Source organism: Candidatus Defluviilinea gracilis (genome assembly GCF_057138825.1).
Map to the genome: position 1 here is coordinate 1 of NZ_DBNHEF010000062.1, position 44,174 is coordinate 44,174.

Consider the following 44,174-nt stretch of genomic DNA (forward strand, 5'->3'; position numbering starts at 1 on the left):
CATGATCTATGGCTCGAACTTGTAGCCAACCCCCCACACCGTGAGCAGACGCGTGGGATTCGACGGATCGCTCTCCAGCTTCTCGCGCAGACGGCGCACATGCACCGTCACCGTGCCGGGATCGATATACTGCGCGCCGCCCCAGACCCGGTCGAGCAGCTGCTCGCGTGTGAACACCTGTCTGGGATGCCGCGCCAGCAGATACAGCATGTCGAACTCCCTGGCGGTCAGCTCCACTTCATCCCCCATCACTTTGACGACCCGGCTGCGCGGGTCGATGCTCAATCCATCAAAGGACAGCTCACGCTCATTCTCGATCTCGGACTGTTCCCGCCCGGTACGCCGCAGCACTGCACGCACGCGGCTGACCAGCTCCTGCGGGCTGAACGGCTTGACCACATAATCGTCGGCGCCCATCTCCAGCCCGGCGATGCGATCCGCTTCTTCGCGCCGCGCCGTCAACATGATGATCGGCACATTGGACCGGTCTCGCATCCAGCGCGTGAGCGCCAGACCGTCCACTTCGGGAAGCATCAGGTCGAGGATGACGAAATCCGGGGGCTGTCGTTCGAAGAGAGCCATCGCTTGTTTACCGGTGGAAGCGACTTGCGCCGCAAATCCGGCGCGCTTGAGATACAGGCTTATCACCTCAGCAATGCTGGCTTCGTCTTCCACCACGAGAATGGAACGCGCGTTCATCGATGCCCATCATACTCCAATGTCATTCAGAATCGCGCAGCAGTTAGGAATTCGTAAGATTTGCCCCATGAACTACTTGTTTACTTGACCAATGCCTCGATCTCATCGAATGAGCGGATATCATCCCGCCCGGCGTTCTTGGCGGCGTACATTGCCATGTCTGCGGCGCGTAAGAACGATTCGCGCGTATCGCCGTTGGCGGGGTAGGAGGCGATGCCCATCGAATAGGTTGCGGTCAGTGTATGATTGCCGTAGCGCACCATCAACGCCTTGAGCGACTGCCGCAAGGCTGCCGCGCGTTCTTGCACGATACTGCGAGCCATATTGGGCATAACGATGAGAAATTCTTCGCCGCCGTAACGGCAGGCAAAGTCGCCGCGTCGGCTGTGGGTCATCAGCATGCCTCCCAGCGCTTTTAACATGATATCCCCTGCTTCGTGCCCATAGGTGTCGTTGATCTGCTTGAAGTGATCGATATCGATCATGATGATGGAGACAGGATAAGATTCGCGCGCGGCTCGGGCGAGTTCCCTATCCAGCGTTTCTTCGAGATAACGGCGGTTAAATAACCCGGTCAGCGAGTCGCGCACTGCCTGTTCGCGCAACTGGCTCTGTAAGATTCCAATTTCGATGAGTTGGGATTTCAGCCGGAAATTGGCGTCGCGGAGTCTTTTTTCAACTTCTTTGCGTTCGGTAATGTCTCGAAAGACAAGTAATCTGCCGTTTATCAGGTCATTCTTATCGTAGAGCGGGGTCATGCGCAAGTCTAAAATTTGAGATGGCATGGATGGAAGACGTACCTCGGTTTTTAGCTCGAAATCGCCGAAAATTGCGCTTGTTTTTTCCACCCAGCCTCCGAAAGTCTCGAAGGCGCATTTGCCTAGAAGTTGCTGTGGTTGTTCTGCCAGTAACACTTCCATGGCTGGGTTGAGATCCGCAATACGGTTTTGGGCATCGAGCACTAATACGCCGTCGCCCATGTTTTCGATCAGATGACTGCGCGCCACAGGGATCAGATCCATAAAGTGGGTGCGGAGTGTGGTAAAGGCAAAAATGACGCCTGTGATGCCAAAGCTGATCGGGGATGTATCCAGATTGCCGAGCGCGTTATAGTCTAACTGGCTATATATGCTGAATGCCAGCGGAACAATACATCCGAGTAGAAGCAGGCGGTATTGATTTCGATACAAATGACTTGCGCGCAGCGCCTCGCGAACAAGAGTGAGAATGCCCATGGTTACCGTGCCGTAGGCAATCGCCAGGTTTACAAAATAGACCGGGCCGCGTTGAATTTTCAGCGCCGAGAACCCGTCTTGCTCAACCAGTTGCACCGAAGAAAGGACGAGATGATGGTATGAGTTAGTCCACTGCAGGAGGATGAATACGATTGAAAAGGCATAGAGCAGGGTCAATGCGCGGCGAGTGACCCAGACCGGGCTTCCGCTGAATTTCAAGATGAAGGTCATGAACAGGATTGGCGCGATGGCAACAGGAACGACCATCACGTTCAACCAGAAGACCTTTCCCGCGAAACCATCCTGAATGTATATCGCGGCGGCAGTCGCGGACCACATCGACATGACAACCAGCAACGCCCTCAACGTGGTCGAGCCGGGCGCGTTCCTCTTTCGGGCGATCAACGAAGCGGAAAAGGTTACGACGGTGGAACCGATCAATAAAAGGAGATAAGTAAAAAAATAAGTTGGCATAAGCCTACATACAGCCTAATTGTAGCCTTGGACGAAACCATGCAAACTTGCAATGGGTTTACAAAGATTTTCTCTCTATTAATTCTACCTACCTGACAATTTTTATAAAATGGGAAGCAGATAAACGCGGATTTTTCAAAAAACGGGCGAAAAAAGTTTTTATCAGCGTTTTCAGCGCGCTTCGCGGTCAGCGTCCAAAAAAGGAAAGTGTCGGGTAGTTAGTATTAATTCAATTTAAGCATTCTCTACCGTAGCGGCATGGCGACACTGAGCGGTGCATTAAGCCTCGCTTTGGCGGCAAAGAGCGCAACAAAAAAGGCTCCTCAGTGATCTGAAGAGCCTTTCATGGACGAGCATTAGTCTTTGCCGAACGACTCGAGCGCGTCGTCCATGCTTGCGTACATGGGAATATTCTGTAAAAATCCTGTGATGCCCAGCACGTTGTAGATCTGGGCTGGCGCGTTGCATAATTTCATATGCGCCACTTGAAAATGGTCCTCTTTGGGAGTGAAGATCAGATACACCTTTTGCAAGGCGCGCATGCCGGCGCTGGTGAGTGTATCGAGCTCGCTCATGTCGATCAGCAGGTACCGCGCGCCGCCATCGTACGCGTCCCGGGCTTCCTCCAGCAGGCGGCTTTCACCCTGCGCATCCAGCCAGCCAGACACCCGAAAAATGGTGACGGGCACCTCTGCCTGCCGTTGCTCAGAGGATACTTTGAAATCAGGATTCATGATTACCTCGTTTTCGAATACGATACAGCGCCGCCAGAATGATGTTTCCCATTATACACTTGACGGGCGTTTCCAACGGGCATACAATCGCGCCACAATTTTATCGACCATTCAGCGGCGAAGTTGGTGAAATTCCAACACTGTCGCGCAACTGTGATGTTGGTCAAATAGTCAAATAGTCTCCCAGTCTCCCAGTCGAACATATGCGACTGGAGGACGATCAGACTAGCCGGCTAGGAGACTAAGTAAGTCAGGTCGCCCGCACTGGTCGGTTCTACCACACCCTCGCGGAAAGGAGGTGGAGGACGGCTAGACTCGCATCGCCTCCCCAACCTCCCCGGCTTTGGCTGGGGATTTTAATTTGTACGATCAAGTCAGACCGGCTTAAGCCGGTCGCACCACACCCTTAGGAGAAACCATGTTACGCAAGACTTTACTATTGACTTTACTCATCGCGCTGTTGACCGCGTGCGCGCCGCAAACCACGCCGACAGTTGCGCCTGTTGCGCCTACAGTCGCCGCCACCGAAGCGCCTGCCACTGCCGCGCCAACCGAAATACCAGCCAAACGCTATACCGATGGGCTTGGGCGCGAAATCACGCTCGAAACAACCCCTCAGCGAATCGTTTCGCTTGCCCCTTCCAACACGGAGATACTCTTCGCCATTGGAGCAGGCTCACAGGTGGTCGGACGCGATGAATTTTCCGATTATCCCGCCGAAGCCGCCTCGATCGAATCCATTGGCGGATCGTTCGGCGAATACAATGTGGAAGCGATCGTGGCGCTCGAACCCGACCTGGTGCTCGCCGCCGAGATCAACACGCCCGAACTTGTGAAGCAACTTGAAGATTTGGGGTTGACCGTGTTTTACCTGAAGAACCCGGTCACGCTTGAAGAAATGTATGTGAACCTTGATGTTGTCGGTCAGCTGTCTGGGCATGACGTGACAGAACTCATCGGCTCGCTCGAAGCGCGCGTTGCCGCGGTGGATGAAAAGATCGCGCCCATCTCTGCCCGCCCAACGGTCTTTTATGAGATCGACGCAACGGACGCGGCGAAACCCTACTCGTACGGTCTCGGCACCTTCGGCGACCTGCTCATTCAGCGCGCTGGCGGAGCCAACCTCGTAACCCTGGCTGGCATCACCGACGCTTACCCGCAAGTGAGTTTGGAACAGATCGTCGCCGCGAACCCTTCGGTGATCGTCCTCGGCGATTCGATGTGGGGCGTAACGCCCGAATCGGTGCTCGCCCGCGCCGGCTGGGAAACGCTCGATGCGGTGAAGAACAATCAAATTTTTACTTTCGACGATAACCTGGTCAGCCGCCCCGGCCCGCGCCTGGTGGATGGGCTGGAACAATTGGCGAAACTATTGCACCCCGAGTTGTTTAAGTAAGAAATAAACAGGTAGACACGCGCGCGTGTCTACCTGTTTGCATCTTCCCGTGGATACGATATCCATGCGCCCTCTCCTTTCCTCCTTCCTCTTTCTTTGCCTCGCGATCCTCCTCAGCCTGGCCATTGGCTCTGTTTTCATTTCACCGCGCGAGTTATGGCAAACCATTCTCGGCAACGGCACAGAGATCAACGGTTCGATCTTATGGAAGATACGCCTGCCGCGCACGATCCTCATCGCGCTCACTGGCGCGGCATTGGGCGGGAGCGGAGCGGCATATCAAGGATTATTCCGCAACCCACTGGCTGACCCATTCCTCATCGGCGTCGCATCAGGCGCGGGGCTGGGCGCGGTGATCGCCATGTCGGTCCAGTGGCCCTATTCATTCTGGGGTCTGATGGCGATTCCACTCTCGGCATTCGTTGCCGCGCTGATCACAGTCTTCATCGTATATTCCCTGGCGCGGGTTGGTCGAACCATACCGACAACCAGCCTCATCCTCGCCGGCGTTGCCGTTTCATCGTTCGCCACCTCGCTCACCTCATTCCTCATGATCCGCTCCACGAGCGAAGTTCGCCGCGCGTTAGGCTGGCTTCTCGGCGGCGCGAGCCAAAACGGGTGGGCGGCGATCCTTGCGATCATGCCATACCTCGTCATCGGTCTGGGCATTCTGGCTTTCTGTGGTCACGCGCTGAATCTCCTGCAATTCGGCGACGATCAGGCGCAACAACTCGGGCTGAACGTCTCGCGCGCCAAGCGGATCATTTTGACTGCCTCCTCCCTGGCGACTGCCGCGGCGGTATCGTTTTCCGGCATTATCGGATTCGTCGGACTGATCGTCCCGCATCTCACCCGATTGTGGTTTGGTCCCGATTACCGGCGTTTACTCCCCCTCAGCATTCTCGGCGGCGCGATCGCCCTGCTTCTCTCCGACATCCTCGCCAGAATCGTCATCGCGCCGCAAGAGATTCCCGTCGGCATCGTCACCGCGCTGGCAGGCGCGCCGTTCTTCTTATGGGTGTTGAAGACCGCCAAGAATCAAGGATATTGGTAAACATGGAAATCTCCATCCGCGCAATCGACAAAGAGAACGATCAAGACTATCGTCAATTTGACGATTCCTTCCTGGTAACTTCCAAATTGGTTCTGCGCGCCGAACGGGGAAAGATTTCTTATACGGTTATGGATGTGCCTCCCTATACAAAAAAATACGGCGGCCGGCGCGTGACCGATTTCATGGCGTACGACAGCGACCCGGACCGCAACCTCTTTTTTGCGTATGCAGACAATGAACTCGCAGGGCAGATTGAAGCGCGGAAACACTGGAATAATTATGCATATCTATGCGATCTCGGAGTGGACACAAAATTTCGACGGCGAGGGATTGGGCGCGCATTAATGGCTCGCGCGCTCGATTGGGCAAGAACAAAAGGTTTCCCCGGCGTGTTCCTTGAAACACAGGATATCAATGTGAACGCCTGCCGGCTCTATGAAAGTTGCGGTTTCGAACTGCGCGGGTTCGACATGGAATTATATAAAGCCCTAAACCCGCCCTTGGACGAGATCGCGTTATATTGGTATTTGATTTTTTAATCCATTGTAGCGCGGCAACATGAATGTTGCCGCGCCCGTCTGTTTCTGCCATGTTGAAAATCCAAAACATCTCTGCCTATTACGGCTCCCGCCAAATCTTGCGCGATATTTCCCTCGCTGTGCAAAGCGGCGAGGTCCTCGCGCTGATCGGACCGAACGGCGCGGGCAAATCCACGCTCATCCGCGCCGCAAGCGGGGTGATTCCCTATTCGGGTCACGTTCGCGCGAACGGAGACGATTTCGCATCGCTGGATCCCATGCAACGAGCGAAGTATATTGCCACCGTTCCGCAGGCGGTTTCACTACCACCGGCGTTTACCGCTTGGGAAACCGTATTACTCGGGCGTGCGCCTTATCTTGGGTTTTTAGGTCAGCCATCGAGAGGCGACGAAGAGATCGCGCGGCAAGCGCTTCAGCGCGTGGGCGCGCTTCACTTTGCCGAACGCCGCGTGGGCGAACTCTCCGGTGGAGAACAACAACGGGTTTTACTCGCGCGCGCCTTGTGCCAATCCACGCCGATCCTGTTGCTCGATGAACCCACCGCGCATTTGGATATACAGTATCAAGTTGGCTTGTTGGAGTTGGTGAGCGACCTTGCTCACAAAGATAACCTTGCCGTGTTGATCGCCTTGCACGATTTGAATCTCGCGGCGCATTATGCGGATCGAATCGCGTTAATGGTCGCGGGAAACATCACGGCGATGGGGAAGCCCGGGGAAGTATTGCAACCCGAACGAATTGCTGAAGCGTATTGTTTGCCCGTGCGGGTGGTCAAGCATCCGTTTTTGGATATTCCGCTGGTCCTGCCGGAAATACAATAAGCCGCGCACACTGCGAACTTGAGAATTGACCTCTTGCATAAGTATCTCTTGTTTAACCACAGAGACCTTTGAGAAACACTCTTTTTCTCTGTGGCAAAAACGACTTTCGCAAGAAGTCTAGTAAACGTTAAGCGGAATCTGCCCGATACGTTTTCCTTTTCACCCCGTCAAGTAATAAAAGGAAGGCAGACATGAAGACGCCTGTATTCGTTCTCCTCATAGCGATTGTGCTCTTTGTGGTGTTTGCGATGATCTCGTCCGCTGGCTCATCGGGGATCATGGGAGCCGCCGCGGTTGCGAGCCTGTTTTGCGGATTATTCGCGCTGGTGTTGCCAAAGGTGATCGAGCGCGTGAACCCCAAGGTGTGGATATTTACGGGGCTGGTTCTTCTAGCGCTTCTGCTCATTCCTACTTCCCTGCTATTCTCAGACTTAGCGACAGCCGCGTTTTTCCTGATCCCTCTTGCGCTGATCAATGCGGCGTTCTTGCTCTATTCGGGTTTGAGTCTGCGTTCGTCCGAACCGCAAGCGCGAATTGTCATTCCCGTCTTCTTCGTTGGTATTCTTCTTATCATTGGAACGCTCTTCAAAATCTACGATCTAACAGTTTGGGATAATACCTACGATTCCCTCAAATACATTCTGTTGTTTGCTCCGATGCTTGCCGTCTTGCTTTCCGGGCTTACCCTGCTTATTGCTTTGCCGTCCAAAACAAAACTAGCTGGCATTGCATATCTTCTACTCGCCCCCGCTTTGATGATCTGGGTTTCGACTTTGGCGCAACGCGTCGACTTTCGAGCATTGACGTCGCAACGGGCGGACAGGGTCGTTCAAGCCATCGAATCATTTTACGCGCGCGAGGAACGTTACCCCGCGTCTCTTTCGGAATTGACTCCCCGATACATTCTCGCGCTTCCCGAACCGGTCATTATCTACGGGCAGACTTGGTGCTACGAAAGCGGAGACGGTTACTACCGCCTCGGCTACGTGGACCGCGAACACTGGAGCGATCCGCGTATGATCGGGCGGATCTTCAAAGCGGAAGGACAGCCCGCGCAACAGTCCCTCATGTGCGAGGCGGAAATCGCAACTTTGCAACAGGCTGATCCGTTCATTTCGTATTGGATGGAAAGCCAGTAGATGGCGCGTTCGAGTCAGATATTCGAGGCGGGATTATTTTTTGACGCGAGATACTCGATCAGAATTGCGCCAACCGCCAGCAGGATGTAGAGCCAGAGTCCCCACAGGCGGATGATCGGGTCATTGGTCTGACCAATGAAAATTACCAAAGCGAGGATCAAAGCCAACACCCATGCGATAAGGTGGATGGTTCGGAATCGACGCGCGTCTTTCTTCCAGAGCAAGAGCAATGTAGTGAAAAACGGTATCAGGGGCAAAATCGAAAGTCCGCCGACCCATAGCCCCGACATGACAGTCCCACAGAAATCACCGTTCAAACGGATAAAAGGCGCTGAACATTCGTATTCCGCTGGCACATTAATGACGTCAAATGTCCATGGTCCCAGCAGGGCGACGACAAATAATATCAACGCGCCCGTTCGGAAGATCGATATGTTCTGGGTAATCATGCGACCACTCTTTCTTGGTTCTAACGCGAGACCTTTGCATTATCCCGAATAACTTACATCCTAAACCTTCAACGGGAATTATAGCCGTGTATAAAAACAAGCCGTATCTCATGGATACGGCTTGTTCTTGCAAAGTCTTAACCTGCTCGTGAACGAGGTCCGCCTGTCATTCTTTTATGCTCTTCCATGTACGCTCGTAACAAGGCGTTCATTCTGGTCTGATATCCGCGTCCTTGTCGTTTGAACCACTCGATTACATCGCTGTCCAATCGCAGGGTCATTTGGCGTTTATAGGTCGGCTTAAGTCCGCGTCGAACCATGCCTTTAGCAAACATCTCAGGCGTAATTTCAGGGATTTCCGAGAAGTCAATATCTTTGTCGGTCATGGCGTCAAGCCGTTTGAAATCAGTGCCCAACTTCTTCGAAGCAGCGTTTTTCCTCATATCGAGTATTTTACTACCCATTGATGTTTCATAAAAAAACAAGCCGCATCCATTTCAGGAAGGCGGCGAGTTCGAGGGTATTCATTATTCGTTTTATTCCCAACGGGCAACTACGTCAAACTCAATCAGTTCCTTTTTTGAATTGCGTTTTCGAATTGGTCTGCACTCGATATTTGAAAAGCCCAATGTCTTCAGCATCTTGGCATACAGTTGTTCGGTGGAAACAAGCGTCCCGTAAAACGTAGAATTACCAACAATATAATGAATTTCTGAGCAAGGGGCAAGAATGGGGGTCAAGCCTTTAAAATGACTCCACATATCGTCGAAGTATTTTGCGACATATTTTGAGAGCACGATCCCATTTTTATTGTTTGTGTTGGCTATTTTATCTAGGATGCCAAGCAGTTGTTCGTTCCGAAATTGCTCGGTAGGACGTTCCCATCTGTAAGTTTGCTTGTGGCTATTCCCCATGTGCCGCCAATAGTTTCCCAGTCTAATTCGCCGGCATCTCTGCCGTTTGATAAAAAATCCAACCAGTACATGTAAGGCCGGAGTTCCCGTATATAAGACATACGATTTGCATAGGGAGGCGATGTAATGACCAGGTCGAATTTTCCATCAACAACACTCGCGGGATTTCTAGAATCCCCAAGTAAAATTGTTGCTTTCCCGCTTGGGTTTTCACCGGCGCTATTAATGATAAATTGGACGTCTGCGGCGAAGGTTTCATATAAATCGAACTCCAGCCCCATCTTTAGTTGCCCGCCATTTTTAAAGGACATGGATTGATGGTTGAATGCGGCATTGGATAATTTCATCAATGTTCTGCAAAATGCGACCATTAGTAGCCTCCGTTGAGCGGAGGCTACTTCTGTTGTCTTATAAATCGCGGATTTGAGCAGTTGCAGAAAATTCAGTTCCCTTTGATGCCACCAACGTTCAATGTTATGGAGCGGCGGCAGGGAATATGGCTCGATGTTTTGCTTTTTAACTATTTCAACTATATCGAGGCAGACCTCTCGGGTTAATTCAATATCAACCGTTGAATAATGCATTGTCTTTGCCTGTCCAAGCCATATCAAGAAAGGATTGATATCAGTTGTTACGCCTTCTCGTCCATGATAAGCGGCGCTCAACGCTGTGGTGGCTGTTCCGCAGAACGGATCGAATATTCTACGGGCCTCGGGGTTTGAAATTACCAAATCTTCGACGATTTTTAGGGAGTAGGCAGGCGTAAGACGCAACCAGCCATGACGCCCGGTTTTAGCGTTGAACTTATAAGTAAAATCAGCGCGCTGGCGGAGGCTTTCGCGCTCCAAAACAATACCCATTATTTCTCTCCAAGGATCAGCAACGACTTGAGTACGTTGTTAACTTCCCGTTGGATCACTTTACTGTTTCGCTTGAAGAATGCGGCAAGGTCATATCCAACGACTTCGCGCATGAAATCGTATGTCGAAACCAATGGATTGTTTTCCCCAACTACGCCGGTGATAACCGCCCATTTTTCGGATCTATACCGGAGCAAAATATCCTCATCAATTTGGGTTGATAAGATCACGGCGCACGGAAGATAAGTCTGCGTGTACGCGGTCGCCGCGTTTGCAATATCCGCATTTTGACGTTTTGAGTCTTTGCTTTTATAGCCCTGTCGCACTTCAAAAATTGCGCCTGTTAATTTGGCAGATATTCTCGAATCGACATCTAGACTTTTCGCAGACTCTCTCATCCAACTTTGGAAGCGAAGTCTTTTTGATTTATCGCTGATTCTGTCTAGGGGAATTCGACCATCCAGATATAGTGTTCTGGTTTTTCCGCTTGGCAAAGGAATACTGTAAGACCATCTTACATCGTTGTCGGATAACCCAAGCGAATCTTTGATGATCGTTCGAAAAAGCGTCTCACACCCAATACCAATTTGTCGGTAAATACTTGTCATGCCGCCAGCCGCCTTATGCGCAGCATACATCAGTGGGTTATATAAACCCAGCCAACGATAAAACGGATCGCTTCGATAAAGATTTTGAAACTGCTTCATACTCAATCCATCTTTATTCGATCCTTGTCCAAATTTAGGTTTATAGTTGGCGCAAACTCGAATCGGGTCTACTATCAGGTCAAGATATGCCTTGTCTCTTTGCTTTAAAAGTAATCTCCTAAAAACACCGATTAACCAAAACCTGCCTCATAACTATAAAGCCAGTTTGAGAATTTGGCAAACAAAAACAAGCCGCATCCTCACAGACACGGCTTGCCAGTCTCCAATCTCCAGTCTCTAATCTCTCAATCAAGCTTCCCCGTTACCATCGCCATCTTCAACTCGCCGATCGCCTTCGTGATGTGAATATCGCGCGGACAGGCATTGGTGCAGTTATACGCGGTGTGACAGCGTACCGTGCCGTTCGTTTCGCTCAAAATGTGCAAGCGTTCCGATGCGCCCTCATCGCGGGAGTCAAAGATGAAGCGATGCGCCGCCATCAACGCGGCGGGCCCGTAATACTCCTCGCTCGCCCAGAACGACGGACATGACGTGGTGCAAGCCGCGCACAAAATACATTTGGTGGTCTCATCGAAGCGCGCGCGTTGTTCGGGAGATTGCAAGCGTTCTTTTCCATCGGCGGGCAACGGCGACTCGTTGATGAGATATGGAAGCATCTTCTTGTAATTATCGAAGAACGGCTCCATGTCCACGATCATATCTTTGACAACTTTCAAACCCAGCAACGGCTCGATCGTGATGTTCGCGCCCACGTCGCGCACCAGCGTTTTACACGCCAGCATGTTGCGCCCATTGATGCGCATCGCATCCGATCCGCACACGCCATGCGCGCACGAACGGCGGAAAGCCAGCGACCCGTCCTTGTGACCTTTGATCAACTCAAGCACATCGAGGATGCGGTCATTTTCATGCGCGTCCACTGTGTAAGACTCGTAATGTCCGCGCGAATCTTTTTCGGGGTTGTATCTAAAAATCTTAACTGTTACTTCCATGTAAACACCTCTGCATCAAACTTAACTCGTAACGTGTAACTCGTATCTTGCGCCACAACGAGGAGATTGCTTCTCGAAGACTCGCAATGACATTAGTAAACCCTTGGCTTCGGCTGAAACTTCGTGATCACCACAGGCTTATAACTAATTTCCAACTTGCCATTCTTCTTCGTGATCAACGTGTGCTTCAACCAATTCGCATCGTCGCGTTCGGGATAATCCTCGCGCGCATGTCCGCCGCGCGACTCTTTGCGGTTCAACGCGCTCGCCGCCACCGCTTCCGCCACCGCCAGCATGTTGCCGAGTTCCCACGCGTTCAACAATTCGGTGTTGAACACATGTCCCGTGTCGCCCACGCGCACATCGTTGAATCGCGCCTGCATGTCGCGCACTTTTTCCAACGCCGACGCCATATCTTTTTCGTTTCGATAAATGCCGACTTCCTCGAACATGACCTTCTTCATCTCATTGGATAGATCGTACGCATTCGTTTTACCCGACCCATTCCGCAGCGCTTCAAATTCGGACCTCGCGCCTGCTTCGGCATCGTCGGGCAGTTTCGCCCAGTCAACCGACTTGGCGTACTCCGCGGCTGTTTGTCCCGCGTGTTTGCCGAACACAACGAGGTCGAGCAGTGAGTTCGTGCCGAGTCGATTCGCGCCATGCACAGACACGCACGCGCACTCGCCTGCCGCGAATAAGCCAGGGATTTTCGTGCCTTTATCGTCAACGACTACTTCGCCATATTTTGTCGTCGGAATTCCGCCCATCGTGTAATGCGCGGTCGGTTGAGTCGGCATCATTTGTGTGACAGGGTCCACTCCGAGGTAGACGCGGCAGAAATCCACGATGTCGGGAATCTTTTGCAAGATCGTGTCGCCAGTGATCTTGTAGGGAGAACCGTCGGGGTTGGTGCGTCCGTCCTCCGCCGCGAATTTGTTCACCGTCTCAGGGCGGATATCCAGATAGACATAATTTTTACCGTCAATGCCGCGACCTTCTTTGATCTCGGTGTAGATCGCGCGGCTGACCACATCGCGCGACGCCAAATCCTTGACCGTGTGCGCATACTTCGGCATGAAGCGTTCGCCCTTGCCGTTGATCAGCACTGCGCCTTCGCCGCGCGCGCCCTCGGTGATGAGGATGCCGAGTTTGTAAATGCCTGTGGGATGGAACTGGAAAAATTCCATGTCCTCGAGCGGAATGCCGCGACGGAAGAGGATCGCCGCGCCGTCGCCGCTGTAGGCGTAGGCGTTGGACGTCACCTCAAAAATGCGACCATGCCCGCCCGTCGCGAAGATGATCGCTTTTCCGTGAAAGATGTGAAATTCGCCAGTGGCTAATTCGATCGCGACGACCGCCGTCGCTTTGCCGTCCACCATAATGAAATCAATCACTTGATATTCATCGAAGAACGTGACGTTGTTCTTGATGCACTGTTGGTACAGCGTTTGCAGGATCATATGACCCGTGCGGTCTGCCGCGTGCGCCGCGCGTCGGACGGGTTTGCCTGTTTCATTATTCGTATGCCCGCCGAACGGACGCTGTGAGATGCGTCCCTCAGGCGTTCTGTCAAACGGCAAGCCCATATGTTCGAGTTCAAGCACCGCATGGATGGCTTCGCTCGTCATAAATTCGATGGCGTCCTGGTCGCCGAGATAATCCGACCCTTTGACCGTGTCGTACATATGCCATTCGGGTCTGTCTTCCTCATAATTGCCCAACGCCGCGCTGATTCCGCCCTGCGCCGCGCCTGTGTGCGAACGCGTCGGATACAACTTGCTGATGACCGCCGTCTTCGCGCCGCGTGAGGCGTAGAGTCCCGCCATGAGTCCCGCCCCGCCCGCGCCGACCACGATCACTTCAAATTGATGAACATTTGCCATGAATACTCCATTTTTTACCACAAAGGACACGAAGGGCACTAAGGATTTAAGGCTGATGGGTTTGGTGACCTTGATGCCTTTAGTGATTGAAAGATTTTGTTATTTTTCTTTTACTTCAAACTCGCTCGTCCTCAAACAAACTCCAAACCAATTCATCTCGCTCTACCAACTAACCAACCTTCGTGTTTAATTTCTTTACACCACGATTCGTTTGATACCGTCTTTGAGATGAGGCACATTGAAGTTGATGAGAAAACCGAGCCGCACTTTACTCAAACGAAGGTAGGTTATCAACTGCGCTTCAAACACTGGATGCATTTTCTCAACCGACTTCAACTCTGCGATCACACATTTTTCAACGAGCAGGTCAATCTTCAATGCCGATTCGAGTTCCACGCCTTCAAACATGATCGGAAGTTTTACTTCCGTCTCGGCAAGCGCTCCGCTTGTCGTCAGCACATGTTTTGTGGCTGTTTGGTAAACCGACTCAAGCAAACCAGGTCCTAAAATCGTATGAACTTTATATGCCGCATCGAGAACCAACTTTCCGATTCTCTCCGTCTCTGCTGGAACAGGCAGATAAATTTTCTTCGGCGGATTTGGCATGAATGCGGTTCCTTCTGACTAACTCATCCTCAAACAAACTCCAAGTCAATTCCTCTCGTTCCACCAACGACCAACCTTCGTGCTCTTTGTGCCCTTCGTGTTTAAAAAACTACGCCGTCAAAATAACATAAACTGCAACAATGCTTGCCACGACCGCATACGTGATAACAATATTCCGCGCCCAGCGACGCGCGCCTTCGCTTGTGACGTAATCATCCCAAATTTCCAACACGCCGTGAACGCCGTGCCCGCAGGCGACCAAAACAAACGCGATGACCATCAACTTGGCGAGGATGGTCATCCAGATCACGCCGATTGGATTCCCCGCCAGGTTGGGGAAGAACGCCCAGTAGAACACATCGCCGAGGTTCGCGCCTGTCTGCGCGCTGACGATCAAGCCGCCGAGGATGCCCGCGAGGATCAAGCCGTACATGGCGATCACCGTGAAGCGCGTGAACGCCCACATGAAGGTCTCGAAGTTGAAGCCGCGCTTGTTGAGGGGAAGGGTTCTTGCCGCCATGTCTAGCCTCCGAACGCGTTGCGGAACACAACGAATAATGCGAATCCCGCCACGATAATATACGCCACCCATTCGATGTTGATGGCGGCGCGGTAATGCTCGATGAGTTTGGGCGAGAGGTCAAGGATGGTGATGCGGAGTCCGTTGATGGCGTGGAACAGCCCGAAGGTCAGAAAGACCGTTTGGAAGATCCAGTTGCCCATCAGCGCCTGCATGGAGTCCAATCCCAGCAATGAAAGAATGTAAACCGTGAAGAAGATGAACAACGCGCTTCCCCCGATGCGATGCAGGATGTAGGTCAGGTACGGAGCGCCTCCCTTGTATCCCAGCCCCGCCGAAAGACTGACGTTTCGATTCAATCCCATAGATGCCTCCAAGAAATATTGAACGGGGCTTATTGTACACCCTCACGCGCAAACTGAAAACAAATGTCAATTTTGTAAAACAACAGTTACAATTGCTGAAAAGATTCTTGAATTGGAGAACTCATGAAAACATCAAACGGATTGGAATACATCGAAGTGCAAGCAGGCGCGGGCGCGCAAGCCGAGGCAGGGAAAACGGTCAGCGTGCATTACACGGGCAAGTTTCAGGATGGAGGCGTGTTCGACAGTTCCGTTTCGCGCGGCGAGCCGATCACCTTCCCGCTTGGGCAGGGACGTGTCATCAAAGGCTGGGACGAAGGCATCGCGCTGATGAAGGTCGGCGGCAAGGCGCAACTCATCATCCCGCCCGATCTTGCCTACGGCGAGCGCGGCGCGGGCGGAGTCATCCCGCCGAATGCGACTCTGGTGTTCGATGTTGAGTTGGTGGATGTGAAGTAGATCGTCAAGACCTTGCCGATCGGCGATAGAAACTTACTCAAATTCGATAAAAAAAGCGCTTCGTTACTCGACGAAGCGCTTTTTTTGTTTGACTACCAGACTATCAAACTAGCCAACTATCTGACTAACCCAAATGCATCGGCATGATCACATGCAGGAACTGGTCATCGCCCACAGGCTTGACCACGCCTGGCGCGTTCGGCGCAGATGTTTCCAGCGCGACGTTGGGGGTGCGGATGACTTCCAAGGCTTCTCGTAAAAATTTCACGTTGAATGCAATGAGCAATCCGCCGCCATCAACAGTCGCTTCGACGATGGTTTCGTTTTTGCCAGTTTCCTCAGAGGTGGCGGAAATTTCCACTTCGCTGGGTTGCATGTCGCTTTGCGCGGACTTAATATTGAAACGCGCCACGTTCGAACCTTCGCGCGCGAAAATTTCCGCTTGTTTGCAGGCTTTCAACAACGATGAAGTTGAAACCAACGTGCGCGATTTATACGAACGCGGGATGATCTGTTGAAAATCGGGGAATGTGCCGTCAATTAATTGCGAGACCACTTCCACATCTTTCACGCGGAAGACGACCTGTCCGCGTCCTTTGGGTAACACCATGTAGATCGGCTCTTCACCATCGGATGCGACGCGCGCCAACTCCTTCAAGGCTTGGGCGGGGACGATGGCGGAAACTGAAGCAGGCGCGGGGGCGGAAAGAACCGCTTTGCGGACGGAGAGTCGGAATCCATCTGCCGCCGCCATCGTCAGCTTGTCTTTATCCACTTGCATCAAAACACCCATCAAGACAGGACGCGCTTCATCGGAGGACGCCGCGAAGACCACCTGATGGATCATCTCGCGGAAATCGCCGCCGTTGATCTGCACCGCGCCTTCGAGATCGGGCGTGGGCAACGGCGGGAACTCTTGCGCGTCGATGCACTTGATATCGTTCGTGGATGTTCCGCCGCGCACATTGAGCGTTTGCGTTTGCGCATCGAGTTTCAACATCACCTGGTCGCTCGGCAAGGTGCTCACCAGATCAGAGAACGTGCGCGCTGGCACAGTGGTCGAGCCTTCTTCTTCGATGCGCGCGGGAATCCAACAAGTGATGCCCATCTCCAAATTTGTGGCGGAGAGTCGCAAGCGTCCCTCATCCGACGCGATCAACACATTCGCAAGCACAGGCAAGGTACTGCGCGGCGAAACCGCTTTCGATACGATACTTAATCCACGCGCAAGGTTTTCTTGAAGGATGGTTACTTTCATGGCACGGCTCCTCGTTGTTGAGTGCGCTTATTTTACTTCATAACGCTCTTTATACAACAGAGTATACTTGGCATATTCACCATCTCAAGGAGAGTTTCCATGACCATCTCTGCCCCTCGCTGGGATATGACCAATGTCTATCCCTCGCTCGAATCGAAAGAGTTCAAGAACGCCGTGAAGGAATACTCAGCGCTTCTGGATAAGTTCGAGAAATTCTACAAGAGCAAATTGACCAAAGCCAGCGCAAAAACAAAATCGAAGGAGCTCGGCGCCCTGCTCGGCAAGGCGGTGGATCAGTTCAACGCCATCTACGAACTCGGCGGGACGCTCGGCGCGTACATCGAAGCCTTCGTCACCACCGACTCGCGGAATAAAACCGCCAACCGCCTGCTCTCCGAACTCGAGCAAGTGCAGGTGCGCCAGCGCAACCTCGGCACGCAATTCAGCGCGTGGGTTGGAACGCTCGGTAAAAAACTGGATGAAGCCGTCGCCACGAATCCCTCGGCGAAGGCGCACGCGTTCGGACTCAAAGAGACGCGCGACCAGGCAAAATATCTGATGAGCGAAGCGGAGGAAATGCTCGCCGCGGAAATGTCGCTCAGCGGAGGCAACGCCTTCGGCAAACTGCAGGGGACGGTCACCTCGCAACTTTCTGTGGACTTCGAGCTGGACGGCAAACTTCAAAAGTTACCCATGCCCGCGCTGATCAACCTCCGCTCGCATCCCGATGAAGCGACTCGTCACCGCGCGTACGATGCGGAGAATCAGGCGTGGGAGGGAGTCAAAGAGACGCTAGCCGCGACCCTCAACGGGGTCAAAGGCGAATCGAACATCCTGTGGAAAAGACGCGGACGCAAAGACGCGCTCCACGCCGCGATTGATTTCGCGCGCATGGATCGCAAGACCCTCGACGCGATGATGGGCGCGATGAAAGATTCGTTCCCGATGTTCCGCAAGTATTTCAAACACAAGGCGAAGAAACTGGGCAAAGAAAAACTGGCGTGGTGGGATATCTTCGCCCCGCTCGGTAAAACGGACAAAGTCTATTCGTACTATGAAGCGCGCGATTTCATCCTCAAACATTTCGGCGAATTTTCATCCGATCTTCATGTTATGACTGCGACTGCGTTCAAGAACAATTGGATCGACGCCGAGCAACGCGATGGAAAACGCGGCGGCGCGTTCTGCATGGGAGTCCCGGCGGTGAAGGAAAGCCGCGTCCTTGCCAATTTCGACGGTTCGTTCAATCAGGTCAGCACGCTGGCGCACGAGTTGGGTCACGCCTTCCATAATTATTGCGCATACAAAGCAGGCAAGACCGAACTGCAACAGAACACGCCTATGACTCTCGCAGAGACCGCTTCCATCATGTGCGAGACCATCGTCACCGAAGCCGTATTGTCCACTTCAAAAGACCCGCAAGAGATTCTGGCTGTGCTTGAATCGCAAATTGAAAATGCGGGGCAAGTGATCGTGGATATTTACTCGCGCTTCCTCTTTGAAAAGGAAGTGATGGAACGCCGCGAAAAATCCGAACTCTCTGCCGACGATTTCTGCGAGATCATGGAGCGCGCCCAAAAAGCGACCTATGGCGACGGACTCGATGAACGCTATTTGCAAAAATTCATGTGGACGTGGAAGCCGCATTACTATTCGCCAAACTTCTCGTTCTACAACTTCCCCTATGCGTTCGGTCTGCTGTTTGCCACAGGCTTATATGCCATCTACCGAAAACGCGGCGCAGACTTTGTCCCCGATTACATGAACCTGCTCGCCTCCACCGGCGAAGCGTCTGCGGCGAAACTCGCCAAGCGTTTCGGCATCGACATCACGCAGAAAAAATTCTGGCAGGACAGTCTCGCCATCATCGGGAAGCAAATCGATCGGTTTTGTGAGTTGTGAGATAAGGTAAACAGGTAGACACGTAAACAAGTACACACGTGTCTACCTGTTTTACCTGTGTACGTGTTTCCGTGTGTACGTCCCTGGAGGACCCATGCCCAAAACAAGAATCTTCCTCGCCATTTCAATTCTCATCCTCGCAACACTTGCATGCAACGCGTTATCCCCAACCGCCCAGCCGACACCGGTCATTATCCTCGAGCCGGGGAATCCATCCACGCCTTCCAACCTGCCTGCCACCGAAGCGGATGTTCCGCGCATTTCGTTGGAAGAAGCGTACACGGCTTATGTCGCCGGCGCGGCGATCATCGTGGATGTGCGAGGCACGGAAGCATACAGCGAGAAGCATGTAGTAGGCGCGTTGTCCATTCCGTTGGATCGATTTGAAATTGACATTAATAGCGTCAACCTCGACAAAGACCAATGGATCATCACCTACTGCACCTGACCGAACGAGCATACGAGCGCCCGTGCGGCGTTCCTCATGTTGCACAATGGATACACACAAGTCGAAGCATTGCTCGGCGGGTTGGAAGCGTGGATCAATGCGGGGTATCCGGTTGAGCCGTAGGACAGGATTAATCTTGTCTTACAAATCATGACCATCCTCTCCATCCACCACGTTCAATTAGCCATGCCCGCGGATCAAGAAGATTCAGCGCGGGCATTTTATGTTCACATTCTTGGGCTAACCGAAATTCCCAAACCTGCTGAGCTCGCCAAACGCGGGGGTATCTGGCTTCAAAATGTTCCTCCCGATCCGACAGCAGTTGAACTGCTGTCGGATCAACCTGTTGTTCAAATCCATCTCGGCATCGAAACCGATTTCCGCCCGGCGCGCAAGGCGCACCCCGCACTCCTCGTGGATGATCTTGATACGCTCATTGAAAAGATCCAAGTGGCGGGCTACGAATGGGACTTGTCACAGCCTCCGCTGGAGGAATTCAAGCGCGCGCATGTGTTCGATCCCTTTGGGAATCGGATCGAGTTGATGGAGAAGATATAAACACGCCTCATGTCACCCGTTGGGCTGGTTCAGCCGCCCCAACCGAATCCACACTGACGCGTTTGTGCGCGGATGAAGGTTTGCATCCTTACACGTGGTCGAATGGACCGCACGATACCTACGCGGCACATTCCCACTCATACGACAAAGTCATCTACGTCCTGCGCGGTTCGATCACATTCGGTTTGCCGGAGTTAGGTCAATCACTGGAGTTGCATGCGGGCGACCGGCTCGACCTGCCTGCCGGGGTTGCGCACAATGCCCAAGTCGGCGCGGAGGGGGTGGTCTGCCTGGAGGGACACAAAGGTCGAGAGGGTGAATCAGGTTGCCCGCGCCGCCCTGAGCGTGTCGAAGGGTCGAAATGAACCGGGTTCTTCATCCAAAAGAAAAAGCCCTCGTTGAGTGACGAGGGCTTGTCGTTCGCGGTCGTTTACCAATCGCCTTGAAGCCAGCCGCGCATTTGCATCGCGTCTACCACGCGTTGGATGGCGACCATGTATGCCGCGTCGCGCATGTAGACGTTCTTTTTCTCCGACATTTCATACACGGCGTTGAAGGCATCGGTGATCTTTTCGTCCAGCCGCCCGAGCACTTCTTGCTTCGACCAGTAGAAGTTCATATCGTTCTGCACGCCTTCGAAGTAAGAGGTGGTGACGCCGCCCGCGTTGCACAAAAAGTCGGGGACGAGGAAGATGCCTTTTTCCTTGAAAAATTCATCCGCTTCGGGCGTGGTGGGACCGTTCGCCCCTTCTGCCATGATCTTCAAGCGGCTGGAAATTTTCTTCACCGTCTCGGCGTTGATCTGATTTTCAATGGCGGCAGGGATGAGGACATCCACTTCTTTTGAGAGCCACGCGTCGCCGTCTTCTGCCACGTAACCCGCCTCGGTTGCTTTTGCTTTATCCACTGTGCCGTATTGATCGGTGATCGAAAGCAGGAATTTTGCGTCCACGCCGTCTTTGTGGCTGTACGTGTATGATTTTTTATCGTTGCGGTCCCAGCAGGAAACGCAGGCTACTTTTCCGCCAAGGATTTCGACGAACCCCATGGCGGCATGTTGCGCCACATTGCCAAAGCCCTGGATCGCCGCCACAGAATTCTTCGGATCGATATTGCGGCGTTTCATCGCTTCGCGGATATTGTAGATCACGCCAAAGCCGGTCGCTTCGGTGCGTCCCTGCGAACCGCCGCTCCCGACCGGTTTGCCGGTGAACGCGCCGGGCGTAAATTCACCGGATAATTTCGAATACTCGTCCATCATCCAGCCCATCATCTGGGCGTTGGTGCCCACGTCCGGCGCGGGGATGTCTTGCCGCGGCCCGATATTTCTGATCATCTGCTGTACCCAGCCGCGGCAGAGATGTTCTTTTTCGTTGACTGAAAGTTTGGAAGGATCAACGACGATGCCGCCTTTTCCGCCGCTGAGAGGGATGTCCACCACCGCGCATTTCCACGTCATCCACATGGCGAGGGCGCGCACGGTGTCGAGGGTCTCGTCTGCCGCAAAGCGGATGCCTCCCTTGCTGGGTCCGCGCACGTCGCTGTGTTGCACGCGGAAGCCGGTGAACACGCTGAGCGAGCCGTCGTCCATCCGCACCGGGATGCGGAAGGTGAACTCGCGCGTAGGCACACGCAAGACCTCGCGCACGCCGGCGTCGAGTTTTAACTGTTCCGCTACATGGTCGAATTGCGCCTGTGCGATCTGGAAAGCATTGATTTGTCCAGCCATAACTTTCATCTCCTGAAAATTAAAATATAAACGGGCATCCCGGACGGGAAGCCCGCTTTCACTTCGATGGTTGCGCCGCGCATCCTGTAAAGTGATCCATCATTGCGTTTGCCCTGATTGTACCGTCAACCCGGAACTCAGGCAACAGTCAATTCAACGGGAGGGTTACAAATGAAATAAAGAGGCCGGGCGCATGCCCGGCCGGTTGGCTTATTCAAGATTATCTTCGTCGGTCTCGTCGTCCCCTTGATCGAACTCATATTCGACCTTGTCGCTGTCGAGATGCACCCAAAGCAATAGCACATGCCCGTCGGAGGTTTCCACGTTGCGCGCGGCAAAGATGGGCGCGCTTTGCTCCACGCCGAAATCGTTGCGATAATGCAAGTGGATGGGGGCTTTTGCGTTCCACGCGCGATAACAACGTTCCACCAGCGCGGGTCCGTTGAACGTGCGCAAGCGCGTCAACGCCGGGACGGATAATTGGGCGCGTTCGTTCAAACCCAACGCCCAGCCGTCGTTGACCGCCTCGAAAATAGGCGGCGGTCCCTCGATAATTGTGATCTTTTCGTCCATAGTGGCGACACTATACCATAAAAGGAATTTGGCAAGCATTGCGATTGTATTAGATGAATGTTGGAATTTTCCTGCCATGCAAGACGCTTGCGCTCAGCCTACCCGGTAGGTATACTACCCTCATGCAACCAGAAAAGATCGGGATATATGAAATCAAATCAGAGTTGGGGCGCGGCGGCATGGCAACCGTCTACCGGGGATACGACCCGCGCTTCGAACGCGAGGTGGCTGTCAAAATCCTGCCGCCTGAACTGCTCCACGCCGACCCGCAATTCCGCATGAGGTTTCAGCGCGAGGCGAAGATCATCGCCCAGCTTGAGCATCCTTCCATTGTGCCGGTCTACGATGTGGGAGAGACCGAAGACGGCAAACTGCCTTATTTCGTGATGAAGTACATGAACGGGGGATCGCTCTCGGAGCGCATCAAAAAAGGGATCATGAGCGTGGCAGATGCGGCGCGCATCCTCGAACAGATCGCGCCCGGGTTGGATGAAGCGCACTCGCGGGGGTTCATCCACCGCGATCTCAAGCCCAGCAATATCCTATTCGACAGCCGCGGCATACCATATATATCCGACTTTGGCATCGCCAAGATGACCCAAAGTTCCGGCACCATGACCGGCAGTGGCATCATCGGCACGCCCGCGTACATGGCGCCCGAACAAGCCACCGGCGACGCAGTGGACGGCCGCGCCGACATTTATGCGCTCGGCATCATCCTCTTTGAAATGCTCACCGGTAAACAGCCCTACGAAGCCGACACTCCAATGGCGGTCGCCATTAAACACGTCACCGACCCGGTTCCGCGAATTTTAACGTTCAACCCCAACCTGCCAGCCGACATGGACTTAATCATCCAAAAGGCGATGGCGAAAAGCCGCGATGACCGCTTCGGCACGGCGGTTGAGATGGTTCAAACCCTCAAAGCGATCGCCGGGCAACTTGGAGCGGAGAAAAAGACGCAGACGCTCTCCGCGTTGCGGGCAACGAGAAAACACCAAGTCGTTGCCGAAAAAAGAAAATTTTCACCGGCGATCATCGCTGTGATCGTGTTGGGCGTGATAGGAGTCGCGGCGGCGGGATACTGGCTGACAAACCGGAACAGCCCGCCCGTCGAAAAAGAAGCGACGCAAACTTCCGCGCCCACCTCTGCCCCGGTCACGTTCACTTCCATGCCGACGGTTGAGTCGACCGTCACATCCGCACCGGCGACCGAGACCGCCACGCTCGCCGCGCCGAGGGAAACGCTCGCGCCCAAAATCCCGCTCATCGGCGGCGCAGACAAGATCGCCTTCGTCGCCAACCGCGATATCTGGCTGATGAATGTGGACGGCTCCGACCTGAGGCAACTCACCTTCGACGGCGCCGCCAAAACCGACCTGCAATGGTTGAACGACGGCAAGACCATCATCTTCATCAGCGGCAAGACGATCAAGTACTTCGATATTACAACCGATACGGTTGATACGCTCGCCACCTTTCCCGCCGAAGTGTCGGTGGATGCTTTTCAGGTTTCACACGACAATAAACAAGTTCAGGTTGCCATGAGCAACACCATCTTCGTTGTGCCGTTCGACATAGAACAGTTCAAAGCCATCACCAATCGCGGACAACTTTCGCAAATGAAGGATGCCTGTCTGGTTGAACATACACCCAAGACCATGGCAGTTGCCAGAGTTCGAGAGGCGCGCTGGTCTTCTGACGATCAACTCGTCGCCTGGTTATACACGGGCAACGACGCAAACAACCCAAACCTGCAAGCCGAGCAGATCGGCGTGCTCGATATTTCAGACTGCAAGCCGGAACTGATCGATCTTAAGGACAACTTTCCCGGCACACGCTTCACGCCAGCCGGGTACGAATCTCACGAAATTCCCGACTTCGACTGGGACGGTATGGAACAATTTACATTCAACACCAACCGCCGCAATAACGGCTGGGGCGAAATGTACATCTATAACTGGCTCACCCACAAAGGCATTCAGCAAACTCCGATCGGTTCCTGTTGCTATCGCGATGTCCGCTGGAGTCCCAATGGAACTTTTATATTGATCGCCTTCCAAGACCAATCTCTGGGACCGGACGCAAAAACACAACTTTTTTACCTGCCCTCCGGCGAACTGGACACCGGCGCCAACCTCACGCCGCTCCCTCTGCCTGAAGGATTTTTCAAAGACCCCCGAGAAGGCATTCAAGCGGCGCTACGCCCAGCCCAACAACCCTAAATCGCGTTGACAATTTCCCAAACCATCCCCGGCCCGCGATAGACCAGCCCGGTATACACTTGAACCAGACTCGCGCCCAACGCGAGTCTTTTCTTTGCATCTTCGGGACTCGCAATTCCGCCCACGCTGATGATCGGGACTCTCTCATTGACCAACTTCACAACCTGACTCAAAACCGCCTCACTCCGACCTTTGAGCGGACCGCCGCTTAGTCCGCCTGTCTCGCCCTTCAAGTTTGATCGCACTCCTTCGCGTGAAAGAGTCGTGTTCGTGGCGATAATCCCGTCCATTTTTTTATCGAGGATGACTCCGATTGCATCATCCAATTCTTCATCAGATAAATCAGGCGAAATTTTTACAAGGATTGGAAGTTTCAGGTTCCAGGTTTCACGTTCCAAGTTAATGTGACCCAGTAAATTCTCCAACATCTCGCGATTCTGTAAACGACGCAAACCGATGGTGTTAGGCGATGAGATGTTAATGGTCAAATAATCCGCCCGCGGAGCAAACACCTTCATCAACTCAACATAATCGCGCGCGGCTTCTTCCAACGGCGTGTCTTTATTCTTCCCCAAGTTCACGCCAACGATCACAGACCTTCGATTGCCAACCTTCGACATGCGACCTGCGACCTTCGACATGCCCTGAGATGGAAACCCCATCCGATTGATCACCGCCTCATCTTCCGCCAGCCGAAACACACGCGGACGCGGATTCCCAGCCTGAGGCTTCGGCGTGACCGTCCCCACTTCGACGTGACCGAACCCCAGCGCGGCGAGTCCGCGAACTGCCACTCCATCCTTGTCATATCCCGCCGCGAGACCGACGGGATTCTTGAATGTTAATCCAAACGCCTGAACGGGTTTTGATTCGGTTTTATAGAGTCGTGTGAGAAACCAATTGGAAAGTGGGAAGTTTCCTGCAATACTTAACAATCGAAGCGTGAGTTGATGCGATGCTTCGGGGTCGAGGCGAAAGAGGAAGGAGCGAAGAAATGAATACAAAGCTTTTCCTTTGTGTTCCCTTGTGAACTTTGTGTTTAGAATCGTTTCTGCCCGCTCTTATTCAAGAAATACTGGATCATTTCCTCCTCAGGGTGCGGAACATTCATCAACGCGAACATCGCCGCCAGCTCGCCGCGGTGATGTGTGTTGTGATTCGGCGGCTGGACCATCATCTGCCACAACGGAAGCGTGAACGTCTCGCCTTTGGGGTTGGTGTACGTCACATCGCGCCACAGGCTGGTCTCCGTTTGCTCCGAAACGTAATCGCGCATGTTCTTTTCCACCTCCACCCAATACGCGCGGATGGATTTCACATCGGGGAAATCTTTCGCATCGAGGAACTCGCCCTTCTCGCCGAGCCAACGCTGACGCCACATCCGCTCCGAACTCATCATGTGGACAAGGATCGCGTGGGCGGTCTCCCATGAATGTCCGTGCTTGTGGAAGAGGCTTTCGTGATCGAGCGTCTCTGCAACAACGAGATAACGCTTGTTCGCCCAGTAGTTGTACTCGTAGAGTTCTTCAAGATAATTTTTGAATTGCATAATTTCTCCGTGGGGCGGGATGCTTGCCCTGAGCCTGTCGAAGGGGTATCCCGCCTTATGATCGTTTCTTTCCTTGTTTCAACATCTCGATCATCTTGACGATTCGATTCTGCCACGTCTCTTCCTTTTTCGCTTCGTTGATCCACATCACATATTCTCTTTTGTGCGAGTACGAAAGTTTATCAAAGAACGCTTTGGCTTCCTTATTCTGTTTCAATTCTCTCATCAGATCTTTGGGGACTTCGACCTCGCGCGGCTCGGTATCCAACTCAACCGTGATTCTCACCTTATCGCCAAACGACTTGCCGATCTGCTCGCGGATGGATTTGAGGATGATCAGGATGTGATAGTCCGTGCCCATGCGCGCCAACATGCCGCGATACGGAACCCCATCAAACGTGGCTTTGACCTTGGGTTTCTTCGCGCCGAAGGCTTTCTCCACATCGAAGGGAACGTCCACGAACGCGCCGCCTCCGCCTGCGTTCAATATGGTGGCTGTGAAGGTGTGTTTGTTGGGCATAGGTCCCTCGTAAGTTTATTCTAACATGTACAATGAGTGTATAATTTCAACGAGGAAAAATGTCGCTTACTTTTAGCACACTTGCACCCGCAGATTTGGAGCGGTATCGAAAAGCGCTTAGAAGCCGCGTGGATGTCGCGCGGACTCAGGCTGATTCGCGCTTTAAGAAAGCCAGCGAGATTGCCAGCCGCACGGCATTAGTTCTTAAGCGTGAATTTGACGTAAAGAAAGTTGTGGTGTTTGGCTCCATCGTTCACCCGCATTTATTCCATGCCCATTCGGACGTTGATCTTGCTGTTTGGGGATTAACAGGACGACAATACTACAGGGCAGTAGGATTACTTCAAAGCTTGGACCCAGAAATCAGCGTAGATCTTATCGCTTTTGAAGATGCGACGAAATCGATGCAAGAAACCATCTTGCGCGATGGGAATGAACTATGAGCGAGTACTCCGCGCTGGCAGAGTTTTTAGAAAGTGTCAACTGAATTCAAAAGCAGAACTCGGAGTTTTTGAAAACTCCGAGTTCTTTTATTTTACGAACGCGCCGCCTGCATTGAGGATGGTGGCTGTGAAGGTGTGTTTTTGGGTATAGCTCATCTTCTCTTATACTTTTGCAATAAAGTGTTGTATTCTAAAGAACCGGGTTGAGGGCCAGTCAATACTGCATCAATAAATTCCTGAGGCGGCATATAATGATGCTCTACAACATAATGATAAATCAAAGCGGGTACCGCATAAATCACGCCTTTTCCTATAATACGTATCTCCCCATTTCCAATGCTCATCCAATTTGCATTATCACCGTAGGCAGGGTGATCCCTGCTCCATTCATCGAATGAAAACCCACAAAGTTCACATTCATGGAATCCCCGCATGGTTTTTACAATATTTTCATCTAGGCAAAATCTAAAAAGTTTTTCTCGAAACTCAATTGTTGTATCGCCAATATCAAAACCTTCTATCGCACTCAGCCAGCCAATATTGAGCGATTCTTCATTTCCGTAGTAAGAATAGGGGGATAAATCTTTGAAATAAGTCATTATGAGTCTTTCAAAAACTTCCTCGTCGCCTCAATTTTATCCTTCTCCACCTTCCCCGTCTCCTCCCAATACTCCAACAATTGACCGATCGTCAACACCGCGTGCAGGGAATATCCCGCCCCCGCCAGCGACTCTTTCGCGCCCGATTGACGATCAATCAGCACGACGACATCCTTCACGACCAAGCCCGCGCCTGTCAATTTTTCGATGGCTTCAAATTTACTTCCGCCCGTGGTGGCGAGATCGTCAATGACGACGACCGTCTCGCCTGCGTGATACTCGCCTTCGATCTCCGCTTTCGTGCCATAGGACTTGGCTTCCTTGCGCGGGTAGATCATGGGATAGTTTCCCGCGAGGGAGATGGCGGTTGCGATGGGGATGGCGGCGTAGGGCAAGCCTGCAATGCGAGAGAATTGGAGAGTTGAGAGAATTGGCAAATAGGCTTGAGCAATATCCGCGAGAAGTTTGGGATGGGTGATGATGCGGCGGAGATCAATGTAAATGGGACTCGTGAGTCCCGACTTGAGAGTGAACTCGCCGAATTTGATACAGCCTGCCTCGAGTAAACCATCTGCCAGAGAGTGAAGTTTTGGGTTCGTGTCAGTCATTCGCATCCTTTCTCAATATTACAGCGCAAGGTAGGCGGACGTTAGAGAACGTCCGCCTACGCCCATGGTGTAAGAGACGCTCTCTAGCGTCGGACTTTGCGCTGTAAAACTAATAGCCGCGTTCGAAATCAACTTGGTATTTTAATTCCACGCCGCGCAGGTAACGCTGATAGTTCTCACGGAAGATTCGCACAATGTCCTCGGGCAAACTGGGCGCGGACGTGTGAAAGGTCATCAACAAATTCGGCGTCGTCCAAAACGGATGCTCTTTCGGAAGCGGCTCTTGATCAAACACATCCAGCGCCGCGCCTGCGATCTGCTTCGACTCGAGCGCATGGATCAGCGCGGATTCGTCCACTGCGCCGCCGCGCCCAACGTTGATGAAGATCGCGCGCGCGGGCAAGGCGTTCAGCAATGAGGCGTCCACGATGCGATGCGTCTCCGATGTGTTCGGCAGGACGGCGACTAGATAATCCAACTCTTTGGCAAACTCAATTAAATCGTTTCCGTGATAATACGCATCCACATCGGGGCAATCTTCGCTGGCGCGCGTATATCCGCGCGCGCTCATTCCAAAATGTTTTGCTGTCTTTGCAATGACTGCGCCGATCGAACCGACGCCAAGCAACCCGATCGTCTTTCCGCGCAACATGCCCGTTGTGCTTGAGTCCCAGCGATGTTCCTGTTGGGCGCGATAGCGTTCAAAGATGCGCCGCTCATGATTGAGCAGATACCCGAACACATACTCAGACATCAAATCGCCGAACACGCCGCGCGCGTTCGTCAAAATATAATCGCGGCGCAGTGACGGGTCGAGAAACTGCTCCACGCCCGCATACATGGATTGCGCCCAGCGCAAGTTTTTCATCTTCATCAAAAGCGGCTGGACCAATTTCGGCTCGCCAAGGACGATCTCACAATCCAAACCAACCGCCTCGGCTTCCGTCGCATTCATTGCAGTGACGATTTTCAACTCAGGCAATTCCGCCCTTTCAAGCAAACGCCGATATTTGTCGGCATGTCCCGATACGATCAAAAGTTTAGCCATTAAGTTTTCCGATTTCATTTCTAATGCTCAAGATTTCATCTTGTAGTTCCGCTGCAAGTTACCATCAATCGAAGAGTTGAATCATGTCAGCCATAAAGAAATTCCACGATCCGTTCCGCATCCATGACCGTTACAGGTATGCCTGCTTTTTCAAATGAACGATTCGTTTTTGAAAACTTCAATTTGAATTCAAAGCCTTGAAGATTTTGATTGGTCTCCTCGATGTAATCAATTTCGCTTCCATCGTACGTCCGCCAAAAATAGGAGGAACTCAGGCTTCGCCGATATTCATTCATTTTCATCCGCTCGGCGATCATCCAATTTTCGAACAGGGCGCCGCCGTCTGCGCGCGAATCCAGCGGATTGAAATTGCGGATGACCGCGTTCCTCACGCCGACATCCCAAAAATAGATTTTTCTTAATTTCGAAAGCGTCCTTCTTTTGTTGCCCGAGTAGGGCGGCAGGCGGAAGATAACAAAACTGCGCTCCAACAGTTGCACATAACGTTCGACGGAGATTCGATCCATGCCGATGGTTTGGGCGAGTTCGGCGTACGAAACTTCCGACCCGATCTGCAAGGCAAGCGCCTGCACCAGCTTGTTCAAAGCCTCAGGGTTGCGAACCTGCTGAAGTTCCAAAATGTCGCGATACAAATAACTGGCGGCGATCTCTCTCACTTCGCGCGCCTTGCTCTCGTAAGAATCCTGCTGGATCACGCGCGGATAGGAACCATACACAAGCAGGTCAGTCCATTTTTTTTGAATTTCCAACACATCCGCATCGGGAACGATCTCCGACAATGCCAGAGGATACAGGTTGTACACGAACTTTCTCCCCGTCAGCGGCTCCTGCGTGGAATCAAGCAGGTTGATCGTGGACGAACCTGTAACGATCACCTGCCGTTGCGCGCCGTAATGATCCACCAGCAGTTTCAACGTTTGCCCGATGGTTTTTATCTTTTGCCCTTCGTCAACGAAAAGAACTTCCGCGTCTCCCACCATGCGCGTGAGGCTCTCGAGGCTTTTATCGTTCAGCGCCTCGCGGTCTATCGGATCGTCGCCATTGATAAATCGGACCTTGCGCCCATCGAGCCGCTCCAGCGCCATTTGCGCCAGAGTCGTTTTACCCGTCTGCCGCGCGCCGACGAGAATAATCACACGACCTTGGAAACAGTCGCTGACAAGATTATTGGCGATTAGGCGGGAGTAAAGCATCGTATTTTGGCGTAATTTCGTGAGTTAACTCATTTTATTACGCTATTTTTCCTGTGTCAATTGCATTTTGACCTGCACCATCTGGTCTCGTATCTCCGCCGCCGCCAACTTCGGATTCTTTGCCCGCGAGATTCCGCGTGAGACGGGGATCAACATCCCGCTTCCATCCCGACGTAAGCCTGCTCGCAAAGCGGACGCCAACTCCCCGCCTTGAGCGCCAACGCCAGGCGCGAGGAACCACAGATCAGGCGCGGCGGCACGGACGCGTTTCAGCGCCTCCACATGCGTCGCGCCGACGACGAGTCCGATGTTGTTGTTGGTATTCCATGATTGGGCGAGGTGGGCGACGTGTTCATGTAACGGTAGGGGCGGACGGCCGTCCGCCCCTACGACGGATATATCTTGCAAATCACCTGAACCTGGATTCGATGTTTTGCACAACAAGAACACGCCTCGCTCTGGATAATTTAAAAAGGGATCAATCGAGTCTTTGCCAAGATACGGACTCAACGTCACGCAATGCGCGCCGAGCGATTCAAACACAGACTTTGCGTATGCTTCGGCTGTGGAGGCGATGTCGCCGCGTTTCGCGTCGAGGACGACGGGGATCATCGAGCCGAGTCGTTTTGATTCTTCGTCAATCGCTTCGATGACTTGCTTGAGCGCGGTCCAGCCCTCGGCGCCGAAGACTTCGAAGAACGCGGCGTTGGGTTTGAATGCCGCAGCGTAGGGAGCGGTCGCCTTAACGAGAGTCAGGCAGAAGTCGAGGGCTGAAGCGGCGCTGGGAGAAGTCAACTCGCTGACGTGCGGGTCAAGTCCCACACAGAGCAATGACGAGCAATCATCCACGCGCTTTTCCAAAAAAGAAAAAAAAGTTTCCATGTTTTAGAGTTCCATGTTTTAGAGTTCCATGTTTCAAGTTCCATGTTTCAAGTAGACCTGAAACGTGAAACTTGGAACGTGACACTATGCCTTCCCGAGCACCATCGCCAACAACGCCATTCGCACATACAAACCATATTCCATCTGGCGGAAGTAGGCGGCGCGTGGATCGTCGTCGAAATCCATGCTGATCTCGGTGACGCGCGGGAGCGGGTGCATGACGATCATCTTTTGTTTCGCGGCTTGCATGATGGCGGGGTCGATCACGTATGCGCTCTTGACCTTTTCATAATCGGCGGGGTCTTCAAATCTTTCTTTTTGCACGCGCGTCACGTACAACACATCCGTTTCGGGCAAAACTTTTTCGAGCGACGAAAATTCTTTTTGTGAAATGCCTTTCTCGCTCACTTCGTCCATCACTTCTTGCGGCATCTTCAAAATATCGGGCGAGACGTAATTCAACTTCACATTGAACAACGACAGCAAACGCGCCAGCGAATGCACAGTGCGTCCGTATTTCAGATCGCCGAGCATGGTGACGGTGAGTCCATCGAATTGCTTGAGTTCCTCCCTGATCGTGAACGCGTCGAGCAACGCCTGTGTGGGATGTTCGCCCGTGCCGTCGCCCGCGTTGATGAGCGGCTTTTTCATCGCTTTTGCCGCGATCGCCGCCGATCCCGTTTCGGGATGTCGCAACACGATCACATCGGCATAACATTCGAGCGTGCGCACGGTATCGGTCAACGTTTCGCCTTTCGTCACCGACGAATATTTCACCTCGTTGATCGGGATGACCGAGCCGCCGAGTCGTTCCATCGCGGCGGTGAACGACGACGATGTGCGCGTGGACGGTTCGTAAAACAGGTTCGCTAAAATTTTTCCTTTGAGCAAATCAAACGTCCCCACGCGCTCGACCATTCCGCGCATCTCGTGCGCCACGCCGAAGACGTATTCCAGATCTTCGCGCTTGAACTGTTTGACCGACACAATGTCTTTGCCATACCACTCGGCAGTTTTATTTTCGCCGAACGGCAGGTGAGGGGAGGATGAATTTGTTGGCATGGGACTCCTTTTTGTAATTGGTAATTTGTAATTGGTGGTGGTACAGAGATCTGAGAATTGGAGAATTAGAGATTGGAGACTGGAGATTAGAGACTAAGTGACTAGAAGACCAGAAGACTAGCAGACTAAAAACCACGCTTCTTTCTTCGGGTGAGGCTGATTCTATTCAATTTACATTTTCTACTCTTCAAGCATTCCTACCCATTCCAGCGGCGTGATCTGAGTGAGTGATTCGCCATTCGGGCGCATGACCCATGTGGAGTCGTCGTCGGCATTGGTGAGGATGAGCCAATCGCCGTCCGTCCATGCGCGCGGGTTGAAATAAGGTTTGGTATCGTAATCGGGAGTGTAAATGCTGTTCCATGTATGAGTTTGCAGATCAAAGACGAGCATTTCGGTTTGATAGTCTCCGTTCGCGTCGCGGCGTGAGGCTGTGAATAACAACTTGTTGCTATCGGGTGAAAAGAGATGGGCTTCCACGTTTTCCCATGTTTCGTTCAGAGCGTATGTTGTTTCATATCCGTTCGAGAGGTCGCGGATGTGAAGAGTCCATGGCAGGGTGAAGTCGGCTTGGGGTTCGCCCCAGGTCAGGTAGGCGAGCAGGCGTCCATCCGCAGAGACCGTTGCCGAAACGCCGGCATATATCTCAGCGGGATTGAGAGTCCAAAGCGGTGTGATCGTGTCCGTTGAAACATCGGCAAGATACAACGAAGCGACTTGCGTGGGAGTCATGCCGCTGTAAAACGTGTGCAACGCGTAGACGAGTATCTGCCGCGCCTCATCATAGAAGATCGGAACGAGCGCATGACCAGCTGCTTCCTCCGGCAACTCCGTGCGCCAGACTTCGCGGCTCTCGCCCGTTTCCAACGAAGTGACGAAGACCGAGCGCGTCATCGTTCCGTCTTTATCGGCGCGGCTCCAAACGAGGCTCGTGCCGTCGGAGGAAAATATCGGCGCGATGCGCGGACTTCCTTCCACATCACGCCGCGTATCCAAATCAGCGATCAATCGCTCGCGCGGATACACCTGCCTGAGTTCGAGGGAGGCATCGCCTGTGTCGGTCAACGAATAGATGTTTCCATTGCGCACAAGAACAAAATCAATTACCGGCGCGTAGAACCGTTGAAGAAGGAATCCCGATGTTACGCCAGCAGGATCGAGGAAAGCGAGACTCTCCTCCGTGCGGACGATCCACTTCCCCGCGCCGTCAACCGCCGCAAGCGGAGCAAAAGCCGCATCTGGCGTGACGGTGGCACACACTGTACCGCATCCGCCGGGGCAATCGCCGTTGCAGAAATATGTTTCATTAGCGCGGCAAGCAGGCGGCGTACAGACTGCCATCAATGTTTCGGTGGGCGAAATCGGAAACGGGACGAGGGTATCTGTCGCTGGCGGTGCGGGGGACATTGGAACGAATAAGCTACATGCCATTATTGCAAGAAGCATTGGGATGAGGGTTAATTTTTTCATTTTTTTACCTATCTACATCGGTTCGTTCGTCCCTTCGACACGGCTCAGGACGAACAGGGAGACTGACGCGGCTTTCCAAACTTTTATCTCATCTGAAAAGATGATTCGCCAGCGGAATGACATTGATCAACGGCTCTTCGTAGGGATGCACGCTCTTTATCACCTTTATCGCCTCATTCACCAACTCGCCTTTGCAATTGACTTCCATTTTATACTCCGCCACTTCGCTGATCTGACCAACTGTCCCTTCAAATGGATTCGCTCCCTCCATCGGGCGAAAAAATCCGCGCACGGGAGTCAACGCGACGCAGTGGTCGTAATTTCCGATCACGCCTACTCCGATCTCTGAAAGCGCGTCGGCGAGTTTCATCGCGTGATCTTGTGGGATGAAAATTTCTAGTTTCACGTCGGTGAAGTTTTGCATCATTGCCTCACATTCTTTCCATAACCTTGTTCTGCCAAAACCTTCCCATCTTCAAAAGCAGTTTTACCACGCAACACAACTTTCCTCACCTTGCCTTTGACCTTCCACCCCTCAAACGGAGTCCAGCCACAGCGGGTGAATTGCTCCTCGGCTTTGATCTCGTATTCAGCGGACTCGTCCACTTCGATCCATGTTTCGGGTTGTTCGGGGAGGTGGAAGATTCTGCGCGGGTTGACGACACTTTTCTGAATTACATCGTCCATCGTCAATCGTCCATCGTCAACAGCCGTGAGCAACAAAGGAAGCAATGTTTCCAGCCCAGGGAATCCAGGCGGAGGATTCTCGGAATCTTTTTCTGCGAGAGTGTGAGGGGCGTGGTCGGTGGCGAAGCAGTCAATGACATCCATGTTTTGCCAGAGGGCGTCTACATCTTCTTGGGCGGCGAGGCGTGGGCGGACTTCTTTTCTTCCAGGTGGTAGACCTGACAGGTTTTGGAAACCTGTCAGGTCTTTTGTTAGAAATAGATGATGTGGACACACTTCACACGTCACTTTGATACCACGTTCTTTGGCGGCTTTGACGAGGAGGATTTCCTCTTTCAATGAGACGTGCGCGATGTGAACGGGACGGTCATAGATCGCGGCGAAGAGAATCCCTGCCGCCATGGTTCGGGATTCGGAGTGCAAGACGATGGGATATTCTTTTGGAAATTTTTCAAAGTGCGGCTGCCATAATGTCATGTCATCTAGGCGGAGTTCGCCGAAGGTTGAGTCGAGGTACATTTTCAAGCCTGCGGCTTTGGGCGCGAGGGATGCGGCGATGTCGGCGTTGTCGGGTCCTGCGCCGAGGAATTGGGCGTAGTCGCAACGCGCTTTTCCTTTTGCGGCAGATAAAGCCAGATCCAGTGTCGAATTATCGAATATCGGAGGCTTCGTATTCGGCATGGCGAGGATCATCGTCACGCCGCCCGCGAGCGCGGCTTGAGTGACGGTGTCCCAGTCTTCTTTGTGGGTCTGCCCAGGTTCGCGCACGTGGACGTGAGGGTCAATTAGGCCAGGGAGTTTGAGCATGAGTCAGGTTCCAGGTTCCAGGTTTCAGGTTTCAAGTATCAGGTGTCAAGTTCCAAGTTGAGAACAAGTTGTTGCCCAGAAGATTACAAAATGCTACAATCGAAATCAAGATAACGCAAGGATAATGACAAATGACTGAACTAAAACTTGATAAAGACGAACTCGAACTGCTTGTCTCGTATGGGCAGGATGAGTGGAAGTCTGCAAAAAGTGTGAAAGAACAAAAAGAGAAATATCAAGCGTATGCGCGCGCCACATTCAAGAAGGATAAGCGTGTCAACATCCGCATTTCTTCCAAAGACCTGACGAGTTTACAAAAACGCGCCATTCGTGAAGGTGTTCCCTACCAAACATTGATTGCCAGCGTGTTGCATAAATATGCCAGCGGAGGACTGACAGAAAAGTAGGTTGTGAAGCGCGACCTCACCCCAGCCCCTCTCCTAAAAGGAGAGGGGAGTCAAGTGGATAAAAAAAGAGAGCCGATGATGGCTCTCTTTTGAAGGGGGATGAAAAGTTGGAGGAAACTGAATCAGGCCGAAGGTCGGGGATGAAGCGATTGGTCATGTCGGCGTGATTCTATGCGGGCGGGGGAATCTGTCAAGAGGCGGTGTATAATCCCGCCATAATTTTCGCAAGGAGATAAGAACGATGGCGTATCAAAACGTAAAAGTCCCCGCGAGTGGGGCAAAGATTTCAATTCAAAATGGGAAGTTAAACGTTCCCGACAATCCGATCATCCCGTTCGTGGAGGGCGACGGCACGGGGCGCGATATTTGGCGCGCATCGTCGCGTGTGTTCGACGCGGCGGTACAAAAAGCATACGGCGGCAAACGCAAAATCCATTGGATGGAAGTGTACGCGGGCGAGAAGTCGTATAAGATGTTCCAGAGTTGGTTGCCCGACGAAACGGTGGAAGCGTTCACCGAATTTTTGGTTGGGATTAAAGGACCGCTCACGACCCCGATTGGAGGCGGCATCCGCTCGTTGAACGTCGCGCTCCGCAAACTGCTCGATCTGTACGTGTGCCTGCGACCTGTGCGATATTTCAACGGCGTGCCTTCGCCTGTGAAGACGCCCGAAAAAGTGGACATGGTCATCTTCCGCGAAAACACGGAGGATATTTACGCAGGCATCGAATTCGCCAACGGCACGGAAGATAATGCAAAGTTCAAGGCGATTCTGAAAGAGTCGTTTCCAAAAGAATATGCCAAGATCCGCTTCCCCGATTCGAGCGGGATCGGATTCAAGCCTGTGTCGGTTGATGGAACAGAGCGACTCGTGCGCGCCGCAATTGATTATGCTTTGCTGAACAAACGTCGCAGTATCAACTTCGTGCACAAAGGCAACATCATGAAGTTCACCGAAGGCGCGTTCAAAGATTGGGCATATGATCTTGCGAAGCGCGAGTATCGCAACGATGTTGTGACCGAACGCGAAACGTGGATCTTCAACAACAAAGAAAGCAAGCCCGATCTTTCAGTGGAAGATAACGCGAAGATCGTTGACCCTGGTTTTGGGATGATGTCGCCCGCGCAACAAGCGGAGATTAAAGCCGAAGTGGAAGACGCGCTGAAGTTGTGGGGCACACACGGCGACGGCAAATGGAAAACAAAACTACTGTTGAAAGATTCGATTGCCGACGTGACGTTGCAGTTCGTGCTTGTACGCCCCGCGGATTTCGATGTGATCGCAACGATGAACTTGAACGGCGATTATCTGTCCGACGCGCTCGCCGCGCAAGTGGGCGGAATCGGAATCGCCCCAGGCGCGAACATCAATTATGTGACAGGTCACGCCATCTTCGAGGCGACACACGGCACCGCGCCGAAATATGCCGACTTGGATAAAGTCAATCCTGGCTCGGTGATTCTCTCTGGCGAGATGATGCTCCGCTATATGGGCTGGACCGAAGCCGCAGACCTCATCATCAAAGGCATGGAAGGCGCGATTTTGGCGAAGACCGTCACGTTCGATTTTGCCCGTCACATGAGCGACGTAAAGGAAGTGAAATGCTCCGAGTTTGGCGATGCGGTGATCAAGTGGATGGAGAAGACGCCAGCGAAGAGAATGGAAAGTGGAAAGTCGAAGGTCACGGCGAAGAAGAAGGTTGTGACATCGTCCCCGAAGGGGAAGAAGTCTGCGCCGAAGAAAGTGGTAAAGAAAAAGTTGGTGAAGAAGGCTGCGAAAAAGAAAACGAGGAAGTAAACGAAAGTCGGGACTTGCGAGTCCCGACTTTTTTTGTTGACGATGTCGTGCTGAGCCCTTCCCCTGCCTTGAAACAGTTGCACTGCGTCAAGGTAGGCGACACGATTTGCCAAGCAAATCAAACTGTCGCCTGAACTTTCGTGAAGTCCTGAGAACCTATAAATACGGGCGAGCGCCGTCATTTGATACCAAAGAAACTAGGCGCAAGTATAATGCGGTTAACATGAATGGCAAAAGCCCGAACGAAAGCAATGGAGCTTGACCTTGTTGATCAAGGTCGCCCGCTGAGAACCCTGGGATGCGGCGATACGATTTAAATACTGGCGGCGTGCGGATCGTGACCTTTTCTTCGATAAATTCAGGATTGGTTTGCTTGACGATCTATAACGACCCCGATTAGGAAGCTGTACCACTTAAGAGCCGTGCCATTCATGTCCATCAATTAAATTGTGTATGACAGGATGCCGTTATGCAAAAAAGCGAAAGGCGACATCCTTTTTTATGTTAAGCATAGACGGGGAAAAGGACGTAAAAAGAGCATAAGCTCTCAAGTTCTCGTTTCTTAGGATGGCTTTGGCGTTATTTCACGATCCTGTAAATCACAAATCTTCGATTTTCTAATTCCTTGTCCAAAAGAAGATCGCATGCGCCAATTTCCTCCGGCGGAACTTGGTTGTTCTTGCCAACCTTCTTACTGAGGATCAAATAATCGCCTTTCAGCATCCCGTCACATTGATTGATCATGATCGATGGATGATCTGTCATTAATCTCATCACGCGAGCTTTATAGAAGATCAACACACTGTCGGGCGGAGTTTTTCTTGCCACCCAGTCGTACACTTCGACGCTCATTGGGTCGAACGGTCCGTTGATCTTTCGTCCGGTTTGCACATTATTGATGGAGGTGATACTTGATGTAACAAGGAAATAACCAGCAATTGCGATCCAAAAACCGTACATCACGCGCTGAGCGGTTACTTGGCGCTGATCAGAAAGTTTTCCGATTGCAAATTTCATCCCCTGAAATGCAAAGTAAATGAAGATAGGCAAAAGCGGGAAGATGTATCGCGGTCCCTGCCAGTAGGGATAAGTGATGTGAACAAGCATCCACACAGCGAAGAAGATGATAAAGTACAACTCATCGCGGCGCCGAATCCATGCGCCGAGCAGGGCGAAAGCCAAAACAAAGTAGTAAAGGTATTGCCATCCTGCCGACTCACCGAAAAACCAGCCGTACACTTTGAAGTATGCGCCAATAAAACCGATGACGAGATCAACGGTCAGGTTTTTATATTGCGAAAGATAAGACTCGCCTCCGCCGGGAAATAACAGCATATTCGCAATCCATAATACGGCGAACACTGCGCAAACAATAAAGGAGTTCAAAACGATTCGTTTGACGACGTTCCGATCTTTGCGTTGGGCAATCAATTTGAAAAACTCGATCATCAAAAAACAACCGAGCAGGAGAAGTCCCGTAGCGCGCAGGAAGGTTGTGAAGAAGATAGACGCGCCGATCAGCGCGTAGCGTGTCCGCGATTCGTTTTGTTGTGTTACGAGAAATAAAGTCAGTGTCGAAAAGAAAAGAAATGGAATATCCGAAAGAATGTAATCGAGAAATTCCAACAACATTGGGCTGAATGCGAACAACGACACGAAGATCAGGCTTTCGGTCCGCGTGAGGCGCGATCTTGCAAAGAGATACAAGCAAACTAATAATCCCGCAAAAAAAAGTAGCCCGGGAATCTTCAACGTCATCGGGCTGATTCCGTTCAGCGCGTAAAAAGGAACCAAGATCAATGGGTAGCCCCATGGGTAGGCGAGTGGTCCAAGATGCGTTGTGGATTGATAATTTGTGAAATCGCTGATCTCGATAAATTCATCCAACGAACCATCCACAATACTTTTTGCTTGCAACACATACCACGCCCAATCGTCGCCCCATTCATGCCCGCGCCGCAACATGCCCGCGCCGATCAACGTCGAAACAAAAATAATGAGCAACAGCGGATGCAACAATTTTTTCATGCGCTGATTGTACTCTCGATAAAAAGAACGGATTAATTATTTGTATAGACAAATAATTAATCCTGTTTATCTGGATGGATGGCCCGCTTCGCCTCCCGCCTCAACCTGATTCGGCTTTGGAAGTCTTGTTCTACCCTGCGACTATTTCCTGTTCGCCGACTTCGTTAATTTGCTCAAACTTTGGTCTCATCTTGAAAACGATCCACACGCTGATCGCGGCAAAGATGGCGATAAGACCCTCAGTTGGTAAAGCGCCGATGGATTGACCCGCATACACAGCGACCGCGTCCACGAAGGCGTGCCATAGCAGAGCCAGCCAGAACCAAACGGCTTGTTTCTTTGTAAGCCCATACAGCACTATCAACGACAAACATACGTGCAAACACATCGCAAAGACCCGTTCGAAGAATCCCAGTAATGCCATGAAAGGCTGCGCGGACCAGAACGCTTCCACTTGCTGTTTTGCCAACTCAAGTTGTTCAGGCGGGATGCTCGGCACTGTGGACAGATCTATATTTTTATAGGCGATCATGTTTACAAGCGTTAATGCGACAGAAAGGCCGATCAAGATCGCCTCCGTCCCACCGTGACCCAAGCCGACCAGCACGCCTTCCTTCCATGAACGCGATCTCTTCAAAATGAATTTGAACAGGATATAACGCGCCGTTTCCTCAAACACTCCCGCCAGCAGGCCAAGAACGATGGCGGTAACCAGGAGTGATGTGTTTTGTAGGAACTTGTTCAATCCCACCACAAGAGGGATGTGTAAAATCTGCGAGGCGATAAAGGTCAAGCCGCCCGCAAGTACGAACTTCCATGAGAGCGAGTACTTGCGGGTGAAGACGATCCATAAAATGATAGGCAACAGGATCATCCCCATAAAACTTACAACATACGCTGCGGTCAACATAGTATTTTCTCCTTATGATTTATTGCGACGGCATGGAACGCATCCGCCGCGCGCGTTCGGTGAGCGGACGTTTGGCGACCATGGTGATCTTACCGCTTCCGTATGGTGTGTACACATTGATGGCTTCCCAGCCTTCCAAGCCCCATTCATCGAGTTTTTCTTGAATATCTTCATCTTTCGATCCAAACATACTTCCGATGGTCTGGACGCGATATTCCCATAGTTTGATTTCGTCGCTCATGTGAGCCTCCGTTTCACGTGAAACGGGGCGGGGGGAGTCCCGCTCCGTTTGGCTAGGCTTTTGTTTCTCGCTGATACAACACATACGAATAGACGATCGGTGCAAAGGCGGCGCCGAGCATGGCGACCAGCATGATCCATATCCCTGATTCGCCTAGAAACGCGCAAAGGATGGTGACCACACCGCCCAGCATGAACAGTTTGGAGCCGAGTTTATGCGTTTCATCCCAGACCGTATCGCTTGAGAGTGTCCAGGGGGTGCGGATGCCGATAAAGAAGTTGCGTTTTGCTCCGTTCATCAAATAGCCTATGCCAATGAAGAGCAGTCCGACCGCTGGTAAAAGCATGAGCGTCATGTTGAAAGAGGTTCCGAGCGCGGCAAAGAGGGTCAGGGCATAGACGTAGAGCATATACACCACAAAGACCACGATGAACCAGTTAAAGGTGGCGCGGAATTGGGCGATATTTGCCTTGAGCGGGTCAATGTTTGGGATGATCAGGAACAAACCCGCCAGCGCGATGCTGATGATCGGTATGAGAAATACACCCCAGAATTTGGACATATAACCGTCAATCTCGCCTGCCGCATTCCAATGCGCAGGCATGGGATCGGGCAGACGGCTCCAAAGCAGGAGTCCCGCCAGTATCGCGATGGCGATAAGGGCGACAGAAATAAAGATGGTTGTTCGAGTTGACATTTTGATTTTCCTTTCGTAGAGCGATATAGTATCTCGCTCTACTTATTTTCCTTCGGCAAGTTATTCTGCGCCATCGAGACGACGCCGCTGAGTCCGCCGAGATTCATCGTGTCCACAGCCGAACTGGGGACGATCACCAGCGCGCCTTTTTCTTTCAAGCCTTCAAAGAGCATGTTCATCGCGCGGAGGTGCAAGGCGGTTGGGTTATCCGCGTAAGCCTTTGACGCCTCGGCAAACGATTCGGCGATCTGCTTCTCCGATTCGCCGAGGATCACGCGGGCTTGACGCTCACGCTCCGCCTGCGCTTGCCGCGACATGGTATCTTCCAAATCCTGCGGGATGACAATGTCGCGTATCTCAACCGACTGCACGGTCACGCCCCAGGGTGTGGTGCGTTCGTCAATCACTTGTTGCAGTTCTTTATCAATGACGCTTCGTCCCACGAGAATATCCGCCAGCATCATGCGACCGATGATGTCGCGCAAAGCTGTTTGTGCCGCCCAGTCAACAGCGGCGCGATAGTTTTCCACTTCGAGCGCGGCTTTCTCGGCATCCCATACAACCCAAAACAGTACCGCGTCCACATCCACAGGCACCGTATCTTTCGTCAGTGTTTTCTGCGCGGCAAACGGCGTGACCATCACGCGATGATCAATCCACGTTGGAATCGAGTCAACGATTGGGACGATCCAAAAAGCGCCAGGTCCGGCGAGTTTTTTGAATTTTCCGAGCCGCAAAACCACTGCTTTTTCCCATTGTGACGCCACTTTGATGGCGAATAACCCATACATGGCAAGCACAAGCATCGGAAACGTGAACAGCGTAATTTGCAGGTCTGTTGCCCCAATGAGATCAAGATAGATTATTCCCTTGATCAATCCTGTCAGCAGGACGATGAACAGAAACCATGCGATTGGCGGGATATGCGGATCTGCTTGCCGTGATTTTTTCTTTTCAACTATTGATTTCATAAATTTTGTATCCATTTCATTCTCCTTTAGTTCTTCCGTAGTAACGACTTCAGTCGTTCACTGGACGAATAAATTCGTTGCTACGATTTATTCTTCGGACTTACTCGCTTCACTCCACGCTTTGAGCTGGTCGCTAACCATTTGGCGGACCTCGCTCTTCGAGAATCCCAGCCTCAGCGCTTCGCCGATGTATCGTTGCGTCAACGCCTCGAGCGATTCTCTGCGCAGACGTTCCGTCACTTTCGGCGGCGGGATCTCGGTAATGAATGTCCCACGTCCTTGTTGCGTGGATATGATTCTCGCTTCATCCAAAATACGATACGCTCGCGCAACCGTGTTGAAGTTGACGCGCAGTTCTTCCGCCAACGCGCGCACGGTTGGAAGTTGATCGTCTGGTTTGAGAATTCCGCTGGCTACTTGCGCCTGCACCTGATTGACGATCTGCGTGTAGATCGGCAAGCCCGAGCGGAAATCTATTTGGAGGGTGAGTTTTTTGTTTGTCATAATTGTACTAATTGTATCATTGTCACAATTGTATGCTTTCGGGAGATTTTGTCAAGAGGCAAGAATCCCCTCTCCCAGCGGGAGAGGGGATGGGGTGAGGGAGAATCCTCAAGCGTGGAAAAATTTTCAGGAAGCAGAATCAGCCGTCCCTTCGGGTGAGGCGTTTTGTCCTGCGTGGTAGAATCCAAAATGAAAAGATTAAGTCATCGCGTGGATAAAAAATCCATGCGCGAGAAATCCAAGGAGTAAAAATGGAAGTAAAAACTGGTACGTGGACGGAGAAAAAAGGGCTGGCGCAAATGTTGAAGGGCGGCGTCATCATGGATGTGGTGACGGCGGAACATGCGAAGATCGCGGAGGATGCGGGCGCGTGCGCGGTGATGGCGCTTGAACGTGTGCCTGCTGATATTCGCGCGGACGGCGGCGTGGCGCGTATGAGCGACCCTGAATTGATTTTGAAAATTATCGATTCGGTTTCGATCCCTGTGATGGCGAAGTGCCGCATCGGACATTTTGTCGAAGCGCAGATTCTTGAGTCGCTGGGCGTGGATTACATTGACGAGTCGGAAGTGCTGACGCCCGCCGATGAATCGAATCATATTTTGAAACATAACTTCACTGTGCCGTTCGTGTGCGGATGCCGTAATCTCGGCGAGGCGTTGCGACGCGTGGGTGAAGGCGCGGCGATGATCCGCACGAAAGGTGAAGCAGGGACGGGCGATGTGGTCGAGGCGGTGCGTCACGCGCGGACCGTGTTGGGCGATATTCGCAAGTTGACCACGATGGCTGACGAAGAGTTGATGCGCTATTCAAAAGAGATCGGCGCGCCGTATGAATTGGTGAAAGAGACGAAAGAACTCGGGCGCATGCCCGTTGTCAATTTTGCCGCGGGCGGAGTTGCGACTCCCGCCGATGCCGCGTTGATGATGCAACTCGGCGTGGACGGCGTGTTCGTCGGTTCGGGTATTTTCAAGAGCGGTGATCCTGCGAAGCGCGCTAATGCCATCGTCAAAGCGGTGACGCATTATCAGGATGCATCCATTCTTGCGGAAGTCAGCAAGAATCTCGGCGAGGCGATGGTCGGACGTAATGTGTCGCAGATGCCTGAGGGTGAGAAGATAGCGGGGAGGGGATGGTAAACAAGTAAACAAGTAGACAGGTAGACACGCACACAGGTAAACACGTAAATACGTTGTGCCTTGCGTACTTGTTTACTTGTCTACGTG

General features: G+C 52.3%; 48 protein-coding genes. 15 read left to right on the forward strand and 33 right to left on the reverse strand.

Annotated elements, in window-relative coordinates; translation table 11 throughout:
* Window positions 1–6: 6 nt before the first annotated feature.
* The 3 genes from AC16KF_RS09395 to AC16KF_RS09405 form a co-directional block, all read right to left on the reverse strand.
* The gene (locus AC16KF_RS09395) at window positions 7–699 is read right to left on the reverse strand and encodes a response regulator (protein WP_484037052.1); all 693 of its coding nucleotides are present in this window, start codon (window positions 697–699) and stop codon (window positions 7–9) included.
* An 80-nt stretch (window positions 700–779) separates the two neighbouring features.
* Window positions 780–2,408: a histidine kinase N-terminal 7TM domain-containing diguanylate cyclase gene (locus AC16KF_RS09400; RefSeq protein WP_484037053.1), complete on the reverse strand. Its 1,629-nt coding sequence runs from the start codon at window positions 2,406–2,408 to the stop codon at window positions 780–782.
* 356 nt (window positions 2,409–2,764) lie between these two features.
* On the reverse strand, window positions 2,765–3,142 hold the full coding sequence (locus tag AC16KF_RS09405; protein WP_484037054.1) for an STAS domain-containing protein: 378 nt from the start codon (window positions 3,140–3,142) through the stop codon (window positions 2,765–2,767).
* 418 nt (window positions 3,143–3,560) lie between these two features.
* Between AC16KF_RS09405 and AC16KF_RS09410 the strand changes: the two genes are divergently transcribed.
* The 5 genes from AC16KF_RS09410 to AC16KF_RS09430 all read left to right on the forward strand — a co-directional run bounded on the left by AC16KF_RS09410 (window position 3,561) and on the right by AC16KF_RS09430 (window position 8,091).
* A complete protein-coding gene (locus AC16KF_RS09410; protein ID WP_484037055.1) occupies window positions 3,561–4,538 on the forward strand; it encodes an ABC transporter substrate-binding protein in 978 nt (325 codons plus the stop codon).
* Between the two features lie 64 nt (window positions 4,539–4,602).
* A complete protein-coding gene (locus AC16KF_RS09415) occupies window positions 4,603–5,592 on the forward strand; it encodes a FecCD family ABC transporter permease (RefSeq protein ID WP_484037056.1) in 990 nt (329 codons plus the stop codon).
* Between the two features lie 2 nt (window positions 5,593–5,594).
* Window positions 5,595–6,131 carry a GNAT family N-acetyltransferase gene (locus AC16KF_RS09420; protein ID WP_484037057.1) on the forward strand — a complete coding sequence of 179 codons (537 nt, stop codon included), beginning with the start codon at window positions 5,595–5,597 and terminating at the stop codon, window positions 6,129–6,131.
* A 50-nt stretch (window positions 6,132–6,181) separates the two neighbouring features.
* On the forward strand, window positions 6,182–6,952 hold the full coding sequence (locus AC16KF_RS09425; protein WP_484037058.1) for an ABC transporter ATP-binding protein: 771 nt from the start codon (window positions 6,182–6,184) through the stop codon (window positions 6,950–6,952).
* A gap of 191 nt (window positions 6,953–7,143) precedes the next feature.
* Window positions 7,144–8,091, forward strand: a complete 948-nt coding sequence (locus AC16KF_RS09430; RefSeq protein ID WP_484037059.1) for a hypothetical protein — start codon at window positions 7,144–7,146, stop codon at window positions 8,089–8,091.
* A 14-nt stretch (window positions 8,092–8,105) separates the two neighbouring features.
* Here AC16KF_RS09430 and AC16KF_RS09435 read toward each other — a convergent pair whose 3' ends face one another.
* The 9 genes from AC16KF_RS09435 to AC16KF_RS09475 form a co-directional block, all read right to left on the reverse strand.
* On the reverse strand, window positions 8,106–8,540 hold the full coding sequence (locus AC16KF_RS09435; RefSeq protein WP_484037060.1) for a hypothetical protein: 435 nt from the start codon (window positions 8,538–8,540) through the stop codon (window positions 8,106–8,108).
* 137 nt (window positions 8,541–8,677) lie between these two features.
* Window positions 8,678–9,004 (reverse strand): BrnA antitoxin family protein, encoded by a 327-nt coding sequence (locus tag AC16KF_RS09440; protein WP_484037061.1) that lies wholly within the window; start codon window positions 9,002–9,004, stop codon window positions 8,678–8,680.
* Window positions 9,005–9,372: 368 nt separating this feature from the next.
* Window positions 9,373–10,314, reverse strand: a complete 942-nt coding sequence (locus AC16KF_RS09445) for a DNA methyltransferase (RefSeq protein ID WP_484037062.1) — start codon at window positions 10,312–10,314, stop codon at window positions 9,373–9,375.
* On the reverse strand, window positions 10,314–11,021 hold the full coding sequence (locus AC16KF_RS09450) for a hypothetical protein (protein ID WP_484037063.1): 708 nt from the start codon (window positions 11,019–11,021) through the stop codon (window positions 10,314–10,316). The genes AC16KF_RS09445 and AC16KF_RS09450 overlap by 1 nt, the downstream gene beginning before the upstream one ends.
* A gap of 245 nt (window positions 11,022–11,266) precedes the next feature.
* Window positions 11,267–11,974 carry a succinate dehydrogenase iron-sulfur subunit gene (locus tag AC16KF_RS09455; protein ID WP_484037064.1) on the reverse strand — a complete coding sequence of 236 codons (708 nt, stop codon included), beginning with the start codon at window positions 11,972–11,974 and terminating at the stop codon, window positions 11,267–11,269.
* Between the two features lie 92 nt (window positions 11,975–12,066).
* Window positions 12,067–13,860, reverse strand: a complete 1,794-nt coding sequence (locus AC16KF_RS09460; protein ID WP_484037065.1) for an FAD-dependent oxidoreductase — start codon at window positions 13,858–13,860, stop codon at window positions 12,067–12,069.
* Between the two features lie 195 nt (window positions 13,861–14,055).
* Window positions 14,056–14,466 (reverse strand): GxxExxY protein, encoded by a 411-nt coding sequence (locus AC16KF_RS09465; RefSeq protein WP_484037066.1) that lies wholly within the window; start codon window positions 14,464–14,466, stop codon window positions 14,056–14,058.
* Between the two features lie 109 nt (window positions 14,467–14,575).
* Window positions 14,576–14,986, reverse strand: coding sequence for a hypothetical protein (locus AC16KF_RS09470; RefSeq protein WP_484037067.1), 411 nt, complete (start codon window positions 14,984–14,986; stop codon window positions 14,576–14,578).
* Between the two features lie 2 nt (window positions 14,987–14,988).
* On the reverse strand, window positions 14,989–15,351 hold the full coding sequence (locus AC16KF_RS09475; protein ID WP_484037068.1) for a hypothetical protein: 363 nt from the start codon (window positions 15,349–15,351) through the stop codon (window positions 14,989–14,991).
* Window positions 15,352–15,474: 123 nt separating this feature from the next.
* Here AC16KF_RS09475 and AC16KF_RS09480 point away from each other — a divergent pair, with 123 nt between their 5' ends.
* On the forward strand, window positions 15,475–15,810 hold the full coding sequence (locus AC16KF_RS09480) for an FKBP-type peptidyl-prolyl cis-trans isomerase (protein ID WP_484037069.1): 336 nt from the start codon (window positions 15,475–15,477) through the stop codon (window positions 15,808–15,810).
* A gap of 124 nt (window positions 15,811–15,934) precedes the next feature.
* On the opposite strand, the gene dnaN is transcribed toward AC16KF_RS09480, so the two are convergent.
* Window positions 15,935–17,068 carry a DNA polymerase III subunit beta gene (gene dnaN / locus AC16KF_RS09485; RefSeq protein WP_484037070.1) on the reverse strand — a complete coding sequence of 378 codons (1,134 nt, stop codon included), beginning with the start codon at window positions 17,066–17,068 and terminating at the stop codon, window positions 15,935–15,937.
* Window positions 17,069–17,167: 99 nt separating this feature from the next.
* Here dnaN and AC16KF_RS09490 point away from each other — a divergent pair, with 99 nt between their 5' ends.
* The 4 genes from AC16KF_RS09490 (at window position 17,168) to AC16KF_RS09505 (ending at window position 20,341) form a co-directional block, all read left to right on the forward strand.
* On the forward strand, window positions 17,168–18,970 hold the full coding sequence (locus tag AC16KF_RS09490) for a M3 family oligoendopeptidase (RefSeq protein WP_484037071.1): 1,803 nt from the start codon (window positions 17,168–17,170) through the stop codon (window positions 18,968–18,970).
* A gap of 94 nt (window positions 18,971–19,064) precedes the next feature.
* Window positions 19,065–19,418 (forward strand): rhodanese-like domain-containing protein, encoded by a 354-nt coding sequence (locus AC16KF_RS09495; protein WP_484037072.1) that lies wholly within the window; start codon window positions 19,065–19,067, stop codon window positions 19,416–19,418.
* Between the two features lie 150 nt (window positions 19,419–19,568).
* Window positions 19,569–19,976 (forward strand): VOC family protein, encoded by a 408-nt coding sequence (locus tag AC16KF_RS09500; protein WP_484037073.1) that lies wholly within the window; start codon window positions 19,569–19,571, stop codon window positions 19,974–19,976.
* Entirely contained in the window at window positions 19,883–20,341 is a 459-nt protein-coding gene (locus tag AC16KF_RS09505; RefSeq protein ID WP_484037074.1) for a cupin domain-containing protein, read from the forward strand. Before AC16KF_RS09500 ends, AC16KF_RS09505 begins: the two co-directional genes overlap by 94 nt.
* Before the next feature lie 65 nt (window positions 20,342–20,406).
* Here the strand turns inward: AC16KF_RS09505 and AC16KF_RS09510 are convergent, their stop codons facing one another.
* Window positions 20,407–21,705 carry a Glu/Leu/Phe/Val family dehydrogenase gene (locus AC16KF_RS09510; protein WP_484037075.1) on the reverse strand — a complete coding sequence of 433 codons (1,299 nt, stop codon included), beginning with the start codon at window positions 21,703–21,705 and terminating at the stop codon, window positions 20,407–20,409.
* A gap of 210 nt (window positions 21,706–21,915) precedes the next feature.
* Window positions 21,916–22,278: a hypothetical protein gene (locus tag AC16KF_RS09515; protein ID WP_484037076.1), complete on the reverse strand. Its 363-nt coding sequence runs from the start codon at window positions 22,276–22,278 to the stop codon at window positions 21,916–21,918.
* Window positions 22,279–22,400: 122 nt separating this feature from the next.
* Here AC16KF_RS09515 and AC16KF_RS09520 point away from each other — a divergent pair, with 122 nt between their 5' ends.
* Complete coding sequence (locus tag AC16KF_RS09520) at window positions 22,401–24,503, forward strand: protein kinase domain-containing protein (RefSeq protein ID WP_484037077.1); 2,103 nt, start codon at window positions 22,401–22,403, stop codon at window positions 24,501–24,503.
* Here the strand turns inward: AC16KF_RS09520 and AC16KF_RS09525 are convergent.
* From AC16KF_RS09525 to AC16KF_RS09535, 3 genes are read right to left on the reverse strand one after another with little or no spacing between them, the layout of a single operon-like run.
* Entirely contained in the window at window positions 24,500–25,507 is a 1,008-nt protein-coding gene (locus AC16KF_RS09525; protein WP_484037078.1) for a quinone-dependent dihydroorotate dehydrogenase, read from the reverse strand. The two genes, AC16KF_RS09520 and AC16KF_RS09525, sit on opposite strands and share 4 nt — an antisense overlap.
* 35 nt (window positions 25,508–25,542) lie before the next feature.
* Window positions 25,543–26,052, reverse strand: a complete 510-nt coding sequence (locus AC16KF_RS09530) for a DinB family protein (protein WP_484037079.1) — start codon at window positions 26,050–26,052, stop codon at window positions 25,543–25,545.
* A 55-nt stretch (window positions 26,053–26,107) separates the two neighbouring features.
* Window positions 26,108–26,572, reverse strand: a complete 465-nt coding sequence (locus tag AC16KF_RS09535) for a YdeI/OmpD-associated family protein (protein WP_484037080.1) — start codon at window positions 26,570–26,572, stop codon at window positions 26,108–26,110.
* Between the two features lie 59 nt (window positions 26,573–26,631).
* On the opposite strand from AC16KF_RS09535, the gene AC16KF_RS09540 reads away from it, so the two are divergent.
* Window positions 26,632–27,015: a nucleotidyltransferase family protein gene (locus AC16KF_RS09540; RefSeq protein WP_484037081.1), complete on the forward strand. Its 384-nt coding sequence runs from the start codon at window positions 26,632–26,634 to the stop codon at window positions 27,013–27,015.
* Window positions 27,016–27,167: 152 nt separating this feature from the next.
* Here AC16KF_RS09540 and AC16KF_RS09545 read toward each other — a convergent pair whose 3' ends face one another.
* The 9 genes from AC16KF_RS09545 to AC16KF_RS09585 all read right to left on the reverse strand — a co-directional run bounded on the left by AC16KF_RS09545 (window position 27,168) and on the right by AC16KF_RS09585 (window position 35,392).
* Complete coding sequence (locus AC16KF_RS09545) at window positions 27,168–27,614, reverse strand: DUF7919 family protein (RefSeq protein WP_484037082.1); 447 nt, start codon at window positions 27,612–27,614, stop codon at window positions 27,168–27,170.
* A complete protein-coding gene (gene pyrE / locus AC16KF_RS09550; protein ID WP_484037083.1) occupies window positions 27,614–28,222 on the reverse strand; it encodes an orotate phosphoribosyltransferase in 609 nt (202 codons plus the stop codon). Before pyrE ends, AC16KF_RS09545 begins: the two co-directional genes overlap by 1 nt.
* Window positions 28,223–28,331: 109 nt before the next feature.
* Window positions 28,332–29,270, reverse strand: a complete 939-nt coding sequence (locus AC16KF_RS09555) for a D-2-hydroxyacid dehydrogenase (protein WP_484037084.1) — start codon at window positions 29,268–29,270, stop codon at window positions 28,332–28,334.
* Between the two features lie 86 nt (window positions 29,271–29,356).
* Window positions 29,357–30,427, reverse strand: a complete 1,071-nt coding sequence (locus tag AC16KF_RS09560; protein ID WP_484037085.1) for an ATP-binding protein — start codon at window positions 30,425–30,427, stop codon at window positions 29,357–29,359.
* A 99-nt stretch (window positions 30,428–30,526) separates the two neighbouring features.
* Complete coding sequence (gene pyrF, locus AC16KF_RS09565) at window positions 30,527–31,366, reverse strand: orotidine-5'-phosphate decarboxylase (RefSeq protein ID WP_484037086.1); 840 nt, start codon at window positions 31,364–31,366, stop codon at window positions 30,527–30,529.
* Window positions 31,367–31,450: 84 nt separating this feature from the next.
* A complete protein-coding gene (gene pyrB / locus AC16KF_RS09570; protein ID WP_484037087.1) occupies window positions 31,451–32,428 on the reverse strand; it encodes an aspartate carbamoyltransferase in 978 nt (325 codons plus the stop codon).
* Between the two features lie 180 nt (window positions 32,429–32,608).
* Window positions 32,609–33,835: a TolB-like translocation protein gene (locus AC16KF_RS09575; RefSeq protein ID WP_484037088.1), complete on the reverse strand. Its 1,227-nt coding sequence runs from the start codon at window positions 33,833–33,835 to the stop codon at window positions 32,609–32,611.
* A 151-nt stretch (window positions 33,836–33,986) separates the two neighbouring features.
* Entirely contained in the window at window positions 33,987–34,325 is a 339-nt protein-coding gene (locus AC16KF_RS09580; RefSeq protein ID WP_484037089.1) for a cytochrome C biogenesis protein, read from the reverse strand.
* A complete protein-coding gene (locus tag AC16KF_RS09585) occupies window positions 34,322–35,392 on the reverse strand; it encodes an amidohydrolase family protein (protein ID WP_484037090.1) in 1,071 nt (356 codons plus the stop codon). Before AC16KF_RS09585 ends, AC16KF_RS09580 begins: the two co-directional genes overlap by 4 nt.
* A 131-nt stretch (window positions 35,393–35,523) precedes the next feature.
* Between AC16KF_RS09585 and AC16KF_RS09590 the strand changes: the two genes are divergently transcribed.
* Together AC16KF_RS09590 and icd are read left to right on the forward strand one after the other, a co-directional pair.
* Window positions 35,524–35,799 (forward strand): antitoxin, encoded by a 276-nt coding sequence (locus AC16KF_RS09590; protein ID WP_484037091.1) that lies wholly within the window; start codon window positions 35,524–35,526, stop codon window positions 35,797–35,799.
* A gap of 241 nt (window positions 35,800–36,040) precedes the next feature.
* Complete coding sequence (gene icd / locus AC16KF_RS09595; RefSeq protein WP_484037092.1) at window positions 36,041–37,597, forward strand: NADP-dependent isocitrate dehydrogenase; 1,557 nt, start codon at window positions 36,041–36,043, stop codon at window positions 37,595–37,597.
* Window positions 37,598–38,176: 579 nt separating this feature from the next.
* Here the strand turns inward: icd and AC16KF_RS09600 are convergent.
* The 6 genes from AC16KF_RS09600 to AC16KF_RS09625 form a co-directional block, all read right to left on the reverse strand.
* Window positions 38,177–39,625 (reverse strand): hypothetical protein, encoded by a 1,449-nt coding sequence (locus AC16KF_RS09600; RefSeq protein ID WP_484037093.1) that lies wholly within the window; start codon window positions 39,623–39,625, stop codon window positions 38,177–38,179.
* A 130-nt stretch (window positions 39,626–39,755) separates the two neighbouring features.
* Window positions 39,756–40,535, reverse strand: coding sequence for a YhfC family intramembrane metalloprotease (locus tag AC16KF_RS09605; RefSeq protein ID WP_484037094.1), 780 nt, complete (start codon window positions 40,533–40,535; stop codon window positions 39,756–39,758).
* 19 nt (window positions 40,536–40,554) lie between these two features.
* A complete protein-coding gene (locus AC16KF_RS09610) occupies window positions 40,555–40,776 on the reverse strand; it encodes a hypothetical protein (RefSeq protein WP_484037095.1) in 222 nt (73 codons plus the stop codon).
* A 52-nt stretch (window positions 40,777–40,828) separates the two neighbouring features.
* A complete protein-coding gene (locus AC16KF_RS09615) occupies window positions 40,829–41,473 on the reverse strand; it encodes an SdpI family protein (protein ID WP_484037096.1) in 645 nt (214 codons plus the stop codon).
* A 38-nt stretch (window positions 41,474–41,511) separates the two neighbouring features.
* Window positions 41,512–42,459 carry a slipin family protein gene (locus tag AC16KF_RS09620; RefSeq protein ID WP_484037097.1) on the reverse strand — a complete coding sequence of 316 codons (948 nt, stop codon included), beginning with the start codon at window positions 42,457–42,459 and terminating at the stop codon, window positions 41,512–41,514.
* Between the two features lie 72 nt (window positions 42,460–42,531).
* Window positions 42,532–42,948, reverse strand: coding sequence for a GntR family transcriptional regulator (locus tag AC16KF_RS09625; RefSeq protein WP_484037098.1), 417 nt, complete (start codon window positions 42,946–42,948; stop codon window positions 42,532–42,534).
* 251 nt (window positions 42,949–43,199) lie between these two features.
* On the opposite strand from AC16KF_RS09625, the gene pdxS reads away from it, so the two are divergent.
* Window positions 43,200–44,087 carry a pyridoxal 5'-phosphate synthase lyase subunit PdxS gene (gene pdxS / locus AC16KF_RS09630; protein ID WP_484037099.1) on the forward strand — a complete coding sequence of 296 codons (888 nt, stop codon included), beginning with the start codon at window positions 43,200–43,202 and terminating at the stop codon, window positions 44,085–44,087.
* Window positions 44,088–44,174 lie beyond the last annotated feature (87 nt).

What these genes read in the sequence shown, in the direction of transcription:
- AC16KF_RS09395 (WP_484037052.1), bottom strand. Translation starts at nt 699, where the DNA reads ATGAACGCGCGTTCCATTCTCGTGGTGGAAGACGAAGCCAGCATTGCT.
- AC16KF_RS09400 (WP_484037053.1), bottom strand. Translation starts at nt 2,408, where the DNA reads ATGCCAACTTATTTTTTTACTTATCTCCTTTTATTGATCGGTTCCACC.
- AC16KF_RS09405 (WP_484037054.1), bottom strand. Translation starts at nt 3,142, where the DNA reads ATGAATCCTGATTTCAAAGTATCCTCTGAGCAACGGCAGGCAGAGGTG.
- AC16KF_RS09410 (WP_484037055.1), top strand. Translation starts at nt 3,561, where the DNA reads ATGTTACGCAAGACTTTACTATTGACTTTACTCATCGCGCTGTTGACC.
- AC16KF_RS09415 (WP_484037056.1), top strand. Translation starts at nt 4,603, where the DNA reads ATGCGCCCTCTCCTTTCCTCCTTCCTCTTTCTTTGCCTCGCGATCCTC.
- AC16KF_RS09420 (WP_484037057.1), top strand. Translation starts at nt 5,595, where the DNA reads ATGGAAATCTCCATCCGCGCAATCGACAAAGAGAACGATCAAGACTAT.
- AC16KF_RS09425 (WP_484037058.1), top strand. Translation starts at nt 6,182, where the DNA reads ATGTTGAAAATCCAAAACATCTCTGCCTATTACGGCTCCCGCCAAATC.
- AC16KF_RS09430 (WP_484037059.1), top strand. Translation starts at nt 7,144, where the DNA reads ATGAAGACGCCTGTATTCGTTCTCCTCATAGCGATTGTGCTCTTTGTG.
- AC16KF_RS09435 (WP_484037060.1), bottom strand. Translation starts at nt 8,540, where the DNA reads ATGATTACCCAGAACATATCGATCTTCCGAACGGGCGCGTTGATATTA.
- AC16KF_RS09440 (WP_484037061.1), bottom strand. Translation starts at nt 9,004, where the DNA reads ATGGGTAGTAAAATACTCGATATGAGGAAAAACGCTGCTTCGAAGAAG.
- AC16KF_RS09445 (WP_484037062.1), bottom strand. Translation starts at nt 10,314, where the DNA reads ATGGGTATTGTTTTGGAGCGCGAAAGCCTCCGCCAGCGCGCTGATTTT.
- AC16KF_RS09450 (WP_484037063.1), bottom strand. Translation starts at nt 11,021, where the DNA reads ATGAAGCAGTTTCAAAATCTTTATCGAAGCGATCCGTTTTATCGTTGG.
- AC16KF_RS09455 (WP_484037064.1), bottom strand. Translation starts at nt 11,974, where the DNA reads ATGGAAGTAACAGTTAAGATTTTTAGATACAACCCCGAAAAAGATTCG.
- AC16KF_RS09460 (WP_484037065.1), bottom strand. Translation starts at nt 13,860, where the DNA reads ATGGCAAATGTTCATCAATTTGAAGTGATCGTGGTCGGCGCGGGCGGG.
- AC16KF_RS09465 (WP_484037066.1), bottom strand. Translation starts at nt 14,466, where the DNA reads ATGCCAAATCCGCCGAAGAAAATTTATCTGCCTGTTCCAGCAGAGACG.
- AC16KF_RS09470 (WP_484037067.1), bottom strand. Translation starts at nt 14,986, where the DNA reads ATGGCGGCAAGAACCCTTCCCCTCAACAAGCGCGGCTTCAACTTCGAG.
- AC16KF_RS09475 (WP_484037068.1), bottom strand. Translation starts at nt 15,351, where the DNA reads ATGGGATTGAATCGAAACGTCAGTCTTTCGGCGGGGCTGGGATACAAG.
- AC16KF_RS09480 (WP_484037069.1), top strand. Translation starts at nt 15,475, where the DNA reads ATGAAAACATCAAACGGATTGGAATACATCGAAGTGCAAGCAGGCGCG.
- dnaN (WP_484037070.1), bottom strand. Translation starts at nt 17,068, where the DNA reads ATGAAAGTAACCATCCTTCAAGAAAACCTTGCGCGTGGATTAAGTATC.
- AC16KF_RS09490 (WP_484037071.1), top strand. Translation starts at nt 17,168, where the DNA reads ATGACCATCTCTGCCCCTCGCTGGGATATGACCAATGTCTATCCCTCG.
- AC16KF_RS09495 (WP_484037072.1), top strand. Translation starts at nt 19,065, where the DNA reads ATGCCCAAAACAAGAATCTTCCTCGCCATTTCAATTCTCATCCTCGCA.
- AC16KF_RS09500 (WP_484037073.1), top strand. Translation starts at nt 19,569, where the DNA reads ATGACCATCCTCTCCATCCACCACGTTCAATTAGCCATGCCCGCGGAT.
- AC16KF_RS09505 (WP_484037074.1), top strand. Translation starts at nt 19,883, where the DNA reads ATGGGACTTGTCACAGCCTCCGCTGGAGGAATTCAAGCGCGCGCATGT.
- AC16KF_RS09510 (WP_484037075.1), bottom strand. Translation starts at nt 21,705, where the DNA reads ATGGCTGGACAAATCAATGCTTTCCAGATCGCACAGGCGCAATTCGAC.
- AC16KF_RS09515 (WP_484037076.1), bottom strand. Translation starts at nt 22,278, where the DNA reads ATGGACGAAAAGATCACAATTATCGAGGGACCGCCGCCTATTTTCGAG.
- AC16KF_RS09520 (WP_484037077.1), top strand. Translation starts at nt 22,401, where the DNA reads ATGCAACCAGAAAAGATCGGGATATATGAAATCAAATCAGAGTTGGGG.
- AC16KF_RS09530 (WP_484037079.1), bottom strand. Translation starts at nt 26,052, where the DNA reads ATGCAATTCAAAAATTATCTTGAAGAACTCTACGAGTACAACTACTGG.
- AC16KF_RS09535 (WP_484037080.1), bottom strand. Translation starts at nt 26,572, where the DNA reads ATGCCCAACAAACACACCTTCACAGCCACCATATTGAACGCAGGCGGA.
- AC16KF_RS09540 (WP_484037081.1), top strand. Translation starts at nt 26,632, where the DNA reads ATGTCGCTTACTTTTAGCACACTTGCACCCGCAGATTTGGAGCGGTAT.
- AC16KF_RS09545 (WP_484037082.1), bottom strand. Translation starts at nt 27,614, where the DNA reads ATGACTTATTTCAAAGATTTATCCCCCTATTCTTACTACGGAAATGAA.
- pyrE (WP_484037083.1), bottom strand. Translation starts at nt 28,222, where the DNA reads ATGACTGACACGAACCCAAAACTTCACTCTCTGGCAGATGGTTTACTC.
- AC16KF_RS09555 (WP_484037084.1), bottom strand. Translation starts at nt 29,270, where the DNA reads ATGGCTAAACTTTTGATCGTATCGGGACATGCCGACAAATATCGGCGT.
- pyrF (WP_484037086.1), bottom strand. Translation starts at nt 31,366, where the DNA reads ATGGAAACTTTTTTTTCTTTTTTGGAAAAGCGCGTGGATGATTGCTCG.
- pyrB (WP_484037087.1), bottom strand. Translation starts at nt 32,428, where the DNA reads ATGCCAACAAATTCATCCTCCCCTCACCTGCCGTTCGGCGAAAATAAA.
- AC16KF_RS09575 (WP_484037088.1), bottom strand. Translation starts at nt 33,835, where the DNA reads ATGTCCCCCGCACCGCCAGCGACAGATACCCTCGTCCCGTTTCCGATT.
- AC16KF_RS09580 (WP_484037089.1), bottom strand. Translation starts at nt 34,325, where the DNA reads ATGATGCAAAACTTCACCGACGTGAAACTAGAAATTTTCATCCCACAA.
- AC16KF_RS09585 (WP_484037090.1), bottom strand. Translation starts at nt 35,392, where the DNA reads ATGCTCAAACTCCCTGGCCTAATTGACCCTCACGTCCACGTGCGCGAA.
- AC16KF_RS09590 (WP_484037091.1), top strand. Translation starts at nt 35,524, where the DNA reads ATGACTGAACTAAAACTTGATAAAGACGAACTCGAACTGCTTGTCTCG.
- icd (WP_484037092.1), top strand. Translation starts at nt 36,041, where the DNA reads ATGGCGTATCAAAACGTAAAAGTCCCCGCGAGTGGGGCAAAGATTTCA.
- AC16KF_RS09600 (WP_484037093.1), bottom strand. Translation starts at nt 39,625, where the DNA reads ATGAAAAAATTGTTGCATCCGCTGTTGCTCATTATTTTTGTTTCGACG.
- AC16KF_RS09605 (WP_484037094.1), bottom strand. Translation starts at nt 40,535, where the DNA reads ATGTTGACCGCAGCGTATGTTGTAAGTTTTATGGGGATGATCCTGTTG.
- AC16KF_RS09610 (WP_484037095.1), bottom strand. Translation starts at nt 40,776, where the DNA reads ATGAGCGACGAAATCAAACTATGGGAATATCGCGTCCAGACCATCGGA.
- AC16KF_RS09615 (WP_484037096.1), bottom strand. Translation starts at nt 41,473, where the DNA reads ATGTCAACTCGAACAACCATCTTTATTTCTGTCGCCCTTATCGCCATC.
- AC16KF_RS09620 (WP_484037097.1), bottom strand. Translation starts at nt 42,459, where the DNA reads ATGGATACAAAATTTATGAAATCAATAGTTGAAAAGAAAAAATCACGG.
- AC16KF_RS09625 (WP_484037098.1), bottom strand. Translation starts at nt 42,948, where the DNA reads ATGACAAACAAAAAACTCACCCTCCAAATAGATTTCCGCTCGGGCTTG.
- pdxS (WP_484037099.1), top strand. Translation starts at nt 43,200, where the DNA reads ATGGAAGTAAAAACTGGTACGTGGACGGAGAAAAAAGGGCTGGCGCAA.